At 56.5% G+C, this 48,784-nt stretch carries 47 protein-coding genes, 1 tRNA gene and 1 pseudogene; 27 read left to right on the forward strand and 22 right to left on the reverse strand.

Annotated features, from left to right (window positions below; genetic code table 11):
- Positions 1–275: 275 nt before the first annotated feature.
- The 8 genes from infC to AAF465_12175 all read left to right on the forward strand — a co-directional run bounded on the left by infC (position 276) and on the right by AAF465_12175 (position 5,805).
- Entirely contained in the window at positions 276–791 is a 516-nt protein-coding gene (gene infC, locus AAF465_12140) for a translation initiation factor IF-3 (protein MEM7083474.1), read from the forward strand.
- A 113-nt stretch (positions 792–904) separates the two neighbouring features.
- Positions 905–1,102, forward strand: a complete 198-nt coding sequence (rpmI, locus tag AAF465_12145; GenBank protein ID MEM7083475.1) for a 50S ribosomal protein L35 — start codon at positions 905–907, stop codon at positions 1,100–1,102.
- 12 nt (positions 1,103–1,114) lie between these two features.
- Complete coding sequence (gene rplT, locus AAF465_12150) at positions 1,115–1,474, forward strand: 50S ribosomal protein L20 (protein ID MEM7083476.1); 360 nt, start codon at positions 1,115–1,117, stop codon at positions 1,472–1,474.
- An 81-nt stretch (positions 1,475–1,555) separates the two neighbouring features.
- Positions 1,556–2,575 carry a phenylalanine--tRNA ligase subunit alpha gene (gene pheS, locus AAF465_12155; protein ID MEM7083477.1) on the forward strand — a complete coding sequence of 340 codons (1,020 nt, stop codon included), beginning with the start codon at positions 1,556–1,558 and terminating at the stop codon, positions 2,573–2,575.
- A 17-nt stretch (positions 2,576–2,592) separates the two neighbouring features.
- Entirely contained in the window at positions 2,593–4,968 is a 2,376-nt protein-coding gene (pheT, locus tag AAF465_12160) for a phenylalanine--tRNA ligase subunit beta (GenBank protein ID MEM7083478.1), read from the forward strand.
- Positions 4,969–4,970: 2 nt separating this feature from the next.
- Positions 4,971–5,270, forward strand: a complete 300-nt coding sequence (gene ihfA, locus AAF465_12165; protein MEM7083479.1) for an integration host factor subunit alpha — start codon at positions 4,971–4,973, stop codon at positions 5,268–5,270.
- The gene (locus AAF465_12170) at positions 5,251–5,607 is read left to right on the forward strand and encodes a MerR family transcriptional regulator (GenBank protein ID MEM7083480.1); all 357 of its coding nucleotides are present in this window, start codon (positions 5,251–5,253) and stop codon (positions 5,605–5,607) included. Before ihfA ends, AAF465_12170 begins: the two co-directional genes overlap by 20 nt.
- 121 nt (positions 5,608–5,728) lie before the next feature.
- Positions 5,729–5,805 (forward strand) — tRNA-Pro (locus tag AAF465_12175).
- An 80-nt stretch (positions 5,806–5,885) separates the two neighbouring features.
- Here AAF465_12175 and AAF465_12180 read toward each other — a convergent pair.
- Positions 5,886–6,941 carry a saccharopine dehydrogenase NADP-binding domain-containing protein gene (locus AAF465_12180; GenBank protein MEM7083481.1) on the reverse strand — a complete coding sequence of 352 codons (1,056 nt, stop codon included), beginning with the start codon at positions 6,939–6,941 and terminating at the stop codon, positions 5,886–5,888.
- Between the two features lie 126 nt (positions 6,942–7,067).
- Here AAF465_12180 and AAF465_12185 point away from each other — a divergent pair, with 126 nt between their 5' ends.
- Both AAF465_12185 and AAF465_12190 read left to right on the forward strand, forming a co-directional pair.
- Positions 7,068–7,835 (forward strand): histidine phosphatase family protein, encoded by a 768-nt coding sequence (locus AAF465_12185; GenBank protein MEM7083482.1) that lies wholly within the window; start codon positions 7,068–7,070, stop codon positions 7,833–7,835.
- Positions 7,836–7,869: 34 nt separating this feature from the next.
- Positions 7,870–8,943, forward strand: a complete 1,074-nt coding sequence (locus tag AAF465_12190; GenBank protein MEM7083483.1) for a phosphotransferase family protein — start codon at positions 7,870–7,872, stop codon at positions 8,941–8,943.
- A gap of 36 nt (positions 8,944–8,979) precedes the next feature.
- Here the strand turns inward: AAF465_12190 and AAF465_12195 are convergent, their stop codons facing one another.
- The 6 genes and pseudogenes from AAF465_12195 to AAF465_12220 all read right to left on the reverse strand — a co-directional run bounded on the left by AAF465_12195 (position 8,980) and on the right by AAF465_12220 (position 15,487).
- Entirely contained in the window at positions 8,980–9,858 is an 879-nt protein-coding gene (locus AAF465_12195; GenBank protein ID MEM7083484.1) for a PDZ domain-containing protein, read from the reverse strand.
- A gap of 170 nt (positions 9,859–10,028) precedes the next feature.
- Positions 10,029–10,484 carry a DUF5658 family protein gene (locus tag AAF465_12200; GenBank protein MEM7083485.1) on the reverse strand — a complete coding sequence of 152 codons (456 nt, stop codon included), beginning with the start codon at positions 10,482–10,484 and terminating at the stop codon, positions 10,029–10,031.
- Between the two features lie 269 nt (positions 10,485–10,753).
- Positions 10,754–11,062 (reverse strand): hypothetical protein, encoded by a 309-nt coding sequence (locus tag AAF465_12205; GenBank protein ID MEM7083486.1) that lies wholly within the window; start codon positions 11,060–11,062, stop codon positions 10,754–10,756.
- Positions 11,059–12,615: an FGGY-family carbohydrate kinase gene (locus AAF465_12210; GenBank protein ID MEM7083487.1), complete on the reverse strand. Its 1,557-nt coding sequence runs from the start codon at positions 12,613–12,615 to the stop codon at positions 11,059–11,061. Before AAF465_12210 ends, AAF465_12205 begins: the two co-directional genes overlap by 4 nt.
- Complete coding sequence (locus AAF465_12215; protein MEM7083488.1) at positions 12,615–13,712, reverse strand: mechanosensitive ion channel family protein; 1,098 nt, start codon at positions 13,710–13,712, stop codon at positions 12,615–12,617. The genes AAF465_12210 and AAF465_12215 overlap by 1 nt, the downstream gene beginning before the upstream one ends.
- Positions 13,709–15,487, reverse strand: a pseudogene (locus tag AAF465_12220) (amidohydrolase). The gene AAF465_12215 and the pseudogene AAF465_12220 overlap by 4 nt, the downstream one beginning before the upstream one ends.
- 163 nt (positions 15,488–15,650) lie before the next feature.
- Here AAF465_12220 and AAF465_12225 point away from each other — a divergent pair.
- On the forward strand, positions 15,651–16,946 hold the full coding sequence (locus AAF465_12225) for an AAA family ATPase (protein MEM7083489.1): 1,296 nt from the start codon (positions 15,651–15,653) through the stop codon (positions 16,944–16,946).
- Positions 16,947–16,962: 16 nt separating this feature from the next.
- Here AAF465_12225 and AAF465_12230 read toward each other — a convergent pair whose 3' ends face one another.
- Both AAF465_12230 and AAF465_12235 read right to left on the reverse strand, forming a co-directional pair.
- Entirely contained in the window at positions 16,963–18,255 is a 1,293-nt protein-coding gene (locus tag AAF465_12230; GenBank protein MEM7083490.1) for a hypothetical protein, read from the reverse strand.
- 18 nt (positions 18,256–18,273) lie between these two features.
- Positions 18,274–18,912 (reverse strand): tRNA-(ms[2]io[6]A)-hydroxylase, encoded by a 639-nt coding sequence (locus AAF465_12235; GenBank protein MEM7083491.1) that lies wholly within the window; start codon positions 18,910–18,912, stop codon positions 18,274–18,276.
- Between the two features lie 113 nt (positions 18,913–19,025).
- Between AAF465_12235 and pgi the strand changes: the two genes are divergently transcribed.
- From pgi to AAF465_12255, 4 genes are all read left to right on the forward strand, one after another.
- Positions 19,026–20,633: a glucose-6-phosphate isomerase gene (gene pgi / locus AAF465_12240; GenBank protein MEM7083492.1), complete on the forward strand. Its 1,608-nt coding sequence runs from the start codon at positions 19,026–19,028 to the stop codon at positions 20,631–20,633.
- 121 nt (positions 20,634–20,754) lie between these two features.
- A complete protein-coding gene (locus AAF465_12245; GenBank protein MEM7083493.1) occupies positions 20,755–22,050 on the forward strand; it encodes an aminotransferase class I/II-fold pyridoxal phosphate-dependent enzyme in 1,296 nt (431 codons plus the stop codon).
- 1 nt (position 22,051) lies between these two features.
- The gene (locus AAF465_12250; protein MEM7083494.1) at positions 22,052–24,820 is read left to right on the forward strand and encodes a PD-(D/E)XK nuclease family protein; all 2,769 of its coding nucleotides are present in this window, start codon (positions 22,052–22,054) and stop codon (positions 24,818–24,820) included.
- Positions 24,813–28,205 (forward strand): UvrD-helicase domain-containing protein, encoded by a 3,393-nt coding sequence (locus tag AAF465_12255; GenBank protein MEM7083495.1) that lies wholly within the window; start codon positions 24,813–24,815, stop codon positions 28,203–28,205. The genes AAF465_12250 and AAF465_12255 overlap by 8 nt, the downstream gene beginning before the upstream one ends.
- An 18-nt stretch (positions 28,206–28,223) precedes the next feature.
- Here the strand turns inward: AAF465_12255 and gspN are convergent, their stop codons facing one another.
- The 9 genes from gspN to gspG (AAF465_12300) all read right to left on the reverse strand — a co-directional run bounded on the left by gspN (position 28,224) and on the right by gspG (AAF465_12300) (position 34,630).
- The gene (gene gspN, locus AAF465_12260) at positions 28,224–28,922 is read right to left on the reverse strand and encodes a type II secretion system protein N (protein MEM7083496.1); all 699 of its coding nucleotides are present in this window, start codon (positions 28,920–28,922) and stop codon (positions 28,224–28,226) included.
- Between the two features lie 62 nt (positions 28,923–28,984).
- Positions 28,985–29,476 (reverse strand): type II secretion system protein M, encoded by a 492-nt coding sequence (locus tag AAF465_12265; protein MEM7083497.1) that lies wholly within the window; start codon positions 29,474–29,476, stop codon positions 28,985–28,987.
- Complete coding sequence (gene gspL / locus AAF465_12270) at positions 29,473–30,717, reverse strand: type II secretion system protein GspL (GenBank protein MEM7083498.1); 1,245 nt, start codon at positions 30,715–30,717, stop codon at positions 29,473–29,475. The genes AAF465_12265 and gspL overlap by 4 nt, the downstream gene beginning before the upstream one ends.
- 51 nt (positions 30,718–30,768) lie before the next feature.
- Complete coding sequence (gene gspK / locus AAF465_12275; GenBank protein ID MEM7083499.1) at positions 30,769–31,701, reverse strand: type II secretion system minor pseudopilin GspK; 933 nt, start codon at positions 31,699–31,701, stop codon at positions 30,769–30,771.
- Complete coding sequence (gspJ, locus tag AAF465_12280; protein ID MEM7083500.1) at positions 31,701–32,321, reverse strand: type II secretion system minor pseudopilin GspJ; 621 nt, start codon at positions 32,319–32,321, stop codon at positions 31,701–31,703. Before gspJ ends, gspK begins: the two co-directional genes overlap by 1 nt.
- Positions 32,321–32,848, reverse strand: a complete 528-nt coding sequence (gspI, locus tag AAF465_12285; GenBank protein MEM7083501.1) for a type II secretion system minor pseudopilin GspI — start codon at positions 32,846–32,848, stop codon at positions 32,321–32,323. The genes gspJ and gspI overlap by 1 nt, the downstream gene beginning before the upstream one ends.
- Complete coding sequence (gspH, locus tag AAF465_12290) at positions 32,838–33,392, reverse strand: type II secretion system minor pseudopilin GspH (protein MEM7083502.1); 555 nt, start codon at positions 33,390–33,392, stop codon at positions 32,838–32,840. The genes gspI and gspH overlap by 11 nt, the downstream gene beginning before the upstream one ends.
- A gap of 17 nt (positions 33,393–33,409) precedes the next feature.
- Positions 33,410–33,868 carry a type II secretion system major pseudopilin GspG gene (gspG, locus tag AAF465_12295; GenBank protein ID MEM7083503.1) on the reverse strand — a complete coding sequence of 153 codons (459 nt, stop codon included), beginning with the start codon at positions 33,866–33,868 and terminating at the stop codon, positions 33,410–33,412.
- A gap of 294 nt (positions 33,869–34,162) precedes the next feature.
- On the reverse strand, positions 34,163–34,630 hold the full coding sequence (gspG, locus tag AAF465_12300; protein MEM7083504.1) for a type II secretion system major pseudopilin GspG: 468 nt from the start codon (positions 34,628–34,630) through the stop codon (positions 34,163–34,165).
- Positions 34,631–34,711: 81 nt separating this feature from the next.
- On the opposite strand from gspG (AAF465_12300), the gene rrtA reads away from it, so the two are divergent.
- The 12 genes from rrtA (at position 34,712) to AAF465_12360 (ending at position 45,909) form a co-directional block, all read left to right on the forward strand.
- The gene (gene rrtA / locus AAF465_12305; protein MEM7083505.1) at positions 34,712–35,335 is read left to right on the forward strand and encodes a rhombosortase; all 624 of its coding nucleotides are present in this window, start codon (positions 34,712–34,714) and stop codon (positions 35,333–35,335) included.
- 21 nt (positions 35,336–35,356) lie between these two features.
- Entirely contained in the window at positions 35,357–36,289 is a 933-nt protein-coding gene (gene fabD / locus AAF465_12310; GenBank protein ID MEM7083506.1) for an ACP S-malonyltransferase, read from the forward strand.
- A 42-nt stretch (positions 36,290–36,331) separates the two neighbouring features.
- Positions 36,332–37,078 (forward strand): 3-oxoacyl-ACP reductase FabG, encoded by a 747-nt coding sequence (gene fabG / locus AAF465_12315; GenBank protein ID MEM7083507.1) that lies wholly within the window; start codon positions 36,332–36,334, stop codon positions 37,076–37,078.
- Positions 37,079–37,178: 100 nt separating this feature from the next.
- On the forward strand, positions 37,179–37,412 hold the full coding sequence (gene acpP / locus AAF465_12320) for an acyl carrier protein (protein ID MEM7083508.1): 234 nt from the start codon (positions 37,179–37,181) through the stop codon (positions 37,410–37,412).
- Positions 37,413–37,619: 207 nt separating this feature from the next.
- Positions 37,620–38,864 (forward strand): beta-ketoacyl-ACP synthase II, encoded by a 1,245-nt coding sequence (fabF, locus tag AAF465_12325; GenBank protein ID MEM7083509.1) that lies wholly within the window; start codon positions 37,620–37,622, stop codon positions 38,862–38,864.
- Complete coding sequence (locus tag AAF465_12330; protein ID MEM7083510.1) at positions 38,854–40,230, forward strand: aminodeoxychorismate synthase component I; 1,377 nt, start codon at positions 38,854–38,856, stop codon at positions 40,228–40,230. Before fabF ends, AAF465_12330 begins: the two co-directional genes overlap by 11 nt.
- Positions 40,231–40,270: 40 nt before the next feature.
- Positions 40,271–41,080 (forward strand): aminodeoxychorismate lyase, encoded by an 810-nt coding sequence (gene pabC, locus AAF465_12335; protein MEM7083511.1) that lies wholly within the window; start codon positions 40,271–40,273, stop codon positions 41,078–41,080.
- Complete coding sequence (mltG, locus tag AAF465_12340; GenBank protein MEM7083512.1) at positions 41,077–42,084, forward strand: endolytic transglycosylase MltG; 1,008 nt, start codon at positions 41,077–41,079, stop codon at positions 42,082–42,084. The genes pabC and mltG overlap by 4 nt, the downstream gene beginning before the upstream one ends.
- A gap of 33 nt (positions 42,085–42,117) precedes the next feature.
- On the forward strand, positions 42,118–42,795 hold the full coding sequence (tmk, locus tag AAF465_12345; protein ID MEM7083513.1) for a dTMP kinase: 678 nt from the start codon (positions 42,118–42,120) through the stop codon (positions 42,793–42,795).
- Entirely contained in the window at positions 42,792–43,808 is a 1,017-nt protein-coding gene (locus tag AAF465_12350) for a DNA polymerase III subunit delta' C-terminal domain-containing protein (GenBank protein ID MEM7083514.1), read from the forward strand. The genes tmk and AAF465_12350 overlap by 4 nt, the downstream gene beginning before the upstream one ends.
- Positions 43,805–44,143, forward strand: coding sequence for a PilZ domain-containing protein (locus tag AAF465_12355; GenBank protein ID MEM7083515.1), 339 nt, complete (start codon positions 43,805–43,807; stop codon positions 44,141–44,143). The genes AAF465_12350 and AAF465_12355 overlap by 4 nt, the downstream gene beginning before the upstream one ends.
- A gap of 137 nt (positions 44,144–44,280) precedes the next feature.
- Complete coding sequence (locus AAF465_12360; protein ID MEM7083516.1) at positions 44,281–45,909, forward strand: BCCT family transporter; 1,629 nt, start codon at positions 44,281–44,283, stop codon at positions 45,907–45,909.
- 28 nt (positions 45,910–45,937) lie between these two features.
- On the opposite strand, the gene AAF465_12365 is transcribed toward AAF465_12360, so the two are convergent.
- The 4 genes from AAF465_12365 to AAF465_12380 form a co-directional block, all read right to left on the reverse strand.
- The gene (locus AAF465_12365; GenBank protein MEM7083517.1) at positions 45,938–46,645 is read right to left on the reverse strand and encodes a DNA alkylation repair protein; all 708 of its coding nucleotides are present in this window, start codon (positions 46,643–46,645) and stop codon (positions 45,938–45,940) included.
- A 161-nt stretch (positions 46,646–46,806) separates the two neighbouring features.
- On the reverse strand, positions 46,807–47,862 hold the full coding sequence (locus AAF465_12370; protein MEM7083518.1) for a cyclic nucleotide-binding domain-containing protein: 1,056 nt from the start codon (positions 47,860–47,862) through the stop codon (positions 46,807–46,809).
- A gap of 128 nt (positions 47,863–47,990) precedes the next feature.
- Entirely contained in the window at positions 47,991–48,401 is a 411-nt protein-coding gene (locus AAF465_12375; protein ID MEM7083519.1) for an acyl-CoA thioesterase, read from the reverse strand.
- Positions 48,398–48,784 (reverse strand): hypothetical protein (locus tag AAF465_12380; GenBank protein ID MEM7083520.1); only part of this gene is annotated, 387 nt, incomplete at its 5' end. The genes AAF465_12375 and AAF465_12380, both read right to left, overlap by 4 nt.

Below are 48,784 nucleotides of genomic sequence, written 5' to 3' on the forward strand. Positions count from 1 at the left end.
GCAGCACGTGTGCCTCGATCGGGTTCCGAGAAAGATCAGAAGTTGGAGCGCGTATCCGCCGAGGTGTGAAGACCTTGCACTCGTTAGTTCTGCTCCTTTGCTGTCAATCCCATGTGGTCGGCGACCGTGAGGTAGACAATGGAACAGTCGCGCTGCGTGCGCAAAATGGGGACGACTTAGGGTCGCAACCCATTGAAAACGTAGTGGAACTATTCGCCGATCTGGTTGCCAAACGCAGCCGTGTATAGCCATTTGGGAGTAAGAATATAGCTTCGATGAATTCAAAACGTACCCGGCGTAATCAGGATATTACGGCGCCGGAACTGCGTGTGATAGACGCCGAAGGCGAACAGCAGGGCATTATGAGCCGTGCCGACGCCCTCGATTTTGCCTCTAACCTAGGACTGGATCTGGTCGAGGTCTCGCCTAACGCCGAGCCCCCCGTCTGCCGTGTCATGGACTATGGGAAATACTTGTTTGAGGAGAACAAGAAAGCCCATCAGGCCAAGAAAAAGCAGAAGCAGATTCAGGTTAAGGAAATCAAGTTTCGCCCTGGTACAGAAGAGGGTGACTATCAGGTCAAACTGAAGAAGTTGCTGAAGTTTTTAGAAGGCGGTGACAAAGCCAAAGTGACGCTGCGGTTTCGCGGACGTGAAATGGCCCACCGCGACGTCGGTGCCGCGATGCTCAAACGCGTCGAGGCCGACCTAGAAGAGATTGCACAGGTGGAGCAACACCCGAAAATGGAAGGCCGACAGATGGTCATGGTGTTTGCACCGCGTAAGCATTAATCGCCAGCGAGAGTTGGCACGCACGACCTAAAACAGAAAAGCAGTGAATGGGGCAGCCCATCACTCACCTGATCACCCCGCTGTGGTGGAGACAGGTCAAAACGGAGTAAGTCATGTCTAAGATGAAGACCAATCGGGGCGCGGCCAAGCGCTTCAAACGCACGGGTAAGGGCGGCTTCAAACGCAAGCAGTCCCACCTTCGCCATATCCTCACCAAGAAAAGCAGCAAGCGTAAGCGCCACCTGCGATCCGTCGAGCAAGTTGCCGAATGCGATCTCAAGTCCGTTCGTCGTATGTTGCCGTTTGTTTAAAGGAGAGTTGAGATGGCACGAGTAAAACGCGGCGTCATTGCACGAGCACGCCACAAGAAAGTTATTAATAAAGCGAAGGGGTATTACGGTGCCCGTCGCAACGTCTATCGAGTCGCCAAGCAGGCCGTCATTAAAGCCGGTCAATACGCGTATCGCGATCGTCGTAACCGCAAGCGTGAATTCCGCGCGCTGTGGATCACTCGCATCAATGCGGCGGCCCGCATGCACGGGTTGTCCTACAGCCGTTTGATCGACGGACTCAAAAAGTCGTCGGTGGAGATCGACCGCAAAGTACTGGCGGATATCGCTGTGTTTGATCCAGAAGGTTTTGGTGCTATCGCCGAACAAGCCAAGGCTGGACTTTCGCAGTAAATCCCGGGTGCTTGCGCCCACCGAACGTTTTTACGAGAAGGGAAAGGCCTCGGTCTTTCCCTTTTTTTGTCTTAAGGAAATATCGTGCAAGAACTAGATCAGATTGTTGCCGACATTTGCGCCCGCATTGACGCGGCCGACGATCTTGCCACGCTCGATCAAGTACGGGTCGATGCGCTGGGCAAGAAAGGGCAGCTTACTGCGTTGTTGAAAACCTTAGGCGGGTTGCCGCCCGAGGCTCGTCGCGAAGCCGGGCAACGTATCAATGTGGCGAAAACCGCCACGCAAGAGCGGATTCTCGCGCGTAAGGGGCAGCTGCAACGCGCGGCGCTCGATGCTCAAATTGAAGCGGAGCGAATCGACGTTACCCAGCCTGGTGTCGGGCAGCATCGTGGTGGGTTACATCCTGTAACACGCACACGTCGACGCATCGAGTCACTCTTTCAAAGTATGGGCTTTGCCGTTGAATCGGGCCCTGAAATCGAAGACGATTTTCATAACTTTGAAGCGCTCAATATTCCGGGACACCATCCAGCGCGTGCCATGCATGACACCTTCTATTTTGACAGCGGGTTGCTTTTGCGCACGCATACGTCACCGGTTCAAATCCGCGCGATGGAAGAGGGCGGGCTTCCGCTTAAGCTCATTGCGCCAGGCCGGGTCTATCGTTGTGATTCCGATGTGACGCATACGCCGATGTTTCACCAAGTCGAAGGGCTCATGGTCGATAAAGGCGTGAGTTTTGCCAACCTAAAGTCTGTGCTGCACGAGTTTTTACGACACTTTTTCGAGCGTGACTTGGCGGTGCGGTTTCGGCCCTCCTATTTTCCGTTTACCGAGCCGTCGGCGGAAGTCGATATGGAATGCGTGATGTGCGGCGGCAAGGGCTGCCGTGTTTGCTCGCACACGGGCTGGTTGGAAGTGCTTGGATGCGGCATGGTGCACCCGAACGTGTTTAAGCATATGAAGATCGACTACACCGTGTATTCGGGGTATGCGTTTGGCATGGGCGTGGAGCGACTCGCCATGCTGCGTTATCGGGTTAATGATCTAAGATTGTTTTTTGAAAACGATCTGGATTTTCTCAAACAGTTTGGCTAACCGACAGGAAACGAACAATGTTAATCAGTGAATCCTGGTTGCGTGAACTGGTCAATCCCGAGTTGTCGACAAAAGCGCTGGCTCATCAGATCACCATGGCTGGGCTCGAAGTCGACGGTATCGAACTGGCCGCACCGGAGTTTAAAGGCGTGGTGATCGGCAAGGTGCTGGACACCGAGCAACATCCTGATGCCGAAAAACTTCGCGTCTGCACCGTCGACATCGGTGCCAGTGAACCATCGCGTATCGTGTGCGGTGCGCCCAATGTGCGCGCGGGATTGACGGTCGCGGTGGCGACAGTTGGCGCGCGCCTGCCCGGAAAAATTAAAATACGTAAAGCCAAGCTGCGCGGCGTCGAGTCACACGGCATGATTTGCTCGAGTCGTGAGCTTGGGCTAGGTGATGAGCACGACGGCATTATGGAGCTGCCGGACCTGCCGATTGGTCAGGATTTTCGCGACGTGTTTGGGCTTGACGATCACGTTATCGAATTGGGATTGACGCCTAACCGAGGCGATTGCCTTGGGATGTTTGGCGTAGCCCGCGACGTGGCAGCACTGAACCAGCAACAGTTCGACGCGCCCAAAGCCGCTGCCATTGCCGCGCAAGTTGACGATCAGATCGCCATTCACTTGGATGCGCCAGATTACTGCGCGCGCTATTGCGGTCGCGTTGTCCGCCACATCCGCACCGATGCCCAAACGCCGGTTTGGATGGTTGAGCGTCTGCGTCGTGCCGGTATTCGCGCGATCCATCCGGTGGTGGATATCACCAACTACGTGATGATCGAAAGCGGTAAGCCTATGCACGGATTCGATCTTAAAACGATGAATGGCGATGTGCGCGTGAGGCTTGCCGAGCCCGGTGAGGCACTCACGTTGTTGGACGGTCGTGAAATCACCTTGGATAGCGATATTCTGGTGATTGCCGACGATAGCGGCGCGCGTGCGCTCGGTGGAATCATGGGTGGCTCAGACTCAGGTGTCAGTGATGCGACGACCGACGTCTTTTTCGAAAGCGCGTATTTTGACCCGCTGAACATTGCGGGCAAGGCGCGGCGATTTGGTCTACACACCGATGCGTCTCATCGCTTCGAACGCGGTGTGGATCCAGACCTGTGCGCCGATAGTATTGAGCGCGCCACTGAGTTACTGCTGGCGATTTGCGGCGGAGAACCCGGGCCGGTGGTCACGGCGGAGGTTACCGAGCATTTGCCCAAACCCGCGCAGATCGAGCTAGAGCATGCCCATTTAGAGCGCCTGATTGGTCGCGCGTACGAACGAACCGAGGTGACGCAGATTTTTCGGTCTTTGGGCTGCGACGTGAGCGAAACGGATGCAGGCTGGCAGGTGACGGCGCCGACGTATCGATTTGATTTGGCGATTGCCGAAGACCTGATCGAAGAGGTGGTGCGTATTCATGGCTATGATGAGGTTGAGCCCAAGGCCGCCGTAGCGGAGCTCGGCATGGGCGCGGCGCGCGAGTCGAACGTGGATTCGATGCGTATGCGCGACTATTTGGTGGCGCGTGGATACCACGAGGCGATTACGTATTCCTTCGTTGATCCGAAATGGCACGCGCTGTTGGTTCCCAATGTGACACCTCTGCCATTGAGCAATCCGATTTCGTCGGATCTGTCGGTGATGCGTGCCGGGTTGTTGCCGGGTCTTCTGGGGGCTGTGAAGAAGAATCTGAGCCGGCAGAAAACGCGCGTGCGTTTATATGAGGCAGGATTGAGGTTTATTCCTCAAAATAATGAAATTAAACAGGAAAATGTGATCGGCATCATAGCAACTGGTGCCCGGTATGCAGAACAATGGGGACAGGACAGTCACTCTGTGGGCTTTTTCGACGTAAAGTTGGATGTCGAAACCTTGCTCACGATGGGAGGCATGGACCGCCAGATTGATTTTGTCGCTGACCAGCATCCGGTGCTTCACCCCGGACAAACCGCTCGAATCGTGGTGAATGGGGAAGACGCAGGCTGGCTTGGCACATTGCACCCAAGGGTGGCTAAAAACGCCGAAGTCGAGGGAAATGTCGTCTATTGCGAGCTAATTGAATCGGTCGCTATGGCGGCCAGCGTGCCGCAGTTTGCGCCGCTGTCGAAATATCCGGCGGTGCGGCGTGACCTCGCAATGATCGTGCCAGAATCGGTCTCAATCGAGCGGATCTTGGCGACGGCAGAGTCGGCGGCGCCAGCGTCGCTCAAAGATTTGCGAGTGTTTGATATTTATCGAGGAAAAGGCATAGAAGATGGTGCAAAAAGTGTCGCTTTAGGCTTGATTTTACAGGATTCTTCGCGCACTCTAACCGATGTGGAAATCGACGCCGCGATGGCTGAAATTGCCGCTCAATTACAAGAAAACCTGCAAGCAAAAATAAGAGATTAGGAATGGCCCTCACAAAAGCAGATATGGCCGAGTCGTTGTTTGACGAACTTGGACTTAACAAGCGTGAAGCACGCGAACTCGTCGACGTGTTTTTCGAAGACCTACGTGTCTCGCTAGCCAGTGGCGAGCAAGTCAAATTATCCGGATTCGGCAATTTCGACCTGCGTGACAAGAATCAGCGTCCCGGTCGCAACCCGAAAACCGGCGAAGAGATCCCGATCAGCGCGCGACGCGTTGTGACGTTCCGCCCGGGCCAAAAACTGAAATCACGAGTAGAGGCCTATGCTGGAAGCGGGGAATAACAACGAACTGCCGCCGATTCCGGGGAAGCGGTATTTCACGATTGGGGAAGTCAGCGAATTGTGCGGCGTCAAGCCTCACGTGCTTCGCTATTGGGAGCAGGAGTTTCCGCAGCTCAAGCCCGTGAAACGCCGGGGCAACCGGCGCTACTATCAGCGGCAGGACGTCATCATCATCCGTCAAATCCGAAGTTTGCTGTATGAGGAAGGCTTCACTATCGGCGGCGCACGCCAACGATTGACGGGCGACGAGGCACGTGAAGACGTTTCTCAGAGCCAGCAAATCATCCGCCAAATGCGCACGGAGCTAGAGGACATCCTCAAAATCCTGCGCCGCTAGCATCGCGTTCGGTGGTCGAATCCATCGTTGATCATTATCCGTTTTTGGGCATTGTCGTGGGGCGCTAATCCCTCTATGATGAGCGCCCGCAGCCGTCATCACGGTGCCTGAAAGTTACAGTCGGGGCGTGGCGCAGCCTGGTAGCGCACTTGCATGGGGTGCAAGGGGTCGGAGGTTCGAATCCTCTCGCCCCGACCAATCAACTTTCATCGAATACTGCTCAACCTCGCCGCCTCAGCGTGACCCCCCCCTTGGGTGCGTTTGGGTGCCGTCTGTGCTCAGGTGATCACGATGTTGGACGATCCCGGCAGCTGCGACGCGAAAGTGGAACCCAAGAGTGTCGACGGCGTGTACGCGCCGCTCAGGTCCGCACGTTCCAGTAAATGACGGCTAGCAGCGATCGCGGCCTCAACCGTGAAGGCGTACGCATTGGCCGTAACAAGCCGCGCGCTGCGCACACTCCCTTCGGCATTGCGCACTTCACCCCAGACATAGGTCCGGTCAGTCTCGCGCTGATGTTCCGTCGGGCCATGCACGCGCTTGTCGATTTCCTTGTGCAACATACGCTGTACCCATCGCCACCCGAGCGCGCCACGAAATGCATCGAGACGACGCAATCGCTTGATGAGCGACTCGGAAGCCGGAATGTAGGTCTCAATCGAACCAATGCCCGTGGTGTGATAGGCGGTGGCGACGTCGCCCCAGGGAATGGTCATCGCGGACTTGTTGCCATTACCGAAGTCGATTTGACGGTCTCGATACGCGAGCGGCACCTCAATGAGTTCGCCTTCCTGTCGAACACGACCACCGTTAGGTAGCGTCGCAACCGTTGTTTTTGCCGTGCCTGGACTCAGCACCGTGTTAGCGTCAAACCCCAGTGCCAGGTGGGTCGCATCCTCCATCGCGTGTTTCAGTGTGGCGGCCAAACAATCGGTCGGTACCACATCAAAGCCGACACCGGGACACAGCACAATGCCCGACGTTTTGGCGGCATGATGGCGAGACTGGGCGTATTCAAACACATCGATTTCGCCGGTGATATCGAGATAGTGTGTGTGTGTGTCGAGGCACGCATCGATTAAGGGCTGCGCCGTGTGCGCGAACGGGCCGGCGCAATTAAGAACGACTGAGACGTCGTTTAAATGTCGTCGTAAGCGCTCGCGCTCATCGAGATCGACGACCAGCTGTTTGCAGCCCGTATCGCCCGCGAGGCGGGTCAGAGGGCCGGCCGAGCGGCCGCTGATCAGGGGCTGAAGGTCGCGCGATCGGGCTTCTTGGACGATGAGTTTCCCGGTATAACCATACGCGCCATATATCAGCCAATTGTCTGCCATGCGCGCGATCTCTCCCTATAAAAACTGCGCGCATTGTAGCGTAAATACGCTCGATGGGTATGCGTGTTGACTCGCCCTCGACACCTCCCTATGTTAGCCATTCCGATCCGCGTTGGATGATTTGATATGCCAAGTTTAGTGCTCGTACGTCATGGGCAAGCCTCATTTGGGGCAGAAAATTATGATCAGCTTTCTGATCTCGGTCGCCGTCAGGCGGCCGCGACGGGTGTGCATTTGGCCAAGCTCGGTATCAAACCGACACAGGTCTATTCTGGCCAGCTTGAACGTCAGAAAGACTCCGCACTGCTTGCGATGAAAGCTATGGGTCTTTCGCCTTCCATTGAATCGCTAGAAGCCTTTAACGAATACGATTCCGATGGCGTGTTTAAGGCATTTTTACCGGCGGTCTTGGATCGCTTTCCAGCGATTCGCGATCAACTCAAGCCGGACGATTTTAGTTTGCTCAAGGACCGCAAAATTTTTCGCACACTGTTTTTTCCGGTATTGACCCAATGGATTGACGAGCAAGTCGTCGAACCGGGTACGGTCGAGGCCGCGCTCCAGGACGAGGGCAAGGTGCTTGCGCCAAACGGTCAGCCCTATGAGCCATGGGGGCGGTTTCGCACCCGAGTCCTGCAGGGCGTGGACGACGTTCTTGCGAAACTCGACGAGGACGACTGCGCGTTCGTGTTCACGTCAGGCGGCACAATTTCCGTGACCATGACCTATGCGTTGGCCACAGCCGATGTGCGCTTTGCCGAGTTTAATTGGCGAACGGCGAATGCGTCGATTACCCGATTTATGGCCACCGACCGGGGCTTAGAACTTGAATCGTACAACCAATACGGGCATCTCAATGCCCCTGAGCAACAGCTCAAAGTCACCCATCTTTAGACGCTGATTGACAGCTAACCCCGAAGGAATCGCCATGAGTGATCTTATTGATAGCGCGGACCCGCAGCGCGATAGCGAACAGCTTGATCAAGCGGTGCTTGAGCGTTATCTGCTCGAGCAAAACGTTATTCACGAGCCGATTTCGGCCATAACCCAATTTTCGGGCGGCGCATCGAATCTGACTTACCGCGTACAAAGCGGTGAGCTCGATCTGATCTTGCGTCGGCCGCCGTTCGGTCACAAAGCCAAAACCGCCCACGATATGTCGCGGGAAGTGACGGTACTGTCCGCGCTCAGCCCACATCTGGCTGTCTGCCCCAAGCCCGTGCATTTTTGTGAGGACGAAGCGGTTATGGGGTCACCTTTTTATCTTATGGAGCGAATTGCTGGGGTGATAATTCGCCGCGAAATGCCGCCCGCGCTGAGCGCTCAACCCGGATTGTACGAACGCATGTGTCAAGAATTTGCCGACCAACTTGTGGCGTTGCATACCTTGGATCCGGCTGCCGTGGGACTGGCGGACTTCGGCAAACCGGAAGGCTATGTCGCGCGACAGGTCAACGGCTGGATCAGCCGTCTCGAAGCGGCTGTCACTCAAAACACGCTGTCGTTCGATGCACTCGCTAACTGGCTAATCGACCATATGCCTGATGACCATGTGGAGTCAGCCATCATTCACAATGATTATAAGTTTGATAACGTCATCTGGAGTGAGCAGAGCCTGTTGGACAACGCGCCGCGGATTATTGGCGTACTGGATTGGGAAATGGCAACGCTCGGCGATCCGCTCATGGATCTTGGGTCGACGCTGGCGTATTGGGTTGAAGCCGGCGATCCCGCGCCCCTCATTGCAACGGGCATGATGCCGACCTATCTACCCGGCATGCTGTCGCGTCAGGGATTCAGCGATCACTATGTGGCGCAGCGGGGATGGGATTCGCACGATATGGCCTACTACCGAACATTTGGTCTTTTTCGTCTGGCTGTGATTGTCCAGCAGATTTACTATCGCTTCGATCTTAAGCAAACAGACAATCCCATGTTTGCCGGATTCGGTGATTTGGCCAATTTACTCATTCATACCGCGGGTCAAGCCGCGCACGCATAGATCAGCAATGTCTAGCCCGTTGCCTTGACGCTGTAATTAAGGCGAATCGGGAGGGCGGACGCTTTCGGCGTTCATGGTGATGCCGAGTGGACCGCGCGGAACATAAAGCTCCATCGTTTGCCCATTTCGATTTACCACAACCGGTACCATCTCGCCCACGGAGCCGCTTTGCGTGCCGCGGCGAATCGCCCGTGTGTCATACACTGATTGTCCGTCGTACGACACCAACTGATCGCCGTTTTGAATGCCGGAATGAAAAGCCGGCGAATTGTCGATCACGGACGACACATTGACCTGGTTGGGACGGCCGACCGCATACAGATAACGGGCGTAATAGTCGTCACCAAATTCGGTCGCTAAGTTGTTTTGTGATTGATTGAGCCGCTGAATTTCTTCCCGGTATTGCTCCTTACCCAGCCAGCCTTCGCGCTGCGCTTGGTCTCGAAGGTAAAGTCGCTGCATAGACAGTTCATCGAGGCGCGATTTGATTTGTGCCGCATCGCGTTCTGGGATGCCCGCGTCGGTGAGGGACGCCAGGGTCAGTCCCCCTTGATTGCGCCGTCGAGCGTTTTGCATGCGCGCCAGTCGGCCCTCTGATGCCAGCGAGGCGGACTGAGCCACCGGTTGCTTGTCGATGGCGCTCAGACGCACGGACAATGCGTCCAGTTGATCTTTCAGCGCAGAGCGCTCGTTTTGTGCGATCTCAAGTTCGCGCCTGAGTTGGCTGATAAGCGCCGCCGTATCATCATCGGTGGCGAGCATGTTGATCGGGCTATCCGATGCATCCGGGGTCGATTCGGTGATTGGCGGCGGGCTGGCCGAGAGCGGATCGCTCGTAATGGCGTCACGCGCCCACGCGACGAGCCCCGCCCCGATCAGGAGCGCGACAACCAGCAGTAGTTTGGACTGAGACATAGTTCACCCGTGGATCGTTCTCTGTGCAAAGTATAGCGCGCCTGCTCCGGCGACGCCCGGCGCGCGAATGAAGCGCGCCAGTGCTTTGTTTGAGCGGGTAAATTCGAGTTAGTTCAGCGTTTCACACGGACACGCGGCAGGAAGAGCCTGTCCCACGTTCGGCCGAGGGTCTAGAAGTTGGCAATGAGATAGAACAACCAAAGCTCATAGGAAATAAGAACCACATAACCGGCAAACGCCAGCTGCGCGAGTCGATTGACCGTAAAGCCCAACGATAGGTGCACGTTTTTGTGAATCACTAGAAGCAGTACGCCGAGAATGGTGAGGCCCAGTTTGAACCCGACGAACTTCCGTACGTCGGTTTCGATCAGTACGGCCATCAGAGTGTTCAATTCAATGGCGCCTTTGGACAACAGGCTGAGGGTGAACGCCGCGTCCATGGCGCTCATAATGACAATCCCGATCGCCACCATGATTACCGGCCACTCGTACCGATCGACATAAACGGTCGTGTCGTCTGCGCGGCGGGCCGCCACGCGCCGTCCCGCAATGCCCAAGGTGTACTTGCTAAAAAACGGCGGCGGTTGACGGCGATCGTCAGAACGACGGGTAACAATCGAATGCATGGTTCATCCTCAGTTTGGATTCTTGTAAATAGAGGGAGCAAGTTTTGTGCCATCGCAAGAGATCACCATCAGACAGATAGTTAGCGGGCAGCTCGGGTTAGAAAATGGTCGTCGTGTAAGTAATATCGACGGCCATTATCGACTTATGGCAAGTCGACGCGCGAATGACTTATGTCGACGAATTCAACGCGTGTGTGGTGTTTTAGCTCGCGGTCATTCGCGCACTACAGGGGCGCCCAAGGCGCAGAGCGAGTCAATCAACATCGCGCTTAGAAAATGAGCACACCCGTGATAAGCGCGATCAGAAAATTGGCGACAGCGAATCCGGTGAGCGCTGGATACGGTAGCGACGGGACCCAGCGGCGGCAGATCAACGCGACCAGAATCGGTGCAATGAGCGCGGCCGCAGCCGCGATCGACAGGCTGGTGACAAAGCCAAACGGAATGCCTTGCTTGTATTGAAAAATAAGCATGACCGAGGCGGTGAGAAAGGCGGTCGTTGCGGCGATAAGAAACACCGACAGGGCATTGAGCTTACTGTATGTGGGCGAGTCATCCGTGTCGGCAACAGTTGTCATTCGGTTCGGTCCATGAGGTTAAGAAGGGCGTGATACAACGGTTTCAGTCTCGCATACATGGAAGTGTATACCGAGCGATACAGCCGATCATACATTTTGGCGGTTTTTGCATGGGGTGTAAATGCGTCGCCGCGATGCGTCATGGCAGTGACCGCCTGATGGATGTCCGAAAACGCGCGGGTCGCTACGGCGCAGCAGATGGCGGCACCCAGAGACGACGCCTCGTGCGTATGTCCGCGTTCGACCGTGCGCCCTAGAACATTCGCGGCGAGCTGCATGACCGCGTCGCTCTGCGCGCCACCGCCCGCCACGCGAATACTCACCGCGCGTTGCCCGGTGCGACGCTCGATTTTTTCGAGGCTTTGGCGCATGGAGAACGCCAGCCCCTCAAGCAGCGCTCGATACACGTGCGCCCGGGTGTGTTGACTGTTGAAGCCGATCAACGCGCCGCGCGCTTCGGGTCCTGGGACGCGCACGCCGGGCGACCAGTACGGCTGGGCGACGAGGCCCTCGGCGCCCGGTGGGGTCTGGTTGAGAAAAGAATCAAACAGGGACTCAGGCGTCACGCCGTCGCGATGGGCTTGCTGTCGTTCGGCCAGTGCAAATTCCTTTTTGAACCAGCTCACAAGCCAAAACCCGCGGTGCGTTTGCTCCTCGCAGAGAAAACGCCCCGAAATGGCCGCTGGATAGGCCGGCACAAAGCGTTCCACTTCGACATATCGCTCAACCGTGAGATTGACCGTCGCGGCCGTGCCAAAACTGAGGCAGGCCTGGTCGTGCTGTGTACAGCCGGCACCCAGCACTTCGCAGGCTTTGTCGGTAGCACAGGCGACCACGGGCAGGCCCGAGGGCAGTGCTAAGGCCTCTGCGGCGGAGGCGCTCAATTCCCCCAGTGGCGTGCCGGGAGCAATGAGTTCTGGCAGATGCGAGGGGCGCAGAAAGGGCAGTGCGCGCCAATGCCATTTCTGTGCGTCTGCCCACTGCTGCTTACGATAGTCAAAGGGCACGTAGCCAACCTGATTGGCCACACTGTCGCGAAAGAGGCCCGTTAAGCGGTAGTTGAGATAGCCGCTTAGAAACAGCATTTTATGGGTCTGTTCCCACACCTCAGGCTCGGTCAGGGCCAAATAATTGCTTTCGGCGTCTGATTGAAAACGGCGCACCGTGCGATGTACGCCAATGACGCGCATGCCCACGCCGGTCATACCGAGCGATTCAGGTGGAACACAACGTCGTTGGTCCGACCACAATATGACCGGTCGCAGTGGTGTGCCATTGGCATCGAGCACGACAACGCTCGCACGTTGACTGGTGACGCCAATGGCGGCCGGGGTAATCTGGTGCTGATGGGCGAAGCGCACCACGCTGCCCACGGCATCGCAACAGGCGGTCCAAAATTGCTCTGCTTTGTATTCAGCCTGTCCAGGCTCGTCACTGATGAAGGGTTCGTAGTCGCTACGTGACGCGTAAAGCAACGTGCCTTGAGTGTCGATCAAACACGCTCGCAGACTCTGTGAGCCTGCATCCACTGTGACAAAGGCGGATGAGGCCACTAGTCGTCGGTACGTTGGTCGGCGCGCAGATTTTTGATGTAGACATCTTGCTGCGGAAACGGAATGTCGATGTTGTGTTCTTTGAATGCAGTGAAAATTTTCAGGTTGAGCTCGTGCGTGATACGCCCGCGTTCGACGGGTTTGGGCACCCAAGACAACAGCTCGACGTTGATGCCGCTGTCGCCGAACGTGCGCACCCGAACCCGAGGTTTGGGGGTTTCGCAGACGCCTGTTTGATTGATCGCGATCTCTTCGAGCACGTGACAGACTTTTTGCAGGTCGCTGGCATACGACACGCCAACCTTGTTGCGGATGCGGTATTTTTCGTGCGGGCCGCCGGTTTCATTGATGATCTTTGCATTACCGATTACGGCATTGGGAATCGTGATTTCGACATCGTCGCGTGTCAGCACGCGCGTACTGCGAATACCGATCTGAGTGACCTCACCGCGTTCGCCGCTACCCAGCACCACAAAATCACCCACTTTGTAGGGGTTGTCGACAAGAATGGAGACGCCCGCGAAGACGTTGGCCAGGGTGTCTTTGGCTGCGAAACTGAGCGCAAGACCTAAGATACCCGCTGAGGCCAACAGTGCCGTAACATCCTTGTTCCAGGCGTTCATGAAGGCGTAAATCGCCGCGATCAGAATGATCATATACATCACGTTCTGAACGAGCGGCAACGTACGATTGTCGATAAAATTGAAGCCGCGGCGCGTGTTCTTTAAGGCGTTCAGCACCAGACTTGTGAACGACAAGGCAAAGGTCATCCATACCCATACGCCGATGGACTTGAGAATCGACTGCGAAATAGACGCGGTGCGTTCCGCAAGATCCAGTCGGCCTATCGCCAGTGATCCGCCGATGAGTAGAATCGACACAAACAGAGGCCGACGAAGTCGCTGGATCACCGCATCGTCCACATCGGTTTTCGTAAAGCGCGTGAGTCGACCCACAATGCGGGTGAGTAGGCCGGTGAACAGGTAGGCCAACAGCACCGTGATCGTCATGATGATCGCCGACTGAAGAAGCGGGTTGGGGCCGAGCAGCCCCGCGCACATCTCAACCCACGCGCGCAGTGTATCGATATAGTTCATTTTGCTGAGCTTTCTTTCTCTGTCGCGGCATCGGCCGCATCAAAAATTTTATTGCCACCAAGCCAGGTTTCGATAACGCGCTGTTGCCAGATGTGCGATTCGGGAATCGAAAAGAAATCGTCTTCCAACACAATAAAATCGGCCCACAGCCCCTCCTCGAGGTTACCGATTTTCGTTTCTTGATGTGCAGAAAAGGCCGCATCGACGGTAAACGCACGAAGGGCTTCACCGCGTGTCATCGCCTAGTTCGCATACCAGCCTTCGGGTGGATTGCCCGCATGATCTTTACGCGCCACCGCGGAATAGAGGCCGTGGAATGGATTGGACAGTTCGACCGGAAAATCGGAGCCGGCGGCGATGATCACACCAAGGTCCAATAGCTTACGCCACGCATAAGCGCCCTTGATGCGTTCGCTGCCGACGCGATCTTCGGCCATGTTCATGTCGCTAGTGGCGTGCGTAGGCTGCATTGACGCGATGATCTCATGTTCTTTCAGCTTGGCCAGGTCTCGCAGCGGAATCACCTGCGCGTGCTCGATCCGATGGCGTAACTTGTGCCGAGTGATGGGTAGGCGGGCAAATATGTCGATGACTTGTCGATTGGCTGCATCGCCGATCGCGTGGACGTTGACCTGAAAGCCAAGATTCGCCGCCCGACGCACTTTCAGTTCCAATTCATCGAACGGGCTGAATAACAACCCGTGGCTGTCCGGCTTGTCGGAATAGGGTTCAAGCAGCGCGGCGCCTCGGCTGCCGAGCGCGCCATCGGCGTACAGTTTGACGCTGCGTAACACAAAAAGATCGCGCTCATCGGCGGGCCAAGGTTGTTCGACCGCGGTCAGCTCCTCACCAGCCCCAGACACCATGGCGTAAACCCGCAGGGTGAGAGAACGATCCCCGGCGAGTTGGCGGTATAACCCGGCAAGCTGCGCGCTGACGCCCGCATCGTGAGCCGACGTAATGCCCATGCGACGCAGTTCTTCTTGTGCCAGGGCGAGCGCTTCGATAACGCTGGATAATGTCGGCAGTGGTATTTGGTTTTCAACCAATGCCATGGCGCTGTCGACGAGCACCCCGGTCGGTTGGCCCTCTTCATCGCGTAAGATTTCACCACCGGACGGGTCACGCGTGAGCTCAGTGATACCGGCCTTTTCGAGCGCCAGTGAATTGGCCCATCCAGCGTGGCCATCAATGCGACGCAGAAAGACGGGGCGGTCCGCGACAATTTCATCCAGATCGGCGGCGGTGGGAAATGCCTTGTCGGGCCACAACACTTGATTCCAACCGCGGCCCAGAATCCACGGTAAGCGTGTCTGCGTCTCGGCAAATTCGGCGATGCGGTCTTGAGCATCTTGTACTGAGCGCGTTCCCACCAAATCGACACGCTGGCGAGTTTGGCCGAGGCCCAGGATATGGCCATGGGCGTCGATCAGTCCGGGCAATACCACGCGTCCGTTACCGCGAATGACGTTGATTCCCTCATCGAGTGAGTCGGTGGACGGAGGGGTGGTGTAAATTTGCGCGATTTTGCCATTGTCATCGATAAGCATGGCGGCAAAAGGCGACCAGTAACCCGCGCGCGGCTCGAGCGTTTGGCGCGCGGCAGGGGTGCCATCGGGCGGAGATTCGGCAATAAACCGATAGCCAGTGATATCGGTATACAAGATGGCCCCGCTTGCAAGCGGAGTGATCACCGCCGCGCCGATCAGAAGGCTGAGACGCCGGACTGCTCGATAAAATAGGGTTTTTGGTACTGCGAACGGGCTCTCAAGCATGACGGACCTCGTCAAAAAACTAACGCCAGTTTACGTGGTTATGACAACTTCAGGCAACGACCTGCGGTGTCTAACGGCCACAGACCTGTTAAACTACACGCCGGTTTGAGAATCGGTCCGCGTGGACGGCGCGACCACTCGCACAGAATAACGGATTAACTGTATGTATCTGGACTATTTTGGTTTAAATCAGCCACCGTTTCAGCTGACGCCTGATGCGGAGTTTCTGTACATGAGTCCTCAGCATTCGGAAGCCAAGGCGCATATGGACTATGCGGTGCTTAACCGAGATAGCTGCGTGGTGGTCACCGGTGATGTGGGTTGTGGCAAGACCACGTTGATCAACCGTTTTCTGGCCGACGTGGACGATGAAATTCGCGTGGCGCGCATCTTTCAAACCCAACTTTCACCACGCCAGTTTTTGCAATCGCTGCTCGTTCAGTTCGGTTACAAACCGTTTCGCAAGAACAAGGCTGAGTTGCTCGATACGGTGCGCCATTTTTTACTCGAAGAGCATCGTGCTGGCCGGCAGGTGGTGTTGATTGTCGACGAAGCACAAAACCTCAGTGTCAAAGTGCTTGAAGAGATCCGCCTTCTCACCGACATCGAAACCGAAAAAGCCAAGACTATTAACGTACTGCTTTGCGGTCAGCCGGAGTTTGAAGACAAGCTGTATTCCCCCGGCATGGAGCAGCTGGCACAACGCGTGCACTTCCATGTGCGTCTCAAGCCGCTGAGCTTGGTTGAAACGTCGGAATACATCAATTTCAGACTGAAGATCGCCGGCTACGCGGGCGAAGATGACCTGTTTCCGGCCGAGGTTATCCCCGCGCTGTTTCGATACACGGGCGGTGTGCCGAGGCTCATCAATACGCTCTGCGATACGGCGCTTACCAGCATGTTTGTGGACGAAGAGTCGGTGATCAGCAATGAGACCATCACCAGCGCCTTGGAAGAGCTCAAGTGGGTGCCATTTTCGGAACGCAGTAACCGCAAGCAAAGCAAGCAAAGTAAGCTCACCGAGCATGCACCGCAGCTGGTGCTCGTGCGGGAAGGTACGGTCATTCAAAAATACAAAATCCACGGCGATCGCCTCGTAATCGGACGCGATGCGGACAACGACATCCCCGTGGCAAGCGAGTTCATCAGTCGTCACCACGTGCAGATCAGCTACTACAATGACGCGTACTGGGTCAGCGATCTTAAGAGTACTAACGGCACCTACGTCAACGGTAAGCGAATCCAGAAACACCAATTGTCGGACAAAGACGTCATCGCGCTGGGCCATCATCGATTGATTTTCCAGGACGTCAAAGAACGTCGAGCCGCCAATGACGGCGATACCGCCACCAATATCTCCGACTATCGGGGAACTCGCGTGATTGGCGATGAAGTCGATGAGACCGGCAAGCACGAAGCCTTTATGACCGGTACGCTTACCGACGACGGCAAAGGCTGACTGTCCGCCCACTCGCTCACGATACCAGTGCGTGGGATCGGAAGCGCATCGGCGTAGTGTGTTTTTGTTGAAAGGCGGTTAGCCAATCCTGGGCCACCGGCGCTGTCACGTTACCCAATCCACTATCGCGAAGTGCGTGAATAAAGCGCAGCGTTTTCAGACCGTCCATACCGTTTTGAAGTTGCGGAAGCCATTGGGTCTTGGGGTAGTGGGTAAGCGTGTCATCCAGCCACTCGAATAAATCGAGCGTATCGGCTGCCTGCGTCGCAGCCGCATACAGAGGGCGGTCCTGGTGATCGTCCCAACGGGTGCGAGCGCAGGGCGCAGCGGCTCCACCGTCACGTTGAGCGCTGGCGGCTATAAAATCAAGCCATAATTTCAGGGCATCGAAACACGCAGGCGCATAGAACGCGCGGGTGTCGAGCGGGTGGCGCTGTGTCGCAAACGTTTGGACGGCTGGCCCGGTGCCAAACGGCACACGCGTTGAGAGTCGTTCCTCAAGGCGTATGGTGCGCGATGCGTCGAAGCCAATCCGGCCAAGTTTGCGGAGTTTATTCAGCAAATAAAAATCTTCGCCCGCGGCGCGGCGCGGATACCCACGCACACTGGCGTAGGCGTCGGCTTTTATCGCCAAGGCGCTGCCTAAGCTATAGTGGGCGTAAGGCGAGGTGGCATGCTGTAAACCCGCCACATAGTAATCGAGCTTCAGGTCATAAAGACGTTGGCTGAGGCTCGTCGTCGGGCTACCGACATGCTCAAAATTCAGATGCATGGCGACCGCATCGCCAAACTGTTCCGGCGCCAGAAAGTAATGGGCGGGGAGTGTTGCGTCTCCATCGGTTTGATAAAACCACTCGGATCGCACCCGGTCTTTGTGCCAAAGCGCCAGCGCGACATCATTGCCGAGCTTGCGGGCCAATCCCACGCCTTGACGAGCTGGCAGGGGATCTGTGCATCGATCGATAACCAGCACATTAAGTCCAGTATCGCCAAAATTGACGAGGGTAGTATCGCTCGATTGCGCCAGCTGCGGGTGGTTGCAAACCAAGTGGTGATGGAGCGCTCGTGTTCGAGCGGCGGCTGCCGTGCTAGCGTCCTCAGGTGTGTTGATGACGGCGATCACCAGTGCTTTGTCGGCGTCGCTTACCTGAGCGAGAGAGTGGAATATAGCCTCCGTTTCGTCGAATAAGGGGACGCACACGACGTGTTGATACCGGCGGCAATGCCGCGATAACCATTGCGCCCGATCCGTCGATCCCGTTACGGCGTAGTGATGTAAATATTGCTCGACGCGAGCGGAGGGCGTCATCGCCTCGTCGGGGATGAATCAGTGCAGCGCTGCACGAAGCGGCAGCGACGTGACGATTTCGGCTTCAATCGACTGCAGGTCCCGCAGTCGCTCCGCCACGATTTGATCAGGCACATAGCGCAGCGCCAGATCCACAAACAAACGCTGATGGCGGGCTTCGGACACCGCGAGTTGATGATAAAACTGGCGTAGCGTTGACTCTTCGCAGTGTTCGCCGATCAACGCAAAGCGTTCGGTGCCGCGGGCTTCCACGAGGCCCGCAATCAGCAGCCGATCCAGCAGATATTCCTGTTTGCCATGGCGGACATGCTTGCGTAGCGCATTGACATACGGGTCTTTAGTGTCTGGCGTAAGTTGTATGCCCCGAGCATGTATGAGTTTAATAACTTGGCGAAAGTGGCTCATTTCCTCGGCTGCCAGGTCGGCCATATCCGCCACAAGCTGCGCACGGTCCGGATAATGGCAAATCATCGACGTGGCGACCGCGGCCGCTTTGCGCTCGCACGCCGCGTGATCGATGAGAAACGTATCGAATTCGGCCAATACCGTCTCTACCCAGGCGGGCGTTGTGGCCACACCCAGCGCGATCGACAGGGGTTCGTGCGGTGTGCCGTGCGTTGCGTCGGCGAGTGAGTGGCGGTTGGCGTTTGCATTCATAGGTCAATCCGGTCGGTAGAGGCAGTGTCGATGACTCAGTGCTGGTAAACTCACCTGGGCGCGCCGCGCAGCGCGTCCGAACGAATTCCACTATTTCTTACTAGAGAGTCACTATGCCAGAGTCTACCACCGACAGCGCCGCCTGGAAGGCCCTTACCGCTAGCGTTGAGCGAGTTCGCTCGGCGACAATGCTGGATTGGTTTGCGCGTGAAAATGATCGCGTCAGTTCGTTCACGATCGAAGCGGCCGATTTGGTCGCGGATTTCTCCAAGCAACAAATCGACGCGCAGACGTTCGGCGAGCTCGTCGCGTTAGCCGAGAGCATCGATCTGAACGCGTCGATCGACGCGATGTTCAACGGTGAATCGCTCAACGACAGTGAACAACGCGCGGTGCTGCACGTCGCCTTACGCGGATCGGTCGCGGACGATTTGGAGGTGGCCGGCGATCCGGTTGCGCAGGTTGTCGAAACGGAGCTTGGTCGTATGCTAGCGGCGGCGGAGCGTATTCGGCGCGGCGAGTGGAAAGGTTTTGGCGGCCAACCCATCACCGATGTCGTGCATATCGGAATCGGCGGATCGGACCTCGGTCCACGCATGGTGACGCGGGCGCTGACCCCGTTTCATAGCGGTGATATCACCGTGCACTTTGTGTCCAATATCGACGCGCACGAGTTACTGCATGTGCTTGAGGGCGTAGAGGCCGAATCGACCCTATTTTTGATCGCATCCAAATCATTTGGGACCGAAGAGACACTCACTAACGCCCGTATCGCACGCGAGTTTATTGTCGCGCACTTTGGTGATGACAACGCGGTGGCGCGTCACATGCTCGCGCTGTCGTCGAATGCGCCGAGGGTGGCCGACTTCGGCATCGACCCGGCGAACCGTTTTGAGTTTTGGGATTGGGTGGGTGGTCGCTACTCGGTCTGGTCCGTCATCGGCATGCCCATTGCAATCGCGGTTGGAGCCGAGCATTTTCGCGCGTTTCTCGCCGGCGCCCGGACACTGGACACTCACTTTCGACACGCGCCGTTTGAGAAGAACATTCCCGTGCTACTTGGGCTCACTGGAATTTGGAATCGAAATTTTTTGGGATACGGCTCGCAGGCGGTGGTGCCCTACGCGCACTTTTTGGACTTGTTGCCCCAATATTTGCAGCAGGCGGAAATGGAAAGCAACGGCAAGCGGGTGCGCCTCGACGGCACGCCGCTCACCACGCCGTCTTCGCCGGTTGTGTGGGGAACGGCAGGGACGGATTCCCAACACGCGTATTTTCAGCTGCTCCATCAAGGCACCGAGCCGGTGCCGGTGGATTTCGTAGTGGCGATCAAGAGCCGACACACCCGGCCGGACAGTCACGCCCGCTTGCTGACCCACGCCATTGCGCAAAGTGAAGCTTTGCTGTGCGGCAAGCGTGCGGACGACGCGCCTGATCGACTTCGGGCTCACCAGTTGTGTCCCGGTAATCGGCCGAGCACAACGCTGTTGCTCAGTGAGCTGACACCACACGCGCTCGGCATGCTTATCGCCGCATATGAGCACAAAATATTTGTCGTGGGACAGGTGCTTGGGATCAATTCATTCGATCAGTTCGGTGTTGAACTGGGCAAGCAGCTCGCGGCGGAATTACTGCCCATGATGAACGGTGAGCAGCCCGTGGCTGAGCGCGACCCCTCTACCCAGTCGCTACTGCGGCGCTGCCGAGCGGGTCAGGCTTGACCGATTCGTTTCTAAACCTGTGACCAATTACCCAAAAATCAAATAAAATCAGGGAATACGACTGGCTTTCTAATCACATTTCTGATGCAAAGGGGGTATAATCGGCGCCCTGGGAGGCGAAGTGAAAAAAACCGTTAACGTCAGTCCGGTGCTCGAGGACGTGCGCTACGAAATCCGTGGTGCTCTGGCCAACCGCGCCCAAGAACTCGAACGGCAAGGCTACGAGATTACCAAACTCAATATCGGTAATCCGGGTCAGTTTGGCTTTCGCACACCGGAAACAATGCGCCTGGCGATGATCGAGAACCTGCGCGCGAGCGAAGCCTACTGTCACCAGAAGGGCATTTTTCCCGCTCGCGAGGCCGTTGTGATGCAGCAACAGGACCGCGGCGTGGAGGGCGTTACCGCTGAGCATGTGTTTATCGGCAACGGAGTCTCAGAGCTGATTGATCTGACGCTGCGTGCGCTGTTGGCACCCGGTGATGAAGTGCTGGTCCCAGCGCCCGATTACCCACTTTGGACGGCGGCGACTTTGCTCAATGGTGGCGTGGTGCGCCACTATCCGTGTCGGCCCGACGAGGCATTCATACCCGACGTCGACGCTATCGAAGCGCTGATTACGCCAAAAACCCGCGCGCTGGTCGTCATCAATCCGAATAACCCAACAGGTGCGGTCTATCCGGTTGCGGTACTCGACGCGATGGTGGCCCTGGCGGAGCGCCACAATCTGGTGATTTTGAGCGACGAGATTTACGACCAGATGCTGTATGACGATGTGGTGCATGTGCCGTTGGCCACTCGGGTCGATCAGGGCGTGTGCATAACGTTCTCCGGTTTATCCAAAGTGTATCGTGCCTGTGGTTATCGCGTGGGATGGGCCGTCGTGAGTGGCGATCTTGAGGCCGCGGCAGATTACCTTCATGCGTTAGAGCTCTTGGCGTCACTGCGCCTGTGCGCCAACGTGCCGGCTCAGTGGGCGGTGCAAACCGCGTTGGGCGGGTACCAGAGTATCACCGAACTGACGCGTCCACCGGGACGTTTGCATGCGTCGCGCGCGGCGGTTATCGATGCGGTCGCCGACAGTCCATTTCTAAAACTCGTGGTGCCACAAGGCGCGATGTACGCCTTCGTCGGTGTCGATACCGATCGTTTGCCGGCCTTTAACGATTACGCGTTTGCGCTGGATCTACTTGAGCATCAGCACGTTTTGGTGGCACCAGGCGGCAGTTTTAATGTGCCGTACAGCGATCACTTTCGCATCACCTTATTGCCGCGCGCCAATTCGCTCCACCAAATATTTGGGCGCATTAATGCGCAGTTAGAGAGCTTGGCGCAAAAAGATCCATCACTGGTGAGCGTGACTTCGTCGAGCCATGATGTGACGAATCCTTCTGTGACAAAAAAGGCGCAAGACTGATTTGAGCGATCTGTCTGCATTTGGCAGCAAAATGCCCGGTGCCGCCTCGCCGCGCGAATCGTTACTCGATGCACGTTTGCTTGAGGCGATGAATAACGGCATCCGTGTCGTCACGGCACAGCGCACTCAGTCTCGTTATTTGCGTTACGCGTATGCGCGCGAGCAGCGTCAGCATGATGTCAGTGCCTGGCACACACCAAAAGTATCGACGTGGGTTGAGTGGGTTGAGCACCTGTCGAGCGAGATCATGTGGTCGGGTTATCTCTCACCAACCGGGCAACGCCAGCTGTTGACGGCCGGACAAGAGCAGCTTATCTGGGAACGCGTGATTTCAGAAAGCAGTCAGGTCGGCTTAATCGATAATGTCATCGGGGCGGTTGCCCGAGCCCGCAGTGCGTGGCACATGATTCAGGAATGGCGGTTACCCGATCCGCGTTCAGCGCAATTTCCCACCAAAGATGTTCGGGTTTTTTCTGATTGGATGCGTGAATACCATCAGACGACTTCTCATCGGGGCTGGCTCGACCGGGCGCGCTTATCGGACGCTGTGGCACCGGCGATTCGCGCGGGCGCGATCAAGCCGGACCGCGTGGTGATGCTATTTGGGTTTGAGGAGTTTACGCCGCAAAAACGAGTGCTGCTGAAAACGCTTGAAGACCTCGGTACAAAGTTCATTCCGATCCGGCCGAAACGCATACGCGGCGAGCTGATCCGCGCGCAGTACACCGATCTCGAACGCGAGCTACGCGCTGCTGCGCACTGGGTTCGTGAGAAACTCGACCGCGAAGATTCCAGCCTAACGTGTGTTCTGGTGCCGGAACTCGATCGGGGTCGCGATACGGTTGAGCGTGTCTTTGATGAAGTGCTTTCACCCGGTTCGTCGTTGCCCACGAGCAGTCTCGTGTCGCGGCCTTACAGTATGAGCGTTGATCGACGACTCATCCGGCGCAATCGAGTCGAGGGTGCCATGGTGATCTTGCGCTTTGTGCTGACTTCCGCGCAATTTTCAGATGCCAGTAGTTTCTTGCGCTCGCCGTTTATGCGCGCAGCCGGTGCCGAGGCGCCTATGCGCGCACGTTTGGAATTGTGGTTGCGTCAGCATAATGTCGACGTGTTGTATCCCGGAGAGCTGGCTAGACTCATCGATGTCTATGCGCAAAGGCACGATCCGGACGCGGCCCAGTCGGTATTGAGCCAGATGCTCACGAATCTCAAACCCCTGATCGACGGCGCTCGCGGCGTGCACCCGACGTCATTTTGGGCCGAACAGTTCAAGGCGATACTCAACGTAGTCGGTTGGCCGGGAGATAGTAGCCCGACGATTGTCGAACACCAGGCGGCCGAGAAGTTTCGCGACGCGCTCAACGAACTCAGCGGGCTTGAGTTTCTCGCGCCGGTTTGCGGTGCGGGCAAAGCCTTGTCGTTTCTAATGAGAATCTTGCAGTCCACCCGTTTCCGGCCGCAGTTACCCGAAGTGTCCGTGCAGATCATGCAGCCAGATGAAGCGTTTGCGCTGCGCTTCGATCATGTTTGGGTTGCTGGACTCAATAATCGCAACTGGCCAGAGGCCTCTCGCGCCAATCCATTTTTGCCGATCGAGTGGCAGCGGCAGTACAAGATTCCGGGCAGTTCCAGCGAGCTGCAGCTTGAGCGCGCGAATCGTCTGACCAACGATTTATGCGGCGCTGGCGCCACCGTGGTTTTTTCCTATCCCAAAGACAGCGACGAGGAACTCATTACCGCGTCGCCCTTAATCGGCACGGTTCGTACGACCGAGCAGGTCATCACGCCCGATATCGCAACCGACTATTGTGAGGTCATTCGGGCGGCAACCGATTTGGAAGAACTCATCGATGATCAGGGACCCGATGTAGCGGATAGTCATGTTGGGCGGGCGGGGAGCCGACTGTTTGCCCTGCAATCGCAGTGTCCTTTCCGAGCGTTTTCTGAACTACGGTTAGGCACCCGACCGTGGGTCGTACCGCGCCCAGGCGTGAGCGCACTGGACAAAGGTAACCACTTACATAAGGCACTCGAATCGGTTTGGGAAAAAATCGGCAACGCGAAAAAATTGCACGCGGTGCATGCAACGGATGACCTTGAAAATTTGGTGTTCCGGGAAGTCGAGTTTGCGATTGACTGGCTCGATCGTAAGCGCATACGCAAAATGACCCCTGCCGAGCGCGACTTAGAGCAGCGCCGATTGATGAATCAAATTCTCGACATTCTCGCCATGGAGAAAGAACGTCCGCCGTTCACCGTAGTGGGGCATGAAATCACGCATAAGCTGACGGTGGGTCCACTGAGTGTGGATGTGCGCATCGATCGTGTCGACGAGGTCGAAGACATCGGCCTTTTGCTCATCGACTACAAACTGGGCGAACACAAAGTTAATAAATGGCAACAACCGCGCATGGTTGAGCCGCAGTTGCCGTTGTACACCTTGGCGTATGCAGACCGGGTTGCCGGTATTGCGTTTGTAAACGGCAAGCGCGGTGCTGTGGGCATGAGTGGTTATGGTGTCGTAACCGGTATGGCCGATGGAATTAAAGCCGTAGAGACCACGCCGGCCGGCCGCAATGAGGGCCTGACGTGGGACTCACAGTTGGCGTCATGGAATGACGAATTGGCAGCGCTGGCTGGGCAATTCTCAGAAGGGCATGCCGGCGTCGATCCGTATCGACAGGCCTGTCAATATTGTGATCTGAAAACGCTGTGTCGGATCAATGAGCGACGTCTGCTTGACGTCGAGGTGTCCGACAATGAGTAGTGCGTTGCCCGCGGATGATCAGGCGCGCAGTGAGGCGCTCAATGTAGATCGTTCCTATATTGTTCAGGCGCCAGCCGGATCGGGGAAGACGGAACTGTTGACTCAACGGTTTCTGTCATTGCTGGCTTTGGTCGATCATCCTGAAGAAGTCTGGGCGATTACGTTCACCCGTAAAGCGGCGGCCGAAATGAGAAAGCGCCTTTTTGGTGCGCTCGAGATGGCAATGGGTGAGGAGCCGGAAAAAGCGCATGAGCGTCGCACCTATGACATCGCTAAACGAGTGGTACGTCGGAATGAAGAAAAGGCGTGGGAGCTCGATGTCAATCCCAATCGTCTGCAGATCTTCACTATCGACAGTCTATGCGCCAACCTCGTACGCCAAATGCCGGTGCTATCGGGCTTTGGCACCGTCCCGACGATCGCTAACTTTCCGGATCGGTTGTACGGTCTGGCCGCGCGGCGTACGCTGCGCAGCCTTCACGAACAAAAAGAGGCGGGTCGTCAAGTTCAGACACTGCTCATGCATTTGGATAATAATGCAGAGCGTGCGGAACAGCTGCTGTCGGCCATGCTCGCCTCACGCGATCGCTGGCTGCCCCACGTGGCGGGGCAAGGCCGACCCGAATTGCAGCGTGACGCACTCGAAGCCGCGCTTCGTGAAAAAGTAGAGGCCCAGTTAACTCGAGTGAGTGACGCCCTGCCGCTGGAGCACTTGGATGACCTGTTGGATTTGGGTCATTTCGCCGCTGAGAATGTCCCGACCAATAATTCGCCAATTCGGGTGCTGCGCGGTGTCGATGCGCTGCCGGCGTGCACGGCAGAATCCCTGCCGCTGTGGCGCGGCATTCAGCAATTCTTATTGACCGCGTCTGGCGCCTTGCGTCGAGTGGTCAATGTAAATCAAGGATTCCCCCCACCCGGCAAGGCCGATGGTGACGAACAGAAAACCACATTCAAAGAGCAGAAAGCCCGTATGGGCGCGCTGTTGGAGGATCTGCAGCACCATGAGGCTTTTGTGCGAGAGCTCGCCGACGTTGAGAGCTTGCCACCGGTCACCTACACCCAAGAGCAATGGAATGTCTTTGCCGCGTTGCTGTCGTTGCTGAATTTAAGTGTGGCGCATTTGAAGGTGCTGTTTCAAGAAACCGGTGAAGTGGACTATACGGAAGTGTCTCACCGAGCGCTCACTGCGTTGGGCTCAACAGAAAACCCGACGGATCTGGCACTTCAGCTTGATTATCGGCTCAAACACCTACTGGTTGATGAGTTTCAAGATACCGCGCGTTCCCAATTCGATCTGGTCGAGGGGCTCGTGGCGGGATGGCAACCGGGTGATGGTCGGACGTTGTTCTTGGTGGGCGACCCCATGCAGTCGATCTATCGTTTTCGCGAAGCCAACGTGGGGCTTTTCCTGCAGGCCCGCGATCGCGGGATAGGCCAAATCAAGCCGGAGTTTCTGCAGCTTCAATGTAATTTTCGATCGGTGCCGTCCTTAGTCGAATGGTGCAATACGGCGTTTGCCACCGCGTTTCCTGCACACGACAACATCGATCGAGGCGCCGTTCAGTTTTCACCGGCAACGGTATCGCTGCAAGAAAGCGAGGCGCCCAGTGTTAAAACGTATGCCGTACCGGAACCTGAAGCGTCGGTAGAAGCGGAGCTGGTCGCCAGTATTATTAAAGAAGAAGTGGCTGATGACCGGTCACGCACGATCGCGGTATTGGTGCGAGCGCGCAGCCATCTAAACGACATCCTGCCCGCCATGCGTCGGGCAGGCGTGCGCTACCGGGCGTTGGATCTCGAAGCACTTCGTGAGCAACCCATCGTGCGCGATTTGTTCGCCTTGACCCGCGCGCTCCTACACTTGGGTGATCGCACAGCCTGGTTGACCGTATTGCGCGCGCCCTGGTGTGGTTTGACGCTCAACGATCTTCATGCGTTAGCGGCCGATAATCACGATCTGACCATTTGGGAATTGTGTATTAACGAGCGCCGCCGCCAGCCGCTTAGCGACGATGGACAGATGCGGCTGACCCGTATTAAGGGCGTCCTCGCCAAAAGCCTGGGTGAACGCGGCCGGCGAACGCTCAGACGGTGGGTGGAGGGCACATGGGCGGCGCTGGGTGGTCCGGCTTGTGTGTTTAGTGAGGCAGAAGGGCGTAATGCAGAAGCTTTTTTCCAACTGCTAGAGCAGGCCGATGCCGATGGCTTTAAAGATGACATTGATTACCTGAATGAACTGATCGATCAACTCAAGGCCGCCGATGACACGGAGGCCGACAGTCAAGTTCAGGTCATGACGATTCACAAGGCAAAAGGTTTGCAGTTTGATACGGTGATTCTGCCCGGTATGGCTCGAATGACCAACAATGTAGACGCCTCGTTGCTTCGATGGATCGAGTCGACCCGTGAAAATGGGGATCCCAGTTTGCTCCTCGCACCGATTCAGCCTACCGGTGAACAGGAGCCGATTTACCGCTACTTAAACCGGCTCGATAAAGAAATGTCGCGCTACGAGGATGATCGGCTCCTGTATGTGGCGGCCACGCGGGCGAAACATCGGCTGCATCTTATTGGCGGGGTCAAAGAGGATAAAGACGGAGCCGTGGCGACGCCACCCTCGGGCAGTTTCTTACGTTCCGTCTGGCCGGTCGTCAAGAGCGCATTGTCGGATCCCTCTGCGTGGGTCGAAGAGGAGACCATGATGACCTTGGCACGGCCCACCATCGATCCGCGTAAGCGACCACTGTATCGTGTGCCCTCAGAATGGATGATGCCGAGCAAACCGCATCCGAAGCCTTGGCGTCCTCGCTCGGCGCTTGATGCCGAGTACGAAGCGGTCGAATTCAGTTGGGCGAGCGAGACGGCTCGCCATATTGGTACCGTTGTCCATCGAGTGCTCCAACAAATTGCCAATGATGGTGTGGATAACTGGGTAACGCAGTGGTCCGACGCGCTGAGCGATTATCTACAGCAAATGATGCGCATGGCGTCTGTGCCTCCGTCAGAAGTGCCGGATGCAGCGCGACGCTGCGAGCAAGCGATTCGAAATACACTTGACGACCAGCGCGGGCGTTGGATTCTTGAGCCGCACGAGGATGCGGTCAATGAAATGGAGCTTTCCGGATGGCTCGACAATCAGACTCACCGCGTTGTACTCGATCGCACGTTTGTACACGATGGCTATCGTTGGATTATCGATTACAAAACCGGTGCCCATGAGGGCGGCACCGTTGATGCTTTTATGGATTCGGAGCTAGAGCGGTATCAGCCACAGCTTGAGCGTTATGCGCGGATTATGATGCGACTGAATCGTCAGCCCATTAAGCTTGCATTGTACTTTCCCATGCTCAAGGGCTGGCGGGAGTGGGACTATCTGTCGTAGAAGCGGCGAGACGACGCGTTATTCTGGCGTCGCGTAGGACCCGGTGCTGGTCAGCACATAGTGACCCTGATTGTCGCGTTGGGCGCCGAGCATGCCGACGGCCTGGGTGATCGTACCGGGCGTGGTGTTGGTTGGTTGAATTGAGGCTTCGACGCGCCACGATTTATCGTCGCTGAGAATCACATTCCCATTGAGTTTGAAGACGGCCTCGGTATCGGACATGACGCCATGCACGTCATGCTCGTCGGTGGGTGCAAACACTAATGAAAAACTGCCCAGTTCAGTGTTGCTGAGTTGCTCGGTGACGCGCGCAAATTGAATTTCGCCTTGCGCCGCCACGACAGCGCCGTTTTTCCACGCCACGTGTTCTAACTGCAAACCGGCTTTGCCCGTTAACGCGACGGGCAGTGCGAGCAACTCGCCGACCTGCTCCAGAGGCAGGACCCCTTTTAGATCATCAACAGAGCCGCGACGACCAAACAATCCCTGATTAATGTCGGCCTGCAGAGCGCCATCCGGTAATCGGGCGTTAACGCGTGCGCCAGCTTTTAGCAATAGGAGCTTCCAGGGCTTGAGTGACCAGCGTACGTTGGTGAGCCGCAGCGCCGGCGTTGTGACCGATGCAGCCTCGCCGTTCCATGCCGAGCCGGAGAGGCCGCTGACCGTCGTACCCGGCGGCACCAGCCACCCTGCCGCGACGCTCGCGGGAAGTTGCACCAACGCAATCAGCGCGTAACACAGCGCTCCAAAAACCAACCAACGACGCCAACTCACAGCGCTTATTGACCGACAGACTTGGCGAGCGTAACGCTGCCGCTTACGACGCCGGGCGTGTCATCGTCCCGCGTGAGATTGACCGCGTCTACGCCAACACTGTGTTGCGCGTGCAGTTCACCAAACCAGCCCATCATCGAGTTAAAACTCGACGCATCGAACTGAACGCGCAGTTTGTTACTGCCAGAGGCGGTGCTGCTGCGTGGAACGAGGTCAAATTTTTTGGTCGACACATCCACAATAGACAACAGTGAACGATTACTGCCACCTCGAGGCGTGTTGCTCGGCGCCGCACTCGACTGTTTTAAAACGGGCGCAACGCGCTTCATATACTCAAGGTCTTGCTCGGCGACCGCCACTCGCTCTTTGTATAGCGTAGCGCCTGAGAACAACGGCTCGAGAATGAGAAAGTACAATATTGCCACGACAATCATGACGCCCATCGCGCTGACCAGTGTGCGTTCTCGGGTTTCGAGCCCTTGCCACCATTCGTTCATGGCTGCCCCCGCTTAAGCTGTACGCGGCCCTGGACCGTGCTGCCATTGGCTTTGGTTGAGTTGAGGCTGGCGTCTATCGCGTCATTGCTGGCGATCTGAGTGGCAAATCCATCGAGCAGCTGCAGACTCGGCGCCACGACCTCAAGATCCAAATTGCCGGGGCGGAAACTCATGCGTCGAACATCCAGTCCGGACACGTCCTGCGAGACCGTGGCGACGGTGTGGATATATTGAAGAAATTCTGAGCCGCCGGTCACGCTGGCGTTGCCGGTATCGCGCATTTCGGCGCGGAACATGCCGGGTGGATCGGGAAAACGCTGCCGATTCGGATAGGTTTCTTTCGCGAGTGTCTGCATGGCGGCATTGAGTTCGGACAGGCGAGATTTCATGGCGCTCAGTTCCATGGCCTTGAAACCAACGGTCAACGCCATGAAGAGGCCAGCGGCGATCGCCGCGGGCTTCCAGGGTGACAGCATCTTCTCGTAACTGGTCGAGGGCGCATAGTCGCCTTGCAGTAAGTTGGGCATGGCGGGCGATTGCGCCTCGCCGGCGAGTTTGGTCAACGCACCGTGCGGTAGCCGTCGAAATTCAGCATGCTCGAAGGCTTCATGGATCGCATTGATGGCACCGTCGCTATGGTCGCTGCCCGCATCATCGAGATACACCGTGATGGGCATCGGCGATTCGTCATCGCGTTGCACTTCGGCCAGTCCGAGCGCATCGACCACCGAATCCAGAGCGATGTTCACGGCATCGCCATCGGCGGTGCGCAATGTCGCTTCGCGTGCCTCGACTAATACCGTGCAGCCATCCTCCGTGAGCGGCAGCGCCGCATCCAGTGGAATCACAATGTTCGGCGTCAGGTTGTGCCCTTCAAGTTTGTCGAGCAGGGTATCCAACAGCGAACGACCCACCGCAGCCACCGCAAAACGGCCGTCGTCATCCCGCTTGCCGGCACCAAAGTGCAATTCATCGGTACCCGAAATTAAGTGGTCTTCGAAGGAAAAGGGGAGGGCCTGCAAGAGCTTTTGCGTGCTCTTGAGCGGCAGGCTACTGTGGCCGACCAAGCTATCGTTAGCAGGCAACAGCACGCAGACCTTTCGTAAGTGTGCGGCGGTTGAGGCGTCCGCCAGCGTGCCATGGGTGATATCGCCAATACGCGTACCGGCGTCATCCACCACCAGCCAACTCGGCTGATCACTGGGGTGGTCAGGAATACGTAATACTAACGTTTCGGGCATGGCGTTTTCGCTGGTTATCCTTGGTTCTATGCCGAATTATTCACAATCGGGTTATTCGAAGCCAGAGCGGCGGAGGCGGGTCGCAATGGTGCCATTGCGCTGATCACGTTCCAAAAGACTGTACATGCTGAACTGCGTGGTGCCAAGCGAAACGATCGAATTGACACCAAAATACTCTGAGCTAACGGTCGCGATGGCAAGCGCCTCTTGCGGCAAAAAGGCACTGACTTGATCGAGCGACTCATAGGGTTCACCGATGCGGTTTTCGGTGATGAGTTGAGCATCAAACACCGTGACACCCTCGGCCAACGCCGCCAGCACAGTTTCTTGCGCGGTGTTGACGTTTATCAGCGTCCCACGAGGCAGCGCGGTCACGTGTGGCTTTAGCGCGAGCCACACCGGTCCTTCGATCCCTTGGACTGTGCGTAATTCTGAGGCATCGGTGAGATAGACGTTGGCGGTTCGGTAGGCGGGCTCTGCGCCGGTGTAGGCATCGTCTTCGGCGCCGGTGGGGAAGGTCACTTCCACATCCGCATCGATCCAATCCACCACCGCGTCCGCGATTTGCGGATCGATTTCGAGCAGCATGAGCATGCGCACAAACACGTTGTACCACATCTCATCCTTTTGTCCCGTTTGGGTCACCAAGTTGTTGAGGTTGAATCGGCCCTGCATGTCCTCGATGTTGCCGGTGAGCTGTCCACCGTCGATGGGTAATGGTGGTAGAGTCACCGCCCACGCTTCGTCCAGTGAGTCCCACTGTGTCTCCTGAGCATCGATCAATAGCGTGTCCGCGACCCATGCTTCAGCACCCAATGCATATTGCCGCGCTTGATCCATGTTGTTGAGATTGCGAGTGCGATGTATTTCTAGGTTAGCGGTCCAGAGTAGATTGGCGGCAATGGTCACGCCAATCGCCACCACCATCATTGCTGCGAGCATCGCCACACCGTGCTGTTTGCTGGGCAATCGATGACGTCGCATCAGCTTGCCACCTCGATAATGCGCCGGACGATGCCCATCGTTTCAGATTCGAGCGTCACTTCAATAGCGACTGGCAAATCCTGTAATCCCGCGCCATCGCGCGACAGTGGCCAGCTTTCCGTCCATTCGAGTTGACGCGTCATAAAACGCACATTCATCGACAAAATGCCCTCGATTAGTTCGCGCCGCACAGGCACCGAGCCCTGTGTACGATCGAGTACCAGCCAGTGACTACGGTATAGCGTGTCATCTTCGATCTGATAGGCCACTCGCTGTTGCTGGCTGCGCTTGAGGTTGAGCGTATTGCTGTAACCGCCAACCGTCATTTCGATGCCACCCTCGCTTTCTGCAGTCATTACCGCTGCCAGCTGTCCTTGGCCAACCAGGTCCCGCACCGGCCGCGGCTGAATCTGTGCCAAATCTCGCGTAATCACTTGCATGGCGATCTGGATTTCTTGTAGCTGTTCAAAGCGCGCTTCAAGTTTTACCCTATTCCTGCCCGCCTGCGAGATGGCGGTCCAGGCCAGCGCAGTCACGATCGCGAGAAGGCCAACCACGACGACGATTTCGATAAGCGTGAAACCCGCTTGGCGTTGCTTATTGAGTATCGGGACTCGCATCAGTTGTCTCGCTCAAGGCCGCGTCGAGGGTCTGGCCGCTGGCCAGGCAGCGGAGGTGTGCCTGGGACGGTGGGCGGCTGAAGCTGTCCACCGGTGTTGGCATCCGGCCAACCGCTCCACGGGCGCAAATTCGCATCGGGTGTGTTGTTACCCATGAACGCCGACATGGAGTACAGCGATTTGTCCGGCGATTCTGCGCGCGCTACCGTGATATCAACACGTCGAATTCCCTCGACCGGTGTTTGACTAATGTCCATTGCCCACCGCCATTCGGCGCCCGCCATTTCCTCATCACCATCGGAGCGTCCGGTGCTTGGGAGCCCGGGTTTGAGTCGTAGTTCGGTCAGGGCATTCATAGCGACCCATCGTCCGTATGTGATCTCCTGAGTGCGTTTAGCCACTTTGGCCGATTGCGACACCTTCATGGAAATGGCCAAGACCGTAATGCTCACAATGCTGAACGCGACCAGCACTTCGATTAGCGTGAAGCCCCGTTTGTGGGAAAGAGATTGCGGTCTAAAAGCCATATTGAAGCTCGATCAGTTCGCGCGAACTGTCTGGGTGTATCTTAAGATGAAAGGCGGGTTCCACGTCGTCCATCTCAAAGTACAGGTCGAAGGGCGTAATTTCACCGCTCGCAAGCATGAGCACTTGAGGTGTGGGTACGAACTCCTCGTCTCCCTCTTCGCTTTCGTCTCGCTCTTCGGGTTCGGGCCACGTGACGGAGTTTTCTTCGATCGCAATTTCCATCCGCATGTTGTCGGGCAACGTGCGTGCGCGAAACATACGCTCGGTGCTCAGGTCGAGCCAGCGCTGTTGGGTCAAGTCGTAAAGATAAAACTGGTAGCCATTGTCTTCGACTACCATGCCGATATCGCGGCCCTGCAATAGCGCTTGCTCTGAGGCCAGTCGAACCAAGGCATTCATGCGACGAGCTTCTTCTTTCAGCGCTTTTTTGCCCCCTGCTTGGATATTCAAGGCGAACACGGCGGTCAATACGGTGATGATCAATAACACCACCGACACTTCAATCAGTGTGAAACCGTACTCGCGTGAAGGAGAACGACGCATAATAGGTCGGTCGTTGGTTATTCCCAGCTGCCGATATCGAGGTCAGCACCTTCGCCGCCGGGCGCGCCGTCGCGTCCATACGAGAAGATGTCGTACTCACCGCCTTGTTGGCCCGGCGAGAGGTAAATGTAGTCGCGACCCCACGGGTCCTTGATGTTGTTCTTGCGAAGGTACCCACCTTCTGGATACGCGGTAAGATCCGGCGACGGTGAGGAGATGAGCGCCTGTAAGCCCTGATCCGTTGTCGGATAACTGAAATTGTCCAGTTGATACATATCCAACGCACTCGACAGTGCTGCCAAATCGGTGCGCACTTTCTGTTGTTGGGCGGGCACACGGCGGTTGAGTACATTCGGTGCGATCATCGCGGCCATGATGCCGAGAATCACGATAACCACCATGACTTCCAACAAGGTAAATCCCCGGGCTCGATGGGAAGCGGCGGCGATGCGGTATGAGGCGGTCGATGCATTCATGTGTGATGTCCTTTCATCCGTTCAGTTTGTGCGTGGTGGATTAGCATGACGCGAACACTGCTGTTTTGGAGTGTCTCTCGTCGCAATAATTCCCGTCATTTTAGCAGAAATTGCAGCGTTTCCCGCAGAGTCGAGCACAAAATCAATGTCCCATCTGAGCGCGCACGACGCGTAGGCATTCCGACCAGCGGCGGCGGCCGTCGGCCCGGAACGACCTGATTGCTCGGTGCGGACAGGACCGGGCAATCCACCATCAAACACCGGATCGGTGGGTGTGCGTGAAGACGTAAGGTGTTACCGGTGTTGAATATCCTCGTCTGGGCCTTCCCCTCCGGCGGCGCCGTCGCGCCCCATCGACATGAGTTCAAAGGGCGCATCGACGCCTGGGCGACGATAAACATAATGCTGTCCCCATGGGTCAACAAGGTCTTCGTGTTCGAGATAGCCATACTCAGGATAAGCGCCCGGTAACGCGACGGGCGCTTCAATGAGCGCCTGAAGGCCTTCCTCGTTGGTTGGCAGGCGTCCGTGATTGAGTTGAAAGAGCTGGAGCTGGGAGGCGATCGTATTGAGATTCGTGGTCGCCGCCTGCACCCGGGCCTGCTCGGTTTGCCAGAAAAGTTTGGGCGCAACGAGCGCGGCCATGATCCCTATGATGACCATCACGACCATGACCTCGATCAGCGTAAATCCACGTGGTGACCGGGCATTCCATCGGTTGGCCGGGGCTGTAGCGTCCACCAGTGAGTACGGGTTCTGCATTTTGCAACTCCTCGTCATTGTTGTGACTCCCTGGCGGGGTTCGATAGACTAGACGACAAAAGATTCCCGTGAAGGCTTTGCATGATCGATTCTGTGGGTACGCGACGTCTCCGTATTTGGTTGCTTCCAACCGTGATCTCGCTCGTGTCGCTGGTGTTTGCGCTGGGAGAAACCGAGTGGCGCGAGTTGTTGCGCTACGACCGCGATCAATTAGCCGAACACCAAGTATGGCGTTGGCTCAGCGCCCATCTTGTGCATTTGAGTTGGTCTCACCTGTGGCTTAATTTGGCCGGGTTGTGGGTGGTGTGGTGGTTGTTTAGCGAACGTTTTTCCATTGCCGTGGGGATGTGGATTGTGGTGTGCTCGATCGTCGTCATGGACCTTGGGTTTTGGTTTCGCGACACCCAATTGGGGTGGTATGTGGGTCTGTCGGGCGTTTTGCATGGACTCTTCGCGGCCGGCGCACTGGATGAATTTTGGCGGGGTGTTCGTGGCGGTGTATGGCTACTGCTCGGTATCACCACCAAGTTGGCTTACGAGCAAGCGTTTGGCGCGTTGCCTATGACGGCTGAAACAAGCGGTGGCCCCGTATGGGTCAATTCGCATCTGTACGGCGCGATCGGTGGCCTGTTAGCGGCGATTGCGTGGAATCGGCGCCAACCGTTTACGCCAGCCGCTGGGCTGCGTATATTTTCTCGCTCTTAGTCGTTAAATAGAGATTTAATCATGACGTTTGCAATGGTCTTTCCCGGTCAGGGTTCGCAGGCCGTCGGTATGCTGAGCGAGATGCATGAACAGGCGCCCATCGTTACCACGCTGTTTGAAGAGGCGTCGCACGTGTTGGGTTATGACCTGTGGCAAACGGTCGCTGAGGGACCGGCCGAGACACTCAATCAAACACGCGTCACTCAACCAGCCATATTGACCGCAAGCGTTGCGCTATGGCGTCTATTTTGCGCGCGAACGGAGCTCAGGCCGTCTGTGATGGCGGGGCATAGCCTCGGTGAATACAGCGCGCTTGTTTGTGCCGATGTGGTGCCGTTTGATGAAGCGGTTGCGCTGGTGGCCACGCGCGGCGAACTTATGCAAGAGGCGGTTCCTGAAGGTGAAGGCGCCATGAGTGTTGTGCTCGGCTTAGAAGATGAGGTCATTATCGATGTGTGCCGACACGCGGCGCAGGGCCAAGTGGTCGAGGCGGTAAACTTCAACGCGCCGGGTCAAGTAGTGATTGCGGGTAACGCTGCGGCCGTGGAACGGGCAGGGGCGGCGGCAAAAGAAGCCGGCGCGCGACGCGTTCAACCCTTGCCGGTGAGCGTGCCCGCACACAGTTCATTGATGAGGGCGGCAGCCGAACGATTTGCCGATACGCTTGCCACCACAACCATTGGCGAGGGACGTATTCCTGTTTTGCACAATGTGGGGGTGGATGAAGTGAGTGATACGCGCACTGCGCTCGTTGAACAGTTGTATAGTCCCGTGCCTTGGACGCGCATTGTGCAAACCATGTCCGACCGCGGTGTCGAGACGCTGATGGAGTGTGGGCCTGGCAAGGTGTTGTGCGGCTTGGCCAGGCGCATCGATAGGGCCGTGTCCACCTTTCCGTTGCATACGCCAGATACGCTGGCGACCGCAATCGATCATCTCACGTCAACCGGTTGAGTTGATGCTACGACGCCAACGCGTCAGGAGCTTGGAATGAATTTGGATCTCGAATCGAAAGTGGCGCTGGTGACCGGCGCCAGTCGCGGCATTGGCGGCGCGATTGCCGATCGACTGGCTGAGTGCGGCGCGACCGTAATCGGAACGGCCACGACCGAGGCGGGTGCCGAGGCAATCAGTGCCCGATTTGACGAGGCTGGGTATCGTGGATGTCGCGGTGCAGCGCTCAATGTGACGGAACCCGAACAAGTCGATGGCTTGCTTAAAGGGCTTGCGGCGATCGATCTCACTCCTGACATTTTGGTCAATAACGCTGGAATAACGCGCGATATGTTGCTCATGCGCATGCAGGAAGAGGCGTGGGCGAGCGTCATCGATACGAATCTCACCGCGATTTTTCGACTTTCCAAAGCCGTGATGCGCGGCATGATGAAGGCGCGCTTCGGGCGAATTATTAGTATCGGTTCGGTGGTGGGCACCATGGGGAATCCCGGTCAGGCCAACTACGCGGCGGCCAAAGCTGGTCTCATCGGCTTTACCAAGGCGCTCGCTCAGGAGGTGGGAACGCGTGGAATCACTGTAAATACGGTTTCCCCAGGCTTTATTCAAACCGATATGACGGCCGCTTTGAGTGAGTCTCAACGACTGGAACTGGAGGGCAAAATTCCGCTTGGTCGACTCGGCCATGGCGACGACATAGCGGCTGCGGTGGCGTTTCTTGCATCGGACTTGGCGTCGTACATCACGGGGGAAACGCTGCACGTCAACGGCGGTATGCACATGGCTTGACGGCCGATTTACCATAGTGGCGAATTCGCTGCGATTCTCTTACACTAGCGTCGCGGTCAAGTGACCGAGTAGCAAGGTTAACTCCGAGAGGAAACGGGTAATGAGTATAGAAACACGGGTCATCAAGATTGTGGCCGATCAGCTGGGTGTTAAAGAAGACACTGTGAAACCCGATTCGTCGTTTGTCGACGATCTGGGCGCTGATTCACTCGATACAGTTGAGTTGGTAATGGCACTTGAAGAGGAATTCGAGTGCGAGATTCCGGACGAAGAGGCGGAAAAAATCACCAACGTGCAGCTGGCCATCGACTACATCAATAACCATCAGGACTGATGGATGTAGCTCGAGTCCACTAATCTCGATAACAGTGTCGGCCCCTTTCGGCCACTGGATTCGAACATCATGGCGGCAGATCTGACGAACCACGTCGACGCCGCCATTTTTTATGGCGCTGCGTATTGACGCCGGAATGACGCTTATTAGCACAAACCGACGTTCATACGCGGCAACAATTGCCAATAAACGTAACAGGATAAGGGTGTGTCTAAACGTCGCGTAGTTATTACAGGAATGGGTACTGTGTCGCCGGTCGGAAACACAGTAAGCGAAGCATGGTCCAATGTCGTCGCGGGTCATAGCGGTATTGGGCCAATCACGCGTTTTGATGTCAGTGCATTTCCCACGCGCATCGGTGGGGAAGTACGCGAATTCGAGCCCGCTGACTATATCGATCGCAAACAGGTGCGAAAGACCGATCCGTTTATTCACTACGGCGTGGCGGCTTCCAAACAAGCTTGGGACGATTCTGGCCTGTCCGTCGAGCAGACGGATCCTGCTCGAATCGGGGTCGCTGTCGGCGCGGGTATTGGCGGCATCAGCACAATTGAAACGAACCACCAAAAATACCTCGGTGCGAATTCGCCTAAGCGCATTTCGCCGTTTTTTATTCCTGGCAGCATCATCAACATGGTGTCCGGCCAGGTCAGTATCGATCTAGGGTTGCGCGGACCCAATTTTGCCATTGTGACCGCCTGTACCACCGCCACGCATAATATTGGATATGCCGCGCGATCGATCGCGTATGGTGACGCCGATGCCATGATTGCTGGCGGTGCGGAAATGGCGACGAGCCCGCTGGGTCTTGGCGGCTTTTGTTCCGCCAAAGCCATGTCAACCCGTAACGATGAGCCCGAAAAAGCTAGCCGGCCGTGGGATGAGGAGCGGGATGGCTTTGTGCTGGGTGACGGGGCTGGGGTGTTGGTGCTGGAAGAGTATGAACACGCCAAAGCACGCGGTGCCAATCTCTATGCCGAGTTGATCGGGTTTGGCGCGAGCGGCGACGCGTTTCATATCACGGCGCCAATCGAAGACGGCTCGGGTGCGGCACTGTGTATGGATAACGCCATCCGCGACGCCGGCATAGATCCGACGGCAGTCGACTACGTGAATGCCCATGGCACCTCCACGCCACTGGGGGATCGTGCCGAGACACTCGCGATCCGACGATCTTTTGGCGCGCACGCCGACCGCTTGCTCGTCAGTTCAACCAAATCGGTGACCGGTCATTTATTGGGTGCAGCAGGTGGTGTGGAGGCGATTTATTCAATCATGGCGCTACGCGATCAGGTAGTGCCGCCCACGATGAATCTGGAGACGCCTGGAGAAGGCTGCGATCTTGATTACGTGCCAAACAACGCGCGCGAAGCGGCGTTGAGTGTGGCGATCAGCAATTCGTTCGGCTTTGGCGGCACGAACGGTACCCTTGTGTTTGCGCGTGTCGTCTGATGCACAATTGGACGTGCGCGAACTCGATTCGCACCCGGATTTTGTTGCGCTTCATCGTTTAAATCCACGCCGCTATCCGTTTATTCTCGAAAGCGCAGCGCACGGCACGCCGCAAGGTCGCTTCGATATTCTGTTTGCGTTTCCGCAACAGGATATCGTGTTGCGAGCCGATGAAAATGGGCTGCTCAATGCGCCCGACTTTCTAGCGCAACTGGACGCCGAGTTGGGCATGCCCAGTACGGCTGCCCAGACAGATGAACATGGGCCGTTGCCGTTTCGCGGTGGTTGGTTCGTGTACCTGGGTTACGAGCTTGTCGCCCAAATCGAACCGATTCTTAATTTGCCGCTGCCGACAGACCAGCCGATCGCGTATGCCGTGCGCATACCCAGCGCCATCGTTCATTGCCACACAACACAGCGTACTTGGATGGTGGCCGAGCGTGATATGGCTCATACGCTGGATGAGATGGAAGTGGACTTTGGTCAGATTCATACCCGCGAAGTCACCGTACGGCCGCTCTTGGAACGACCGCTTGAGGATGACCCATCCGAGCACTTTGTTGAGGCCGTTAAGCGCGCCAAACAATACATAATCGATGGCGACGTGTTTCAAGCCAACCTGTCGCGCGCGTGGCACGGTGACGCAATCGACAGTTGGCACGATGCCGAAATGTATCGGCGTCTGCGTCAGGCGAATCCCGGTCCGTTTGCGGGCCTAGCGGTGTGGCAGGATCTGGCCATTATTAGTTCTTCACCCGAACGACTGATCGCACTACATGATGGTCAAATTGACACGCGCCCGATCGCCGGCACGCGACCACGAAGCGAGGAGTCGGAAACCGATGAGGCGCTGTGGCGAGAATTGATCGGCCATCCCAAAGAGCGGGCTGAGCACGTGATGCTCATCGATTTGGAGCGTAATGACCTCGGGAGAGTCTGTCAGCCAGGCTCAGTTGAGGTGAACGAACTCATGGTCATTGAGTCGTATGCCCATGTGCATCACATTGTGTCGAATGTGCGTGGGCGACTGAGAGACGATGTCACGGTCGGTGATGCCATTCGAGCAACCTTTCCAGGCGGGACGATTACTGGCTGTCCCAAAGTGCGTTGTATGGAGATTATCGCCGAACTCGAACGAACACCGCGCGGGCCTTACACCGGCTCAATGGGCTATTTCAATCACGATGGAAGTGGGGATCTCAATATCTTGATTCGAACCATCGTTCGCAATCACGGCAGCGTCAGTTTACGCGCGGGTGCGGGCATTGTGTTTGACTCCGATCCACACAAAGAACTGGATGAAACCGGGTTTAAAGCAAAGGGACTGATACGGGCCATCATGACAGAAACCGAGGTGGACGCGTGACCTCTAAGGGCGTAACTCACGTCGTCGGCAGGGGTGTCCGATGAATGGCCGCACGTTGATTAACGGCAGCGCATCGTCTGCGATCACGGTGAGTGATCGTGGATTGGCCTATGGCGACGGCCTGTTTGAAACCATGCTCTTTAACGGTTCGCACATTCCATTGTGGTCTTTTCATTACGCTAGGCTCGTAAGCGGTTGCGAACGACTGGGATTGAGTGCGCCTAAACTCAATACGCTGGAGTCGGAAATCGAGCATTTGCTCGGTGCGGACACCACTCCATGTGTGGTCAAACTCATCCTCACTCGAGGATCCGGGGGCAGAGGCTATGCGCCACCCGTCTCGGGTGACACGACGCGCATACTGCAACAGTTGCCGTGTCCGTCCGCGGCGCCGATCGAGCACTGCACGATACTGTCGACAACGCTGAGCAATAGCGCGCGACTTGCCGGTATGAAGCATCTCAATCGACTCGAGCAGGTGCTCGCCGCCCGTGAGTTACAGGGAACGGATGCCGACGAAGGGCTGGTGTGCAATGAATTTGGGTTCGTCATTGAGGCAGTGAGTGCAAACCTTCTCGTTGTGTTGGGTGATCGGATAGTGACCCCGCGATTGGATACAGCCGGTGTGCGGGGCGTCATGCGGGACTGGCTTATCGACAATTCGCCCGTTGCAATCGACGAGGAGTATCTGTACGCCGATGTGCTCGCCGAGGCTCGTGAGCTAATGGTGTGTAACTCGATTCGCGGTGTGCGCCGCATAAACCGCTTGGATGACACGGTGTTCACGCAGAGCGCCGTGTATGAGCAACTCGACGAGGCAGCGCGTCGAGCATTGGAGGCGATTGCATGACGATCAAGCGGGTGGCGGCGGTATTGACCGTGGTGGCCATGTTGAGCGCCGTGGCGGCGTGGAGCGCCTTTTCACATTGGCTGACAGTGCCCGTGCATGACAACGATTCTGCGTTGGTGTTCACGGTGTCGCAAGGGGCGACGATGCAAGATGTGGCGGCCGATCTCAGCGCGCGCGGCTACGCTTATCCGCGAGTGTTGAGTCTCTACGCCCGACAGCAAGAGCTCGCCGGGCAACTCAAGGTCGGAGAGTTCGAAATTCCGGCGGGCGCCACACCCGCGGAATTTCTCGCCGTGCTGGTCGAAGGCAAAACCGTGAGCTACCCACTGACCATTATTGAAGGTTGGACATTCGAGCAAATGCGCGACGCGGTGTCGAGCCATCCAGCGCTTGTCCAGACCGTGAGCACAACAGCCGAAATCATGGCGGCAATCGGTCAGGCTGAGGTGCATCCAGAAGGGCGTTTTTATCCAGATACGTACCGCGTTACGCGCGGACAGACCGACGTTGCGGTTTATCAGCAGGCCTTTGATGCAATGAGTGAGCAACTCGCCAGTGCTTGGGCGCAGCGACAAAAAGGACTGCCTTTTATGTCGGCCTATGAGGCCTTGATCATGGCCTCAATCATCGAGAAAGAGACGGGGGCGGACGAAGAGCGCGAGCAAATCTCAGGCGTGTTCGCTCGTCGACTGCACAAAGGCATGAGGTTGCAGACCGACCCGACCGTCATTTATGGCGTAGGGGCGGCGTATCGCGGCGACATTACGCGTAAACATCTGACCACCGATACACCGTATAATACCTACACACGGGGTGGCTTACCGCCAACGCCGATTGCCTTACCAGGCCGCGCGTCGCTGAACGCAGCCGTAACGCCTGATGATGGTGATACATTGTATTTTGTCGCGTCGGGGCTTGGCGATGGGCGACACTATTTTTCCAAAACGCTTAAAGAACACAATGAAGCGGTGCAGCGCTATCTGGCGCGCACGCGGGGACGCTGACATGAGTGATTGTCGGCCAGTAGGAATTCGATCATGAGTCAGCATGCTCAATCCGGTGCATTCATCACCCTCGAGGGAATCGAAGGTGCAGGGAAGAGTACGTGTGTACCCACAATCGAACACTGGATCGGTCAGCACGTTGAGGAAGTGGTGCGCACACGTGAACCAGGCGGCACGCCGCTGGCCGAAACGATTCGTAATTTGGTTTTGGGTATCGATGGGCATGATGCCATTGAGGCGCCCACCGCCGACACGGAGACACTGCTGATGTTTGCGTCACGCGCGCAACACCTAGACCGGGTGATTCGTCCGGCTCTAGAGCGCGGAGCCTGGGTGATTTGCGATCGCTTTACTGATGCAACACTGGCCTATCAAGGCGCAGCCCGACAGCTGGGTATGTCACGTATCGAGGCGCTTGCTGATTGGGTTCATGGGGCACTATGGCCCGATTTGACGTTGCTGTTTGACGTGTCGGTCGAAACCGGTTCTCAGCGCGCAAGCCGACGCGGCGCGAAGGATCGAATTGAACAAGAGCGTCAAGACTTTTTTGCGCGCGTGCGAGACGGCTATCTTGAGTTGGCCGAGCGCTTTCCGGAACGCATACGTATCATCGATGCTGAACGTTCGATCGATGAGGTTCGTCAGCAAGTTGAGAGCGAATTGGCCGCATTTCATCAAGCGCGTACCGGCGCCGTGAGGGATTCGCTATGAGCGCGCTAAGCGACGCGGATCGCGCGCTTCCAAGTTGGCTACACTCGCCATGGCAACAGATTCAAGACAATGCGGCTCGAGGCCGGCTTGGTCACGCCTTGATGCTCACCGGCCCCGAGGGGGTCGGTAAGCACCTCCTCGCCCAAGCCATTCGCGAATTGGCGCTGTGTGGCGAACACGCCGTGCCGGCCTGCGGGATCTGCCGCTCGTGTGTCGTCGCCCGTGCGGGCAATCACGCCGACGATCACGAGGTGTTGAGGCCGGCGGACAAAAAAACCATCAGTGTTGAACAAATTCGTGAGTTGATCGGCAAGCTGGATCTGTCGCCGTCGTATGGCAACCGCAAGATTGGGCTGATCGCACCGGCAGAAACGATGACCACGGCGGCGGCCAACGCGCTGCTTAAGACGCTCGAGGAACCGCCGGGCGACGCCTTGCTGATTCTCGTGAGCCATTCAACACGAGCACTACCGGCGACCGTGCTGAGTCGCTGTCAGCGAATCGAGTGCGCGGCGCCGTCCTACCCAGAGGGCCGAGCCTGGCTCACCGACGCGCTGGGATCGGCCGAGGGAGACGTGTGCCTGTCCTTGGCAGGCGGCGCTCCTTTTCAGGCAGAAAAGTATTATAATCAAGGTGTTGAGAGTATATATTCAAGTGTAATCGAGGATGTGAGTCGCCTTCGGCTCGGGCGAGCCGATGTGATCTCAGTGGCGTCAGGTTGGACCGATGAGCATTTGGACGTTCGGCTTCGAACGCTCTACTCCATGATTCGTCAGTTGGCGCTTGAAGCACTTGATTTAGAAGGAGAACTGGCTCACAAAACCGACTTACAGTCCTTGCGTCAGGGTCGCGGAGAGATTAAGTTGAGTGCACTGCTTGGCTATCAGGATGCCGTTTTACGTGCCCGAGCCCGGCTAGACAGTCCGCTGAATCAGCAGCTCATGATCGAAGCATTGCTGGCGCCCTGGGCGGAGGGTCTGAATTCTCAGGGGCTGGAGTATCAACACCAATGAGCAAGCCAGGACTTTTGACGCTCACGATCAAGGACAAAAGTGCCTTGTATCTGGCCTATATGCCGTTTATTGAAAACGGTGGACTATTTATACCAACAAACAGCACCTACCGACTCGGTGATGAGGTGTTCATGCTGCTCAATCTGATGAGCGAAAGCGAAAAGTTGCCGGTGGCGGGACAGGTCGTGTGGTTAACGCCAAAAGGCGCTCAGGGTAAACGCACGGCCGGGATCGGCGTTCAATTTAGCGAACAGGACGGCGGCAATACCCAGCGCAAGATCGAAAATTACCTGGCGGGTGCATTGGGCGGCGACAAACCCACCCATACCATGTAACGCGGCGTCTATTCGATCGCGTTTGATCTGACCAGCGCCATATCGTCTGGCGTATATTCCAACCTCAAAAGTGTTTTACACTAGACTCTGTCATCCGGCAGGGAAGGGCGTGGATGTGACTGTTTCCGGGAGCGTCTGTGTCCGACTCCACTCTGTTCATTAAAACCGCGCAAAGCGGTTTCTATGCGGGTTTTTCTCGTGCGGTATCGATAACCTCCAAGCTCGCGGTAGGGGCGCTGATCGCGTGGGCGGTGTTTTTTCAAGAGCAAGCGGGGGCCGTTCTTAATCAACTGAATACCTTTATTCTCGCCAATTTTGCCGCGTGGTACATCCTACTCATCGCCGGATTTATTATCTTCTGCTTCGGTCTCGCGCTCTGGCCGACATCCGGCCGGCTGAAGCTCGGCAGTGAGATCGATAAACCCGAATTCTCGTATTTTTCCTGGTTCTCAATGATGTTTGGCGCTGGTATCGGTGTGGGTATGCTCACCTGGGCCATCGCCGAACCGCTCTATCACCTCGGTAGCAATCCTGAAGTCATTCTCGGACTCGCCGAGGCCGGAAGTGTCGAGAATGTTCGTAACGCCTACAAGTATTCGTTTCTACATTGGGGCATCGGCGCTTGGTCGTGTTATGCGCTCGTTGGCCTGTCAATGGCGTATTTTTCCTATCGTCAACAGCAGCCGCTCACGGTGCGAGCGTCGCTCGTGCCGTTGTTTGGTCGGGCCCTCTCCGGCAAGCTCGGGCACCTTTTCGATGTCGTGGCGGTGGTGGCCACGTTACTTGGTGCCGGCCAGGCGTTGGGTTATGGCGTTGAGCAGTTTGTGTCGGGTCTCTATCGAATTGGTCTAGGAGAATGGTTGCTAAATGAGCAGGGCACCGCTTCCTCCACCGCCATCGTGTTCGGGATGTCGGCGATTTTGGCGCTGACCATCGCGTCGGCGCTGTCGGGTGTCGGTAGAGGCATCAAATGGCTGTCGAACATCAATCTGGTATTGAGTTTCTTTTTGCTGAGCTTCTTTTTGCTGTTCGGTGCATCCTGGTTCGGTCTGCAGTCGCTGCTAGTGGGTTTATTCGACTACATAATCAATTTGCCCGAACTGATGTTCCAGGTGTGGCGCGACGACGGCACTCAAGAGGGAGCGGCCTTACAAACTTGGCAAACTTCCTGGACCGTTTTTTACTTTGCCTGGTGCGTAGCGTTTGCGCCGTTTGTCGGTATGTTTCTCGCCCGCATTTCAAAAGGGCGCACCGTTCGCGAGTTTGTTATCGGTGCCATGATCATGCCGTCACTCATGAGTTTTGTGTGGTTCACCTGGGCGGGCGGCACGGCCATTGATCTTGAGCTCTCTGGGGTCGCTAACGGCGCGATCATGGGTGCCCCCGATGGAGACAAGATTTACGCTATGGTTGAGCTCTTATTGTCGCCAGCGTTAGCGTGGCTGATGGCGATCCTTATCGTCGTGTTGCTCATGACTTTTCTGGTTACCACCGCCGACTCGGCGGTGTTAGTTGTGAACACCATCAGCGCAGCGGGCCGAGCAAGTCATCGAGATAATCGGCATATCATCGTGTGGGGCTTGGTGTTAGGACTCATGGTGGCGGTCTTACTATTGGCCGGTGGTCTCAAAGCGATTCAAACGGCGATGGTAATCGCTGCGCTGCCCTTTTCGGTTGTAATGGTGCTGATGGGCGCATCGTTGATTAAGTCGATGTTTGCACAGGGTGGTGTCAATGTGGACAAAGAACCGGCTCGCGAAAATTAGTCGGGGTGGTTGGACGGGCCGCGGCCTTTTAGAATCGCCCTTTAAGAATGCGTTTACGCTCTTGCTCTGGGTATTTTTCGATCGCGTATCGCAGCATTGTTCGCGGCATGTCGATTGAGTATTTTTTTAAAAATGACTTCTGCTTATCGAGACTGCGCTTGCCGGCCTCACGCAGCATCCAGCCAACCGCTTTGTGGATGAGGTCTTCTTTATCATTGATCAGTAACTTCGATAACCGAAGCACATCTTTATAGTCGCCGTTCTTTATAAAGTGGTAGGTCGAAACGATTGCAACACGCCGGACCCAAAGGCTGGGCGAACGGGCGAGTGTGTATAACACTGAACGATCGCGTGTGAATAAGTAGCGACCAATGATCTGGTAAGCCGAGCTGTCTACCAAGTCCCAGTTATTGACGTATTTGAGGTGCGCCAAATACCGTTTAAAAATCGAAGTTTGTTGTTTTTCATCGGCTTGACCAAATTTTTGCACGAGCATAAATAAAGCCAGCAGCCGTTCTTCGTGGTACACCGATTTGAGCAGTCGGAAAATCTGCGTCACCGACGTGTCGCGAAACTGTCTGGCGTGGGCTCGGAGTACCGGCGTGCGAATACCCAAGAATTGATCGTTCTCCGCGTAATCACCCGGACCCGTTTTGAAGAATCGCGTAGCGCGTTTGGCTTGCTTCGGGTCGGCCAATCGACGAATTACCGTTTGGATATCGCGGGCGGAAGTCATGGTCTACGCTTTCCGAGGTAATGGTTGAGCGTAGCTCCCGCTGGTGGCAATATCTGCGCGGTGCCTAGCCTGCATCTTGGCTCGCCGATCACAGTGTTGTGGCGTAAAGGGGTAGGGCAGTGTTGTAGAGTGTCGTGGTCTGCAACCTCGAGCATGCGCGTTTAAAGGTTATCGGCATCTGACATGGTCAGTCCGCCTTCGAGTACGTACGTATCGAAGCCGCGCTCGCTGAGGATATAGGCGCCCGCGGAGCTGCGTCGACCCGTGTCACAGCACACGACATATTTGACGTTAGTTTCCAGCGCCTTGAGTTTGAGTCGAATAAAGTACAACGGGATATTGATCGCGCCTTCTTGGTGAAAATTCTCAAATTCGCTTGGCAGTCGAACGTCGAGCCACTTACCACCGCTCTTAATGATGTCGAGCGCCTCATCGTAATTGACCCAATCGAGCATTGGCTCATTCAGTAACTTGTTAAAGTGATCTTTTGCCAATCGCATGAGTGCTCCATCCGTGAGCATCGATACGGTGGCGTTGCGCTTAGCTTCCGATATCAGCGCCTCTTCACCAAACGTGTCGCCCGCTTTGAGCTCGGCCAGTTTGATGCCGTCTTTGTTGAGTGGCGTTTCTCGGGTGACCGCGCAGCGTCCATCGGTGATTACGTAGAAGAAATCGCCTTCATCGCCCTGCTTGATCACCACATCGCCCGCTTTGTGGGACACGCGCTGCATGTTCATGAAAATGGCCTGAATATTGGCCGGCGGAATCTTGTGAAATGCCTTTGCCTGCAGCAGGGTGGTCATCCAGTCATCCGACTCGGCGTCATCGCTACCTTGAAGTTCATTGACTTCGTACGAGCCGGTCTGATCCCAGGTGAGCATCACATCGAGCAGGTCACTGTCGATGGAAATGTACTCAATGTCGGTACGAGCGCGGGCATTGACTTTGCGCGGCAGCATCGGGGCTAACGGATGGTTGGCATCGTCAGTGCCGGCTTTTACCACCCGCACCACTTTGGTGTCGGTACGCAACTCAACTTCACCGCTAAGGATGTACACGGTACGCTTTTCCTGGTCGCCTTCTTTGAACAGGAAGCGCCCACTGCCGAGCTCCTGAATGGTGGTCTTTTTGACCAGCGCCTGCAGATTTTCGGCCTTGAGGCCGTCAAGCGGCGTCAGGGACTTTAGCGTTTTGGTTGTGACGTGTTTGCCAGCCATGTAGACGTTTACTCGATACGTTGGAGCGGGCCGCGGCTTGATTTAACGGCGAATTATTGCCCGAATATGGCGCGAGTCTACCACACCGCCGGGGGCCTAAATACCACCTGAATCACACAATTTTGAACTTAAATTTCCGGTACTTGCACTGCATTCCCAAGGTCATCCACATGAACGTAGACAAAGTGACCCGATGCGACCTCTAGGTATTCACCTGGCTGCGCCCCTGGACGTTCGGCAAAGACCCTGACCGACACCGTAACCGACGTGCGCCCAACTCGCGTGATACGCGTGAAAAAAGTCACTACGTCGCCGATGTACACCGGTGCCGTGAAATCGAAATCTTTGACGCCGACCGTCACCACTTTGCCCGAGGCGCGGCGATAGGCGAGCACGGCACCGGCAATATCGGCATGAGACATCAGCCAGCCGCCGAAGATATCTCCCAGCCAGTTGGCGTCTTTGGGCATGGCCATCGTTCGGACAGTCGGTTCACCGACGTCCGACCGCAGCAGGCGCTTATCGCTTGTGCCACTCACGTCGTCGCCTCATCTGTGGCGTCATTTTTTTCAAATGGAGCAGGTGCGTCCAGTGTTTGCCAGTAAGCGTCGGGTGCAAACCGCTCACCGTGGGCAGTTTGGAGCGACTCGAGCGAACGCTGTACATCGTTAATACCACGCGACCGCGCGTAGTGGATGGGGCCCGCCGTGAAGGGGGCAAAGCCACAGCCAAAAATGGTTCCTGCGTCCAGCAAATCGGCATCGTCCACGACGCCTTCACGCAAACAGGCGGCCGCTTCATTGATCAGCGGCAACATTAATCGGTCGATCAGATCAGGACTGGGTTCGTAATCTGACGGCACTGCGGGTTTCACGGCGCGTCCTTTTTTCCATTTGTAAAACCCTTCTCCTGTTTTGCGCCC

Source organism: Pseudomonadota bacterium, from assembly GCA_039028935.1.
In the GTDB taxonomy this organism is placed as follows: domain Bacteria; phylum Pseudomonadota; class Gammaproteobacteria; order Steroidobacterales; family SZUA-146; genus SZUA-146.

Excerpts from the sequence above, each read along its gene's own strand:
- AAF465_12200 (MEM7083485.1), bottom strand. The coding sequence starts at position 10,484 with ATGCATTCGATTGTTACCCGTCGTTCTGACGATCGCCGTCAACCGCCG.
- pheT (MEM7083478.1), top strand. The coding sequence starts at position 2,593 with ATGTTAATCAGTGAATCCTGGTTGCGTGAACTGGTCAATCCCGAGTTG.
- gspI (MEM7083501.1), bottom strand. The coding sequence starts at position 32,848 with ATGGCTTTTAGACCGCAATCTCTTTCCCACAAACGGGGCTTCACGCTA.
- gspG (MEM7083504.1), bottom strand. The coding sequence starts at position 34,630 with ATGCAGAACCCGTACTCACTGGTGGACGCTACAGCCCCGGCCAACCGA.
- AAF465_12265 (MEM7083497.1), bottom strand. The coding sequence starts at position 29,476 with ATGAACGAATGGTGGCAAGGGCTCGAAACCCGAGAACGCACACTGGTC.
- pabC (MEM7083511.1), top strand. The coding sequence starts at position 40,271 with ATGAATGGCCGCACGTTGATTAACGGCAGCGCATCGTCTGCGATCACG.
- AAF465_12235 (MEM7083491.1), bottom strand. The coding sequence starts at position 18,912 with ATGAATGCAAACGCCAACCGCCACTCACTCGCCGACGCAACGCACGGC.
- AAF465_12180 (MEM7083481.1), bottom strand. The coding sequence starts at position 6,941 with ATGGCAGACAATTGGCTGATATATGGCGCGTATGGTTATACCGGGAAA.
- rrtA (MEM7083505.1), top strand. The coding sequence starts at position 34,712 with ATGATCGATTCTGTGGGTACGCGACGTCTCCGTATTTGGTTGCTTCCA.
- gspH (MEM7083502.1), bottom strand. The coding sequence starts at position 33,392 with ATGCGTCGTTCTCCTTCACGCGAGTACGGTTTCACACTGATTGAAGTG.
- AAF465_12350 (MEM7083514.1), top strand. The coding sequence starts at position 42,792 with ATGAGCGCGCTAAGCGACGCGGATCGCGCGCTTCCAAGTTGGCTACAC.
- gspL (MEM7083498.1), bottom strand. The coding sequence starts at position 30,717 with ATGCCCGAAACGTTAGTATTACGTATTCCTGACCACCCCAGTGATCAG.
- AAF465_12205 (MEM7083486.1), bottom strand. The coding sequence starts at position 11,062 with ATGACAACTGTTGCCGACACGGATGACTCGCCCACATACAGTAAGCTC.
- AAF465_12365 (MEM7083517.1), bottom strand. The coding sequence starts at position 46,645 with ATGACTTCCGCCCGCGATATCCAAACGGTAATTCGTCGATTGGCCGAC.
- acpP (MEM7083508.1), top strand. The coding sequence starts at position 37,179 with ATGAGTATAGAAACACGGGTCATCAAGATTGTGGCCGATCAGCTGGGT.
- rplT (MEM7083476.1), top strand. The coding sequence starts at position 1,115 with ATGGCACGAGTAAAACGCGGCGTCATTGCACGAGCACGCCACAAGAAA.
- AAF465_12370 (MEM7083518.1), bottom strand. The coding sequence starts at position 47,862 with ATGGCTGGCAAACACGTCACAACCAAAACGCTAAAGTCCCTGACGCCG.
- gspK (MEM7083499.1), bottom strand. The coding sequence starts at position 31,701 with ATGCGACGTCATCGATTGCCCAGCAAACAGCACGGTGTGGCGATGCTC.
- fabD (MEM7083506.1), top strand. The coding sequence starts at position 35,357 with ATGACGTTTGCAATGGTCTTTCCCGGTCAGGGTTCGCAGGCCGTCGGT.
- mltG (MEM7083512.1), top strand. The coding sequence starts at position 41,077 with ATGACGATCAAGCGGGTGGCGGCGGTATTGACCGTGGTGGCCATGTTG.
- ihfA (MEM7083479.1), top strand. The coding sequence starts at position 4,971 with ATGGCCCTCACAAAAGCAGATATGGCCGAGTCGTTGTTTGACGAACTT.
- tmk (MEM7083513.1), top strand. The coding sequence starts at position 42,118 with ATGAGTCAGCATGCTCAATCCGGTGCATTCATCACCCTCGAGGGAATC.
- AAF465_12255 (MEM7083495.1), top strand. The coding sequence starts at position 24,813 with ATGAGTAGTGCGTTGCCCGCGGATGATCAGGCGCGCAGTGAGGCGCTC.
- gspJ (MEM7083500.1), bottom strand. The coding sequence starts at position 32,321 with ATGCGAGTCCCGATACTCAATAAGCAACGCCAAGCGGGTTTCACGCTT.
- AAF465_12170 (MEM7083480.1), top strand. The coding sequence starts at position 5,251 with ATGCTGGAAGCGGGGAATAACAACGAACTGCCGCCGATTCCGGGGAAG.
- AAF465_12215 (MEM7083488.1), bottom strand. The coding sequence starts at position 13,712 with ATGAACTATATCGATACACTGCGCGCGTGGGTTGAGATGTGCGCGGGG.
- gspG (MEM7083503.1), bottom strand. The coding sequence starts at position 33,868 with ATGAATGCATCGACCGCCTCATACCGCATCGCCGCCGCTTCCCATCGA.
- infC (MEM7083474.1), top strand. The coding sequence starts at position 276 with ATGAATTCAAAACGTACCCGGCGTAATCAGGATATTACGGCGCCGGAA.
- rpmI (MEM7083475.1), top strand. The coding sequence starts at position 905 with ATGTCTAAGATGAAGACCAATCGGGGCGCGGCCAAGCGCTTCAAACGC.
- AAF465_12355 (MEM7083515.1), top strand. The coding sequence starts at position 43,805 with ATGAGCAAGCCAGGACTTTTGACGCTCACGATCAAGGACAAAAGTGCC.
- AAF465_12230 (MEM7083490.1), bottom strand. The coding sequence starts at position 18,255 with ATGACGCCCTCCGCTCGCGTCGAGCAATATTTACATCACTACGCCGTA.
- AAF465_12185 (MEM7083482.1), top strand. The coding sequence starts at position 7,068 with ATGCCAAGTTTAGTGCTCGTACGTCATGGGCAAGCCTCATTTGGGGCA.
- AAF465_12195 (MEM7083484.1), bottom strand. The coding sequence starts at position 9,858 with ATGTCTCAGTCCAAACTACTGCTGGTTGTCGCGCTCCTGATCGGGGCG.
- pgi (MEM7083492.1), top strand. The coding sequence starts at position 19,026 with ATGCCAGAGTCTACCACCGACAGCGCCGCCTGGAAGGCCCTTACCGCT.
- AAF465_12225 (MEM7083489.1), top strand. The coding sequence starts at position 15,651 with ATGTATCTGGACTATTTTGGTTTAAATCAGCCACCGTTTCAGCTGACG.
- AAF465_12190 (MEM7083483.1), top strand. The coding sequence starts at position 7,870 with ATGAGTGATCTTATTGATAGCGCGGACCCGCAGCGCGATAGCGAACAG.